The 57,671-nt window shown below is 46.7% G+C and carries 48 protein-coding genes and 1 pseudogene; 24 read left to right on the top strand and 25 right to left on the bottom strand.

Annotated features, from left to right (window positions below; translation table 11 throughout):
- Positions 1–150: 150 nt before the first annotated feature.
- The 3 genes from trhO to H579_RS0110400 all read right to left on the bottom strand — a co-directional run bounded on the left by trhO (position 151) and on the right by H579_RS0110400 (position 7,237).
- The gene (gene trhO / locus H579_RS0110410) at positions 151–1,125 is read right to left on the bottom strand and encodes an oxygen-dependent tRNA uridine(34) hydroxylase TrhO (RefSeq protein WP_028300627.1); all 975 of its coding nucleotides are present in this window, start codon (positions 1,123–1,125) and stop codon (positions 151–153) included.
- Between the two features lie 371 nt (positions 1,126–1,496).
- Positions 1,497–2,378, bottom strand: coding sequence for a DMT family transporter (locus H579_RS0110405; protein ID WP_051227527.1), 882 nt, complete (start codon positions 2,376–2,378; stop codon positions 1,497–1,499).
- A gap of 350 nt (positions 2,379–2,728) precedes the next feature.
- Complete coding sequence (locus tag H579_RS0110400; RefSeq protein WP_036566029.1) at positions 2,729–7,237, bottom strand: NACHT domain-containing protein; 4,509 nt, start codon at positions 7,235–7,237, stop codon at positions 2,729–2,731.
- Between the two features lie 244 nt (positions 7,238–7,481).
- Between H579_RS0110400 and H579_RS0110395 the strand changes: the two genes are divergently transcribed.
- Positions 7,482–7,763, top strand: a complete 282-nt coding sequence (locus tag H579_RS0110395) for a type II toxin-antitoxin system Phd/YefM family antitoxin (RefSeq protein WP_028300624.1) — start codon at positions 7,482–7,484, stop codon at positions 7,761–7,763.
- A 104-nt stretch (positions 7,764–7,867) separates the two neighbouring features.
- A pseudogene (locus tag H579_RS29665) lies at positions 7,868–8,047 on the top strand (type II toxin-antitoxin system RelE/ParE family toxin); the annotation flags it as partial.
- Positions 8,048–8,112: 65 nt separating this feature from the next.
- Here H579_RS29665 and H579_RS25210 read toward each other — a convergent pair.
- The 3 genes from H579_RS25210 to gshB are packed head-to-tail and all read right to left on the bottom strand — an operon-like array spanning position 8,113 to position 11,420.
- A complete protein-coding gene (locus H579_RS25210; protein ID WP_036566027.1) occupies positions 8,113–8,352 on the bottom strand; it encodes a helix-turn-helix domain-containing protein in 240 nt (79 codons plus the stop codon).
- Between the two features lie 16 nt (positions 8,353–8,368).
- Positions 8,369–10,399: a flavohemoglobin expression-modulating QEGLA motif protein gene (locus H579_RS25205; RefSeq protein ID WP_051227526.1), complete on the bottom strand. Its 2,031-nt coding sequence runs from the start codon at positions 10,397–10,399 to the stop codon at positions 8,369–8,371.
- Positions 10,383–11,420, bottom strand: a complete 1,038-nt coding sequence (gene gshB / locus H579_RS0110375) for a glutathione synthase (protein WP_028300623.1) — start codon at positions 11,418–11,420, stop codon at positions 10,383–10,385. Before gshB ends, H579_RS25205 begins: the two co-directional genes overlap by 17 nt.
- Positions 11,421–11,777: 357 nt before the next feature.
- Between gshB and H579_RS0110365 the strand changes: the two genes are divergently transcribed.
- The 3 genes from H579_RS0110365 (at position 11,778) to H579_RS0110355 (ending at position 14,165) form a co-directional block, all read left to right on the top strand.
- Positions 11,778–12,659 carry a LysR family transcriptional regulator gene (locus tag H579_RS0110365; RefSeq protein ID WP_028300622.1) on the top strand — a complete coding sequence of 294 codons (882 nt, stop codon included), beginning with the start codon at positions 11,778–11,780 and terminating at the stop codon, positions 12,657–12,659.
- 332 nt (positions 12,660–12,991) lie between these two features.
- The gene (locus H579_RS0110360; RefSeq protein WP_028300621.1) at positions 12,992–13,705 is read left to right on the top strand and encodes a GNAT family N-acetyltransferase; all 714 of its coding nucleotides are present in this window, start codon (positions 12,992–12,994) and stop codon (positions 13,703–13,705) included.
- Between the two features lie 10 nt (positions 13,706–13,715).
- Positions 13,716–14,165, top strand: a complete 450-nt coding sequence (locus tag H579_RS0110355; RefSeq protein WP_028300620.1) for a GNAT family N-acetyltransferase — start codon at positions 13,716–13,718, stop codon at positions 14,163–14,165.
- Between the two features lie 34 nt (positions 14,166–14,199).
- Here the strand turns inward: H579_RS0110355 and H579_RS0110350 are convergent, their stop codons facing one another.
- On the bottom strand, positions 14,200–14,799 hold the full coding sequence (locus H579_RS0110350; protein WP_028300619.1) for a DUF998 domain-containing protein: 600 nt from the start codon (positions 14,797–14,799) through the stop codon (positions 14,200–14,202).
- Positions 14,800–14,900: 101 nt separating this feature from the next.
- Between H579_RS0110350 and H579_RS0110345 the strand changes: the two genes are divergently transcribed.
- The gene (locus H579_RS0110345; RefSeq protein ID WP_028300618.1) at positions 14,901–15,806 is read left to right on the top strand and encodes a LysR family transcriptional regulator; all 906 of its coding nucleotides are present in this window, start codon (positions 14,901–14,903) and stop codon (positions 15,804–15,806) included.
- Positions 15,807–15,837: 31 nt separating this feature from the next.
- Here the strand turns inward: H579_RS0110345 and H579_RS0110340 are convergent, their stop codons facing one another.
- A complete protein-coding gene (locus H579_RS0110340) occupies positions 15,838–16,770 on the bottom strand; it encodes a LysR family transcriptional regulator (protein ID WP_028300617.1) in 933 nt (310 codons plus the stop codon).
- A 157-nt stretch (positions 16,771–16,927) separates the two neighbouring features.
- Between H579_RS0110340 and H579_RS0110335 the strand changes: the two genes are divergently transcribed.
- The 3 genes from H579_RS0110335 to H579_RS29425 all read left to right on the top strand — a co-directional run bounded on the left by H579_RS0110335 (position 16,928) and on the right by H579_RS29425 (position 18,716).
- Positions 16,928–17,719: a hypothetical protein gene (locus tag H579_RS0110335; RefSeq protein WP_028300616.1), complete on the top strand. Its 792-nt coding sequence runs from the start codon at positions 16,928–16,930 to the stop codon at positions 17,717–17,719.
- Between the two features lie 120 nt (positions 17,720–17,839).
- Positions 17,840–18,265 (top strand): DMT family transporter, encoded by a 426-nt coding sequence (locus tag H579_RS29430; RefSeq protein ID WP_211224702.1) that lies wholly within the window; start codon positions 17,840–17,842, stop codon positions 18,263–18,265.
- Positions 18,252–18,716, top strand: a complete 465-nt coding sequence (locus H579_RS29425; protein ID WP_211224701.1) for a DMT family transporter — start codon at positions 18,252–18,254, stop codon at positions 18,714–18,716. Before H579_RS29430 ends, H579_RS29425 begins: the two co-directional genes overlap by 14 nt.
- Positions 18,717–18,827: 111 nt before the next feature.
- On the opposite strand, the gene H579_RS25195 is transcribed toward H579_RS29425, so the two are convergent.
- Entirely contained in the window at positions 18,828–19,475 is a 648-nt protein-coding gene (locus tag H579_RS25195; protein ID WP_036566024.1) for a DJ-1/PfpI family protein, read from the bottom strand.
- 113 nt (positions 19,476–19,588) lie between these two features.
- On the opposite strand from H579_RS25195, the gene H579_RS0110320 reads away from it, so the two are divergent.
- On the top strand, positions 19,589–21,010 hold the full coding sequence (locus H579_RS0110320; RefSeq protein ID WP_028300615.1) for an aminotransferase-like domain-containing protein: 1,422 nt from the start codon (positions 19,589–19,591) through the stop codon (positions 21,008–21,010).
- Between the two features lie 106 nt (positions 21,011–21,116).
- On the opposite strand, the gene H579_RS0110315 is transcribed toward H579_RS0110320, so the two are convergent.
- On the bottom strand, positions 21,117–21,320 hold the full coding sequence (locus H579_RS0110315; RefSeq protein ID WP_028300614.1) for a hypothetical protein: 204 nt from the start codon (positions 21,318–21,320) through the stop codon (positions 21,117–21,119).
- A 434-nt stretch (positions 21,321–21,754) separates the two neighbouring features.
- Complete coding sequence (locus H579_RS0110310; RefSeq protein ID WP_028300613.1) at positions 21,755–23,218, bottom strand: S41 family peptidase; 1,464 nt, start codon at positions 23,216–23,218, stop codon at positions 21,755–21,757.
- A gap of 212 nt (positions 23,219–23,430) precedes the next feature.
- Between H579_RS0110310 and H579_RS0110305 the strand changes: the two genes are divergently transcribed.
- Together H579_RS0110305 and H579_RS0110300 are read left to right on the top strand one after the other, a co-directional pair.
- Complete coding sequence (locus tag H579_RS0110305; protein ID WP_028300612.1) at positions 23,431–24,237, top strand: response regulator; 807 nt, start codon at positions 23,431–23,433, stop codon at positions 24,235–24,237.
- A gap of 208 nt (positions 24,238–24,445) precedes the next feature.
- Positions 24,446–25,849 (top strand): ATP-binding protein, encoded by a 1,404-nt coding sequence (locus H579_RS0110300; protein WP_028300611.1) that lies wholly within the window; start codon positions 24,446–24,448, stop codon positions 25,847–25,849.
- A 150-nt stretch (positions 25,850–25,999) separates the two neighbouring features.
- Here H579_RS0110300 and H579_RS0110295 read toward each other — a convergent pair whose 3' ends face one another.
- From H579_RS0110295 to H579_RS0110270, 6 genes are all read right to left on the bottom strand, one after another.
- Positions 26,000–27,505, bottom strand: coding sequence for an aldehyde dehydrogenase family protein (locus H579_RS0110295; protein WP_036566022.1), 1,506 nt, complete (start codon positions 27,503–27,505; stop codon positions 26,000–26,002).
- Between the two features lie 347 nt (positions 27,506–27,852).
- Positions 27,853–28,704: an SDR family NAD(P)-dependent oxidoreductase gene (locus H579_RS0110290; protein WP_028300609.1), complete on the bottom strand. Its 852-nt coding sequence runs from the start codon at positions 28,702–28,704 to the stop codon at positions 27,853–27,855.
- A gap of 22 nt (positions 28,705–28,726) precedes the next feature.
- A complete protein-coding gene (locus H579_RS0110285; RefSeq protein WP_169449706.1) occupies positions 28,727–30,706 on the bottom strand; it encodes an ABC transporter substrate-binding protein in 1,980 nt (659 codons plus the stop codon).
- A 494-nt stretch (positions 30,707–31,200) separates the two neighbouring features.
- Positions 31,201–31,935 carry an EAL domain-containing protein gene (locus H579_RS0110280; protein ID WP_051227525.1) on the bottom strand — a complete coding sequence of 245 codons (735 nt, stop codon included), beginning with the start codon at positions 31,933–31,935 and terminating at the stop codon, positions 31,201–31,203.
- A gap of 232 nt (positions 31,936–32,167) precedes the next feature.
- Positions 32,168–33,004 carry an ammonia-dependent NAD(+) synthetase gene (gene nadE / locus H579_RS0110275; protein ID WP_028300606.1) on the bottom strand — a complete coding sequence of 279 codons (837 nt, stop codon included), beginning with the start codon at positions 33,002–33,004 and terminating at the stop codon, positions 32,168–32,170.
- An 87-nt stretch (positions 33,005–33,091) separates the two neighbouring features.
- A complete protein-coding gene (locus tag H579_RS0110270) occupies positions 33,092–33,679 on the bottom strand; it encodes a DUF4202 domain-containing protein (protein WP_036566019.1) in 588 nt (195 codons plus the stop codon).
- 226 nt (positions 33,680–33,905) lie between these two features.
- On the opposite strand from H579_RS0110270, the gene H579_RS27845 reads away from it, so the two are divergent.
- Positions 33,906–34,706, top strand: coding sequence for a substrate-binding periplasmic protein (locus H579_RS27845; protein ID WP_028300604.1), 801 nt, complete (start codon positions 33,906–33,908; stop codon positions 34,704–34,706).
- Positions 34,707–34,756: 50 nt separating this feature from the next.
- On the opposite strand, the gene H579_RS0110260 is transcribed toward H579_RS27845, so the two are convergent.
- The 3 genes from H579_RS0110260 to H579_RS0110250 are packed head-to-tail and all read right to left on the bottom strand — an operon-like array spanning position 34,757 to position 38,459.
- On the bottom strand, positions 34,757–35,911 hold the full coding sequence (locus H579_RS0110260) for an ABC transporter substrate-binding protein (protein WP_028300603.1): 1,155 nt from the start codon (positions 35,909–35,911) through the stop codon (positions 34,757–34,759).
- The gene (locus H579_RS0110255; RefSeq protein ID WP_028300602.1) at positions 35,898–36,521 is read right to left on the bottom strand and encodes a response regulator transcription factor; all 624 of its coding nucleotides are present in this window, start codon (positions 36,519–36,521) and stop codon (positions 35,898–35,900) included. Before H579_RS0110255 ends, H579_RS0110260 begins: the two co-directional genes overlap by 14 nt.
- A gap of 24 nt (positions 36,522–36,545) precedes the next feature.
- Positions 36,546–38,459 (bottom strand): sensor histidine kinase, encoded by a 1,914-nt coding sequence (locus H579_RS0110250; RefSeq protein ID WP_028300601.1) that lies wholly within the window; start codon positions 38,457–38,459, stop codon positions 36,546–36,548.
- A gap of 291 nt (positions 38,460–38,750) precedes the next feature.
- Between H579_RS0110250 and H579_RS0110245 the strand changes: the two genes are divergently transcribed.
- Complete coding sequence (locus tag H579_RS0110245) at positions 38,751–39,383, top strand: GGDEF domain-containing protein (RefSeq protein WP_028300600.1); 633 nt, start codon at positions 38,751–38,753, stop codon at positions 39,381–39,383.
- A 155-nt stretch (positions 39,384–39,538) separates the two neighbouring features.
- Here H579_RS0110245 and H579_RS0110240 read toward each other — a convergent pair whose 3' ends face one another.
- The 4 genes from H579_RS0110240 to H579_RS0110220 all read right to left on the bottom strand — a co-directional run bounded on the left by H579_RS0110240 (position 39,539) and on the right by H579_RS0110220 (position 44,635).
- The gene (locus H579_RS0110240) at positions 39,539–40,588 is read right to left on the bottom strand and encodes an iron-sulfur cluster-binding domain-containing protein (protein WP_028300599.1); all 1,050 of its coding nucleotides are present in this window, start codon (positions 40,586–40,588) and stop codon (positions 39,539–39,541) included.
- A 299-nt stretch (positions 40,589–40,887) separates the two neighbouring features.
- Positions 40,888–42,552 carry a hydroxylamine reductase gene (hcp, locus tag H579_RS0110235; protein ID WP_028300598.1) on the bottom strand — a complete coding sequence of 555 codons (1,665 nt, stop codon included), beginning with the start codon at positions 42,550–42,552 and terminating at the stop codon, positions 40,888–40,890.
- Between the two features lie 391 nt (positions 42,553–42,943).
- The gene (locus tag H579_RS25185) at positions 42,944–44,122 is read right to left on the bottom strand and encodes a methyl-accepting chemotaxis protein (protein ID WP_051227524.1); all 1,179 of its coding nucleotides are present in this window, start codon (positions 44,120–44,122) and stop codon (positions 42,944–42,946) included.
- A gap of 192 nt (positions 44,123–44,314) precedes the next feature.
- On the bottom strand, positions 44,315–44,635 hold the full coding sequence (locus tag H579_RS0110220) for an MCP four helix bundle domain-containing protein (RefSeq protein ID WP_028300597.1): 321 nt from the start codon (positions 44,633–44,635) through the stop codon (positions 44,315–44,317).
- 524 nt (positions 44,636–45,159) lie between these two features.
- Between H579_RS0110220 and H579_RS0110215 the strand changes: the two genes are divergently transcribed.
- Genes H579_RS0110215 through H579_RS0110200 form a run of 4 tightly spaced genes read left to right on the top strand, consistent with a single transcriptional unit; the run spans position 45,160 to position 47,867 of the window.
- Positions 45,160–45,870 (top strand): MotA/TolQ/ExbB proton channel family protein, encoded by a 711-nt coding sequence (locus tag H579_RS0110215; protein ID WP_157834599.1) that lies wholly within the window; start codon positions 45,160–45,162, stop codon positions 45,868–45,870.
- Entirely contained in the window at positions 45,870–46,478 is a 609-nt protein-coding gene (locus H579_RS0110210) for a hypothetical protein (RefSeq protein WP_028300595.1), read from the top strand. The genes H579_RS0110215 and H579_RS0110210 overlap by 1 nt, the downstream gene beginning before the upstream one ends.
- Before the next feature lie 44 nt (positions 46,479–46,522).
- Entirely contained in the window at positions 46,523–47,035 is a 513-nt protein-coding gene (locus H579_RS27840) for a hypothetical protein (RefSeq protein WP_051227523.1), read from the top strand.
- A 1-nt stretch (position 47,036) separates the two neighbouring features.
- Positions 47,037–47,867 carry a hypothetical protein gene (locus H579_RS0110200; RefSeq protein WP_028300594.1) on the top strand — a complete coding sequence of 277 codons (831 nt, stop codon included), beginning with the start codon at positions 47,037–47,039 and terminating at the stop codon, positions 47,865–47,867.
- A gap of 71 nt (positions 47,868–47,938) precedes the next feature.
- Here H579_RS0110200 and norR read toward each other — a convergent pair whose 3' ends face one another.
- Complete coding sequence (norR, locus tag H579_RS0110195; RefSeq protein ID WP_036566017.1) at positions 47,939–49,654, bottom strand: nitric oxide reductase transcriptional regulator NorR; 1,716 nt, start codon at positions 49,652–49,654, stop codon at positions 47,939–47,941.
- 270 nt (positions 49,655–49,924) lie between these two features.
- Here norR and H579_RS0110190 point away from each other — a divergent pair, with 270 nt between their 5' ends.
- From H579_RS0110190 to H579_RS25170, 6 genes are all read left to right on the top strand, one after another.
- Positions 49,925–50,275: a hypothetical protein gene (locus H579_RS0110190; protein WP_157834598.1), complete on the top strand. Its 351-nt coding sequence runs from the start codon at positions 49,925–49,927 to the stop codon at positions 50,273–50,275.
- Positions 50,276–50,427: 152 nt separating this feature from the next.
- Positions 50,428–51,699, top strand: coding sequence for a TolC family protein (locus H579_RS0110185; protein WP_051227522.1), 1,272 nt, complete (start codon positions 50,428–50,430; stop codon positions 51,697–51,699).
- Positions 51,700–51,811: 112 nt separating this feature from the next.
- Positions 51,812–53,539, top strand: coding sequence for an efflux RND transporter periplasmic adaptor subunit (locus H579_RS29875; RefSeq protein ID WP_084624065.1), 1,728 nt, complete (start codon positions 51,812–51,814; stop codon positions 53,537–53,539).
- Positions 53,536–56,694, top strand: coding sequence for an efflux RND transporter permease subunit (locus tag H579_RS0110175; RefSeq protein WP_028300590.1), 3,159 nt, complete (start codon positions 53,536–53,538; stop codon positions 56,692–56,694). Before H579_RS29875 ends, H579_RS0110175 begins: the two co-directional genes overlap by 4 nt.
- A gap of 117 nt (positions 56,695–56,811) precedes the next feature.
- The gene (locus H579_RS0110170; RefSeq protein WP_028300589.1) at positions 56,812–57,321 is read left to right on the top strand and encodes a hypothetical protein; all 510 of its coding nucleotides are present in this window, start codon (positions 56,812–56,814) and stop codon (positions 57,319–57,321) included.
- Between the two features lie 98 nt (positions 57,322–57,419).
- Positions 57,420–57,671 (top strand): transposase (locus H579_RS25170; protein WP_036566016.1); only part of this gene is annotated, 252 nt, incomplete at its 3' end.

The raw sequence follows: 57,671 nt of genomic DNA, 5'->3' as shown, positions 1-57,671 counted from the left end.
TCGTATGTGTTCGCGCTTTCAATCGTTGTTAAGGTATAAGTCTTATACCAAACCAGATAAGTTGTTGTAGCTCGGAAAAGCCGCAAGGCGCTTCGCTTATCCAAGCGACTCTGATATCAAGAAACTTATCGGGAATGGTATTAGCAAGACTTAACTGTTTTTAGTCCGCTGTGCTTCTTTTTGTTTCTGCTTCAGTTCGCGATTATGCTCCGCAAACTGTTGAGCCTGACCGCCGACGTGTTGAATACCACGGGCTTTGGCCAGCTGAACCTGCTTTTCACGGTCACGGAAACGCTGGATCTGCTCTTCGCTGTGTGTGCCATAACACTTAGGACAGCTGACACCGGCTTCATACTGTTCGGATTGCTTATCCTCTTCAGTGATCGGCAGACGGCAGGCGTTGCACATATCGTACTGACCTTTTTCCAGATCATGATTCACCGAAACCCGACCATCAAATACGTAACACTCACCCTGCCATAGGGAGTTTTCTTCCGGCATTTCTTCCAGGTATTTCAGAATACCGCCTTCCAGATGGTAAACCTCATCAAAACCCTGTTCCTTCAAATAAGCCGTCGACTTCTCGCAACGGATGCCACCGGTACAGAACATCGCCACCTTTTTGTGTTTTTCCGGGTCCAGGTTCTCTTTTACATAATCCGGGAATTCACGGAAGGTTTTGGTGTTGGGATTAACGGCATGTTTAAAGGTGCCGATCTCAACTTCGTAGTCGTTACGGGTATCGACCAGTAGTACTTCTGGATCGCTGATTAAGTCATTCCACTCATCGGGCTTTACATAAGTGCCCACTACATGGCGCGGGTCTATGCCTTCAACGCCCATGGTGACTATCTCTTTTTTCAGCTTCACCTTGGTGCGGTTAAAGGGGTTATGCTCATGGTAGGACTCTTTGCTGACAATATCGGTCAGACGGGTATCGCTTTTCAGCCAGCTCAGCACCGCTTTAATGCCTGCTTCAGCCCCGGCAATCGTACCGTTAATGCCTTCAGAAGCCAGTAGCAAAGTGCCTTTTACTTCATGGTTCTGCATCTGCTGCAGTAGAGGCTCCCGTAGCTGTTCAAAGTTTTCTAAACGCACAAATTTGTAGAGTGCGCATACCGTAATAGGCTCAGGGGCTGTGGTTGTAGATGTATTTGTTGATGTGTTTGGTGCAGTGTGAGTCAAAATAATATCTCCTGCTAAACGAAGCGTAAATTCGTCGCAATGTGATGCAAAAAACCGTTAACCTGGGGTCTTTAGGTTTAGAGCTAACAGTTGATTTAATAACCAACTTAAACAGTCGGAATTGGTGCGCTAAGATTACACCATAATGGGACAAAATGTTGGTTTAATCTGTAGTCAGTGGAGCTTGGGTTCAAGTATTTAGTGCGGTGATCAGATAATACCAGATGCCTCGGAAGGTATTTTTGCAAAGTATCCTTGAGGTGATCATAACGAAGCCGCAGTAAAGCGAAACCGTGTGTAGATCAACGGGTTCATCTACTGGCTTTTGCCAGTAAAACAGCGGCGGTTAGCACCAAACCACCGCCCATTAGTGTCATCGTCGACAGAGCCTCTCCTATCAGAGATACGGCTATCAAAATCGCTACCACAGGCTCCAAAGTCGACAGAGTTGAAGCGGTTGAAGCTCCAATCAAGGGTGAGCCCGCAATAAAGGTTGCAATCGGTGCAATGGTGGCAAAAATCGCTAATCCCAATACTGCAAACCAACCGTCACTGGTTTGAGGCAGTGCCGCTTCCTGAAATGCGCTGGCGCAGGCAAAGGTCAACATTCCTGCTAACAGAATAACCCAGGCAGATGCGATAGGGTTTTCTGGCTTGGCGGTATGTGAGCCATACACAATAGCAGCCCCGTAGCTTAATGCTGCAAATAGCGCCCACAGAATACCTTGCAGATCTCCCTGTAGATCAATCCCTGCCGCTAATATCACTCCAGTGAGCGCTAACACCATGCTGGCAATCCGGGTTTTTGTGGTGGGTTCTTTGAGCACCAGAATCGCATACAGAGTGACAAAAGCGGGAAAGGAAAACATCAGAATGACTGCCAGACTCACGGATGTTGAATGGCTGGCGCTGTAATAGCCTAAGGCCGCTCCTGCATAGCCGATACCAATTAATGCACTTTGAAAAAAGATTTTAGGCCTGGGTAGTGGCACGCCTTTCATCTTCAGCCATAGCAGCAGTACCAGTGCCGCGACACTAAACCGGGCCAGTAATAACCCTGTCGGATTAGCGCCATCGTTATAGGCAACGTAGGCGAAAAAAGGTTGTAGGCCGAAGCAGATCGCAGAAATCAGCACAAGCAGATAGCCTTTGGCAAAAATCTGCTTCTGAGCAACAGCAGCCATTGATGTCATAACGCACTCCAATACGTTTCAGAAGGCCAGAGCAAAAACTCAGATGCACTCACAGATCTTCGGAAAGTTCTGGGCTCTTGCTTCAGCTTCTCTTCAGGAAATAACTGTCATATTTTGATGTAACCTAGAGGGTTAAGGTACAGTGAGCAATCGAGGCAGAAGGAAATGTCGCTGTCAGACACTTAAGGGTCTCTATCAGATCAAATCCTCAAGGCCTTTAATACCTTTAAGGAGTGGTTCCTACAGAGTGTGTCCGAAGAGCTAACGGCGGTGGTGAAAGCTCCATCGGCATAAACTTTCACTCAGTCTCCCTCACTCGATAGTGGGGAGACTGATCTACATAAATAAGCTTAGCGTTTAGTATCCTGATTCCATCCAGTTTGTTTCCAATTACCATTTTCACGCCAGACCATACCCTCTGATCTTCGCGAACAGGATTCATTGTTACTTCCATTTGGCCAGACATTCCTTTCTGCAATCATTATCCAAACGGGCTCAACTCCGAATTTTTTGCAATAAGTGTTGAGGACATTTTCATCAATAACAACAGCTATCTGATTAGCAGAAGGCCTATGAGCTTGAATAAGCTTCTGGCCAGTCTTGTCTAGCCAGATATTAGGACTAGAGTCTGACATATCTACTTCAAGCTCATTGGCAAACCATTTCTGCGGCATGTATTGAGAAAAGCCTTCAGGAAGAGATTTATCAAGATGGCTCTCCCAGTGATAGCAAGTAACTGGAATCAAAAATTCACAACCTTTTGGAGCATTTGGTAAATCCTGATATAGCTTTTCTGATTGCCAGGTATTACGCCAATAAGCCTCTCGAAGGTATGGTCCATCAGTAAATTCACTTGGTCGAAAGTAGTGTCCATCTATACTTTGCTTTTCCGTAAGGTGTTCAGCTAATGCCTCCACGTTTCCCCGCTTTAAAAACACACAATATAAGAACCGAAGTTCTTCATATCGTATACCATGTTCACCTGGATGAGGTTCGTCATACTGTTGCCGATCTGAGTGATACTCATGCAAAAGCAACCATCTTCTAGCCTCGCTATCAACTCTTACGAGCTTTTCTGAAACTGACTGGGTTGGATCTTCTGCAAAAGGCCATTGTTTCAAATCACTTTCAGCAACTCTTGGTAATTGAATCAGAGGTTCGATAATCCAGCTATTTGTACAATCAGCCCCCCCTATACCTGAAGCCTCATTAGGTAGGATTGTTGGCTCTATATCTCGACGAAAATCCTGATGGCTATAACGGTAAACACCCAACTCTTCAGACCAATCTTGAAGTGCCCAAAAATTATCTGCTAATCGGGCTTGTATTTCATCCAAGGCAATGCGTTGATACTTCTTTCCAACACGTTCAGAATCATTGTCATATCTCGAATAACCAGAACTATAACAATCTCTTGGGAAAAGCTCAGAAGTCCAACCAAGCTCATAAGCACGCTTAGCGATCCAGAGTCGACATTGCTTTAAATCAACTTTGTCGTACTCTTCATAGCCCTTACCTTCACGGAAATATTCTGATCTCAGTCTCATTCGCTCAGTTTCATTCAAAAGGCTTTCTAAATGATCCAAAGCCCTTGTCTTTGACTCTTCTAGAAAGGCAAGGTCTTGCTCTACAGTTTCTTTAGAGTCATCACTTGTAACCTGTAAAAAAACAGCCGTTCCTATAGAACGCTGTAGAGATTCATAGCGATCTAAGGCCTCTGCTCGCTCATCGCTCGGGTAAATAAACTCCTCAAGAAATTGCTTCTTTAGATCTTCGGCAGAGATTGGGGCGGGGCTGTCCAAAGCAGTAGATATGAATGCTCCTACTTTCCCTGGTATGCTGTATTTTCCAAAATCCCCCAATTCACTAGAAGAGGAGTAAAAGATATCTCTTCCTCCTCGACCATCAGCAATAGATTCAATATCCTGTTCCGTTAAGCCGAATATTGGTGCGTCACTATCAAAAGGAGGAAAGCAGCCCTCTAAATCAATATCACTACTCAATACTCCTTTTCTATCGGCCAGCTCTATTATCCCGAGTGCATAGTCCCTGGTCAGAATAGCTACTGGCGGCTTCCTTGCAGCAAAAACCTTGTTATAGGTTTCCTTGGAGTATCTTTGTAAACGTTTAGTATCCTGATCTATACAACATGCTCCAAAAGCAGCTGCATACAACCGTTCAATAACATATGGGTCATCACAGTCATACATTTTCTCAAGCGCGAAAGTGTAAATATCTTGATTGACCACAAACAGATTCGTTAAGGCCTTAGTTGCTCGATCTCGCAGAGTCATAAAAGATGATGAAAGTGCCCAGGCCAATACAATCGAGGCAAGCTCCATATGCTTAACGTCAGCAGAACCTTCAGATATAGATAGAGCCCACGAGACAACCCTATCGACTTGATTCAGCTCTTCCCGTGAAACAAAATTTATCCAATTCGTCCACTGACTATCTCGTTCAGGCATCGCTTGCCGTTTCAGATTAGTGTGTAGAAACAACGCATTAAATGGATGTTCAGCCGTCATTGATACTTCTAGCAGTACCCCCAGAGTGTCAACATGATAACCATCTAATTGATTTAGTAGGTCTATTGCCGAATCAGGAAAAGCATCGGGGCTGCGCCATTTAAAGCTTTCTGCAAACCCTTCTTGTAACAGATGAGCTTCTTCCCATAGTCGCTCCCAGTCAGGTAAAGTATGGACAAACTCCAACCCAAGCTTTTCTGGATATATTGTAGATAAAGCACTGATCAAACCTGCGTATTTATATTGGAAGCCCTGATCGAGATCTTCGTCATAACATAGGAAACTTAATGGCCCATCTTTATCAAAAGCTGCATGGGCTTGTTCTTTGGTTATCTTTTCGGTCAGAGTCTTTGCCATCAGATGATCTTGAAACCGTTGGAATGCAAAACGAATTAAATCTGATGGAGGATCAAAGGGATCGATATCATCTGAGTATGGAGGGGGGTCTCTACGAAACAAGTTTGCTTCAATTAGGATTCGCAACCACGTCTTTCCCTCTGGCGGTGTTCTTCCTCTAAAGCTTTCTTCTGCAAATATTGTTGCTTGTTCAGGTTCAACAAAGTCGCAGCCATTAACTGCCATTTTATTAGCAATTTGACATGCACATCTTTTGATAGATGCAGCTATATCATCCTGACTTGATGGATCAACTCCTATACGCCAACTTAATGCATCCAAATAGAAAGCCATGATGCTAGAGATTCCTCTTAATCCACGCGGAAATTCTGTTAATCCTTTCGCATGTATTGCTTCGCTGGCACTTTTTAGAAACAGCGGATTACTAAACTCTGGTGATAGCCATGGAGTGTTAGGCCTGGCGATCCCTTTCGCATCAAGATATTGAATAGCAGCTCGCTCTAGCTCTTCTGGTGTCGAGAACCCGTTTATACGAAACTTAGGTAATTTGTCTGATAGGGTTTCAGGAATAGCATATTGCAGATATTCATCGCGACAGGAGAATACTGCGGCCAAATACGGGTAACGAGTGATTGCATTGATAATATCTGGCAGTTTTTGTCTCCAATACCCTGCGCCTACGCCTTCATTGATCGCATCAAACAGCAAAAGCGTCCGTTCACCAATGCGTTCTCCTGCAGCATTAAGTGTTCCTAAAACACTCTCTTCACTTCTCCCTTCCAAACCTAAAAGACTCCCAATCTGTTCCCAAAAAGGTGACTGAGAAAGACTTTGGCCTAGTACTAGAACTGTCGGTAAACCCACACCAACCCGCTGTTCTGCTACTTGTCCTAAGATATGAGACTTACCCGCACCTGCAGGCCCATAAATAACCGCACATCTCCGAGCTTCAGCTTGAAGCCGAGTTTGGCTAAAAAAAGAACTCAGCGAATAACAAGCAGAGTTAATGTCAGGAAAACCTCGCAACACATTTTCAAGCTTATGTTGGTTTAGTTCTGAAAACTGAGCCTCATCAACTGAGTCAAGATCGCTTTCCAAATTCTGCAGCTCGCTCCGTAATTCATCTACAGTATTTTTCGCTGAATGAACATCCCATTCTTTGTCTAGGTCGTGACCAAGAGAATCTTTAAGCCCCGTCACCTTTTGCCAGGTGCTACGTACTTTCAAAGAAGCCTCAGTGGTTGGTAACAACTTCTCAGATAGAGAAAGAGTTTTTTGAATATCTACCGTCTCTAATTGATTAAAAGCAGCCCGCAGTTTTTCAATAATAGAGGGGCCACGGACGATGGTGTCAAACAGTTCCTCAATGGATACTCCAACATGGTCATCAGGGTTGAAACGATCATCCAGCATCCGATTTGCTGAACTGATTTGTTCCTTAAACCAGCTTGGATTCAATACATCTTTACCGAACCAATATCTAACTAAAGGTGAACTCCCCTCCCTGAGAAGCATTTCTTTCAAGATGGTTTCTGACCAAAGCTCAAACTCAATGCTAATAGAGTTCTCTGCGGCCCACTTTTTCCACTTCTCTATTCGATCAAACCATTTCTGCCACTCGGATTTCCCCTTACCACCTCGATTTGGAGTAAGGTCTTTTGGCAATGCAAAAACATAGGTTTGTAGCTCTGGATGTACTCTTAGCGCTTGTTGTACCGATTCATCCATTTGTCGCCACTGAGTATCTTCTAACGAAAGAAAAAACTTTGCTTGGTAACCCACTTTCTTCCCATTATCGAGTAACCAGATAGCCTCAACACCGCCATCGCCACCTCTGCCCTCATTTGGTTGATATTCAATACCACCCTGAGGTTTCTCACGTCGTGCAAGCACACAAATCAAATCCTCAAAAGACTCTCTTTGTCCGTCATTAAAGGCATTGATATCAGAGAAGCTAATCTCAGTTGTATCCATTTTTGGGCTTTTCCTACTGGTCGAGAGATCATGAGTATCTGTAACAAGCTGGCTTATCATGCCTGGTATAGTATTTATTTATCTATTAAATCAATCTTATATAGTCTTTTCCAAAAATCAGCAATGAGATTGATTAGCCAAACGAACTTATAGCGTGCAGTTTCAAAATAAGATGTTTCCTTTCTTGCCTACTTGCTTACCGAACTACCATTTGTACATTACTTTGTACGCTAAAAGGTACCTTATGAGCCGTATTCACCTTGATCAAGACATTCAACCACTATCCGAGTTTCGTGCTGGAGTGGCTTCTTTTCTTAAGAAGGTCAATGAAACCCGTCGCCCTCTACTGATTACTCAACGGGGCAAGGGTGTCGCCGTAGTCCTTGATGTCGTGGAGTATGAAACGATGCAGGAAAAGATAGAGTTGTTGGAAGAAATACGTACTGCAGAGACGCAACTAGCAGAAGGCTCTGCAATATCTAACGAAGATGCCCGTGCACAAATACTGGGTCGTATTAAAAAATGAAGGTTGTATGGTCCCCTCTGGCCGTACAGAAACTCGGTGGTATCATTGAGTTTATTTCACTGGATGACCCTGCTGCAGCTGAGAAGTGAGTCAATGAGGTATTTGATAAATCTGAGCTATTGGGGGCTATGCCAGAGATGGAACGTAGGGTTCCAGACCTCTCAGATTCTCGCTATCGAGAGATCATTTTTGGTCACTATCGCATCATCTACAGCCTGGGTTATGAGATACAGATTTTAACTGTACGTCACTGCTGCCAGATTTTATCTGATGATGATCTTTAACAGATTGCGCCAGAGCTTCCTAACTATCCGCAAATAGGAAACCCCGGCCCCTCACCTATTCATGTTCAGCGAAACACGGTAATCTGTTTAACCAGTTGATCTGTTGCTTGTTTCTGGTCTTTTTCCCTGACCTCTGTTATCCGCATTAACTCACCGTTTTCACAGCTATAAGCGGAATACCAAGCATAGTAAGTGGCTTTACTGATGCCATTTTGTTCGCAGACCTGTTCCACCGGAACATTGTCGGCAGCCTCGGTCAGTACTTTTTTAATCAGCTCTTTATTATCATTATTTATTGTTGTCATCTTATTTAACCTGTCATCAGGCACAAAGCATAGGGGGCGGCTCAGTCGCAGGGGCGGTGGGCCGTACTGACATCATCAAATAAGTCAAAACCTCAGAATTTTGTTGTGGCAAGGTGAGCCCTTCGGCGATAAAACGAGGTTTATTCAATATACCGCGTTCAATCATTTCATCGATCAGAGACAGATAGGCAAAACCGGTTTTACCAATGTATAAGTTTCTAATATCCCTGCTTTGCGACAGACGCAGGGCTTCGCTGACACCCCTTAAATAAAGATAGTCTTTGGTAAAACCTCCGCCACGATGAACCCTGACAGCCAGGCCAAAAGCACTGTCCTGATCCAGTTTCATCTCTTCATGCAGGTAATTAAACGTATAGTGGAAATCACCGTGTTTAAGCATAGCCTTAACGGCCAGCACCCGATGAGCCAGGCTCTGTAAACGCTTCAGAGGTAGGTTGCCAGTGTGATACTCATTGAGAATCGCTAAACCTTCCTGGGTCATGGTATTGCCTGGTAGTCCCAGAGAAAATACTCTTAGCGGCTGCAGACGGGCATTGAGTGTAGTGGCCATATGTACACCCAGCTCATGATGTGCCAGAGCCTGTAGCTGGCTTTGGGCAAAACGATCATTGGCATTGACGTAAAGGGTTTTTTTGCGGTCAGAAACCATAGCGCCTGCCACTAACCGGTGGTTAGGCTCAACCTTACAGTTCATGCCCCAATCAGCTGCACATTTGCGGAAGTAGTCACACGCTTCTTCTGCGGAGACGGTGTTATCTTCCGTTTCTTCCAAACCTGCTGCATGCAGCAAAAACCTGGCATTGGCTTCGTCTTCGATGCTGGGTTCGCCGTAGTACTTCAGGGAGCTATAAACAAACTGCTCACTACCGGCATGGACTAACAGATCGATCTTACTGGAGAGACCGTCAATCGTTTGGCGATACATCTGCTGAATACCGGGATCACGAATTTCATCCACCGGTAAACGATACAGTTGCTCGCGGAAATGGTAAGGGTCAACAGCCAGAGGGCGATAGCGAAATTCAGGACGATAGTTGCCTTTTTTACTGAAGAAACGACGCTTTTCCTGAGCGATATTGATGGGGTTGATGTAGTACAGTGTTTCTAAATCGCGCGCAAGAGTATACAGTGCCTGATCCAGTTTTCTAATGGCTGGGTCAAGCTGAGAAGATAACATATCCAATCGCTTGGCACTGGCTCTGCGGGTGTGATTGCGTGCGAAAAAAGCCGCCGTATCACTCAAGCTATGTTTCAGGCCTTCTTTCAGTTCATCCAGTACCAGACGGAATACTTCCCCTGAGTGTTCATCCATAAACACTTTTTTTACTTCGCAGGGAATCACCAGGGTATTTTCAAAGCGACTGTTGGTATGGGCAATCAGATAACCCCGTCCGTAGAACACCTCGTTACTGGCTGCCCGAACGGGCACGCCCTGTAACGTGATGCTGTTTAGCTGACGCTCGAAGCGTTTAACAACCCGCTGCCAACGATCCATATCCACTTGCTCCGTGCCCAGATTAAATACCGGAGCCGATTCGCTCTGGCGAAACCCGTTGTAGGAGTGCATATCAAAAACGATACAGGCACCATACAGCTGCTCGACCTTTTCGACCAGAGCATCCAGGATGCGATAGAAGCGTTTATGTTTTTCGATACTGGCCTGGCGCTGTGAAACCGAGATCGGTTTATGCCATACCTGTTTGCCCCAGGCTTTTTTATAGACACAGGTGGCTACTGGTCGATTCAGGTCATACTCATAGCGTGAATCCATGCCGATCAGTGTTATCGGCATGGCCTGAATCATTTCTCCGGTAAAAGGATCTTCTTCCTGATAGCGTTCCGCTTCACTCAACAGACTGTATTTCTCCAGCGATGAGCGAAACTGATGGCCGTCATGGATCGCGGTATAGATCGCAGGAGTATACTCTTCAACCTTTAAGGTAAAAGAGTCATCCTCTGCTAAACACTCGAAGGCTTCCCCCTGGCGTATGCGACGCAGGATCTCTTTCTCAGATAGCCGCTGCATCTTCAATCACCTTACGGAAAGCATTTTTCCGTTCCACGACCACTTCCTTGGCTTTGACCACATTCTCAACAAAGTCTATCACTTGCTTTTGCAGACGTACGCGGTTCAAACGGTTGATACGGGTAATACCGCCAGGGCTCAGTACATTGACTTCGATCAGCTTGCCATTGATTACATCCAGGCCGACAAAATAGAGACCATCACGCACCAGCTGAGGACCAATCGCCCGGCACAGTTCTTTCTCTTCACGGGTCAATATGTGTTTCTCTTCCCGGCCACCGGCATGAATATTGGAGCGTACGTCATCGGCTGGTGGGACACGGCGCATGGCACCGATAGGCTCACCGTTTAACAAGAGGATGCGAACATCACCTTTTTCAGCGCCGGAGACGTATTCCTGAAGAATCACATAGTTACTTTCATCACCTGAGCCAATATAGAAATCCAGCAGAGAACGGAAGTTTTGTCGAGCGCCTTTTTCAATCACGATCACACCCTGGCCACCGAAGCCATTTAAGGGTTTCATGATCATTTTTTCGGATGGGGAATCTTTCAGTACCTGCTCCAGATACTCACGGTTTTTCGATACGTGAGTTGCAGGAACAAAACGACTCGCTTCACCATTAAAAGAAGCGGGATATAGCTTATTATTTGCAATTCTTAAGCCATCCAGATCATTCATGATAAAGACGTCATTACGTACCGAATCCAGGAAGTTCAGGGCAACCGTATCCAATGGTGGATTCGCGCGCATAATGATGGCGTCGAAGCCTGCTAACGGCAACTTACAGCGTTTAAACTCAGCTTTCTTATAAAAAGAAACAATGTTGCTGGTGAGCTTAGTGGCGTGCTTAATGACGTTACAGAAAGCATGGGCTTCACTGTCCCGGATGGTGAGGTTGTTTGGTGTCGTTACAGCAACAGTAATACCCCGATCTACACACTCGTGGATCATACGTAAGGTCGAATCACTTTCAGGATCGATACGGTCCCAGGGGTACATAATGAAACAGATTTTCAAGATCAGACTCCAAACAGAAGCAAACTTACCATTTTCGATAAGTACTTCTTATAATAATCAACGGCATATAAAAGCCCCTGGCACATAACAATTTTCATTATGGTCCTGTAGGCAGATATGTTTAATGCGATAAAGTTAAGGGACCCGTTAGCAGCTATTTGACGTGCTAATCCCTTCAAAAGACGGTAGTTACCAGCTATACCCTCCAGGTTTGAGAGAAAAGCCGATACTCACCTCAGAGCGCTTATTCAGTAAATAAAGCTCCGGTTAAGATGATTCGAATTATTAATCCTGGCTTTCAGGCTGTAAAATGATGTTTTTTTATTAATTTCAATCGATTTTTTTTATGGATGTTTTATGGATTTGACGTTACTGCGTACTTTTCTGGAGGTGTCAAAAACCCGGCACTTTGGCCAGGCTGCACAAAACCTCCACTTGACGCAATCGGCAGTCAGTTTTCGTATTCGCCAACTTGAAGAGATCGTCGGTATCGAGCTGTTTACCCGGCAAAGAAACAATATCCGTCTGACCGTTGCTGGAGAGCGTCTGTTACCTCATGCAGAGAACCTGTTAGCAAGCTGGCAATTGGCACTGCAGGATGTGGGAATGTCGGAAGCGCAGGATACGCAGCTCACGTTGGGTGGTATATCCAATCTCTGGGGCACCTTTCTCCAGTCTATTTTGCCCAGGTTGGCGAACGAGTTTCCCGGATTATCAATCCGTACTGAGATTAACTCACATCAGGAACTGAGCCGCTCGCTATTAGCCGGACGCCTGGATATTGCTGTAGTACTTGACCCGCCCAACTCCGCTGAACTGGAGAACTGTAAAATAGGCCAGATAGAACTGGTGCTGGTCAGCCATAAAGAGGGTATAACACTGGGTGAAATTGATCATACAGGTTATGTCTTTGTCGATTGGGGTACGGCTTTTAATATGAAAAACGCTAAGCTTTTTCGCACCCCTGTTATGCCGATTCTACATACAGAACAAAGCCAGATCGCTTTGGAGTTTTTGATCACTTACGGTGGTGTAGCCTTTCTGCCCCGTGCCTTGGTTGAACCCTACCTGATCAATAAAGACCTGTATCTGGTCGAAGCAGCGCAATCAGTCAGTCGTGAAGTGTATGCCGTGTATGGTCGCCAGAACCCAGGTTATCAGGATCTGATTTCGATTATTAATAAACTGGTCGAGTTTGAGCTGAAACCGCAGGCTAACCTGCAACCCCGCGAAATTTGAACTAAACGCAGCTGATGCCTGGATTATCATATAGCTCTATACATGCTTAAAATGCATCTCGATATCCCTGAGCAGGAGGAGGGGGTTTGCCTCGCTTTTATCCTCTCTTTACAAAGAGTGTAGTCATGTCGCTGTTTTCAAATATGAAGCAGCCTGTTTTACACTGGATCAAAATCGTAGGGCGTCAGGTTTACCACTTCCAGCAGTACCTTTCAAAATTGGGTCTATCTATATTGTCTATAGTGGGTCTTTTGAGGTTCCATTTTTCGCTTTAATCTACCCTCAGAGTCATTTGAAAGCTAAATCACAGCTTGTTGGAAAGGATGAAAGAGATGATTGATAACATACGCAAGAATGCTCTGGGGCAGGCTATTGGTGCTGAGCTGCCTGAGTGGAGCCCACGTAACCGTCCGGCAAAAACAGCGATGAAAGGTGAGTACTGTTGGCTGGAACCTCTCAATCCAGAGATCCATTGTACCCAGTTGTTTAAAGCCTTTGCGATGGACCTTGAGGGTGGTAACTGGACCTATCTGCCTTATGGCCCATTCGATAGTGTTGAGCCATTTATGGCGTGGTTGAAGGATTGGTGTTGTGGTGATGATCCCCTGTTTTATGCGGTGGTGGACAGTTCTACTGGTGAAGCGGTGGGGATGGCAAGTTTCCTACGTATTGAGCCTGCTGTGGGTGTGATCGAGGTGGGGCATATCCATTTCTCCTCTTTGATGCAGAGAACACCGATGTCAACGGAAGCGATGTTTCTGATGATGCAGCGTGTTTTTGATGAGTTGGGATACCGTCGTTATGAGTGGAAGTGCGACAACTGCAATGGACCCTCTAAACAGGCTGCTGAGCGTTTGGGGTTTAGTTTTGAAGGTATTTTCCGTCAGGCCACCATCTATAAAGGTCGTAACCGGGATACCGCTTGGTTCTCTATTTTGGACTCTGAATGGCCGCGTTTGAAGCAGGCTTTCCGGGCTTGGTTACACCCTGATAATTTTGACCGTGCAGGCAAGCAGCAGCGTGCTTTGCAGGACTTTTTGGCTTAAGGAGGTTGAGATGACTATTACGGTTTCTGCACTGAACTTAAATGATAGGGAGCAGTGGGAAAAGCTCTATCACGGTTATGCGAATTTTTATCAGATGCCAATGACCCAAGAGACCTTGGATCAGGTCTGGAGTTGGATTTTTGATCCTAATAATCGCTTTTTTGCGCTGATTGCCAAAGATGAGTGGGGTAATGGCGTGGGCCTGATGCATTATCGTGAGATGCCTTCGCCGTTGCGTGGGGCTCAGGTGGGCTTTCTGGATGATCTGTTTGTTGACCCGGATTGTCGCGGTAAGGGGACTGTGGATCTGCTGTTTGAGCGCTTAAAGCAGGAAGCCCAGGTTCAGGGCTGGCCGTTTGTACGCTGGATCACTGCCGAGGATAACTATCGTGGCCGGGCGGTATATGACCGTTTAGCCAGTAAAACCCAGTGGCAGACCTATCAGTTGGATGTGGACTGATGTTTGTGGCTTTGATCGGGTCAGTTAGAATCCCTTATCTCACCATGAGTATCAGGGAAAACCCTGCCAGCCACAGTAACTGAGCGCCATAGGAAAGCCTTTGATAAAGCCCTGCGTTGTTACGTGACTGGTATGCTTTCGCTGTCGCGACCAAAAACGCTACTGATAAACTGATGCACAGGACCGAGAATAGCTGAAAACCACGACTATATAGCGGTGAGAACATTAAGGCCAATGGCGCTATAAACAGGGATACCATCACCAGCAATCCGGCCAAAGCATGAATCTGTCCACTGAAACTGGGTGTTTCTATGTAGGGGTCTTTATCCATGCTGTAAAAGCCAGCTACGGCAGTGGCTAGTCCATGAACGATGATACTGCTACCTGCAATCCACTCACTGATGCCCGCAGTATTCAGGTTGCAAATACTCAACCCGAATACGCAGAACATCACGGACAGCGGATAGTTATTAAGCCGTGGCGACAGTTTCTGCGTAGGGCTGCCGATTGCTGCCAGTTCACTGACAAATTGCTGTGTATGACTATAGCCTGGATAGAACTTAGCTGTGATGGCGATGCCGATAATTAGATAGATAACGCTGATAAACCCAAAGGCATTGAATATCTCGGGCATGGAGGACAAACCTTTTATTAACCGTTTGGATCATACTATCATGCCAATTTAGCATTAATAATTGGCTTAAATGGCATTAACTATGCCAAAAATGGATTAATATGTGGCGTTATGATGATATAGCCATCGTGGTGGCAGTGGCTGAACAGGGGAGTTTTAGTGCAGCGGCTGAGCAGTTAGCCATGCCTCCCAGCACACTCAGTCGGCGCGTTAGTGCGCTGGAGAATCAGTTGGGTCTGCGTTTATTAGAGCGTAATACTCGCTCCCTAAAACTGACGCAAAAGGGAAATGAGCTGGTTGCAGGGTGTGCGGAACAGGTGAAAAGCATGCAGCAGACAGTGAGTCATCTGACCAGCGATAACGACAGTGCCGCTGGTGTGCTTAATGTCTCGGCTCCGTTAACGTTGGGTAATGACTTAATGTCCCAGTGCTTCAGTGATTTTGTTCAGTGCTACCCACTGATTCGGTTACAGCTGGACTTGAGTAATGATCTGCGTGAGCTGTTTAAAGATCATACGGATGTCGCCCTCAGAGTGGGGCCGTTGAAAGATTCTGAGTTGATTGCAAAAAAACTATTCAGCACTGAAATGGTGTTATGTGCCAGTCCGATTTTTATTCAGCAGCAGGCCATAGACCTGGAAAATATCCATAGTCTCGATCAATGCCCATTTTTAACGTATCTTGATGCTGAATCCACGTTAACGGCCAGGCATCGTGCTGGTCAAACAGAGTATAAACTTCGGCTGTTGGGCACGTTTTCCAGTAATAATACTCAGGCGTTGAAAACAGCCTGTATTCACGGCCTTGGTCTGGCCTGTTTACCTCAGATCAGTGTGCAGCGCGCCCTAAATAGCAGAGAGCTTATTCGTCTGTTTGATAGCTATCTCTTTGACGATGCTAAGCAGATCTATGCCGTTTACCCCAGCAAAAAGCACCTACCCCAAAAGGTTCGCGTTTTTATCGAGCATATTCAGCAGCAGTACGAGAGGAAAAGTTCTCTCTTTTAACCAAGATGATAACTTCTCGATTGGCTGATCTTCATTGTTTAACCGCCTGTGCTATCTCGCGCTCCCAATAGGGTTCATCACGATCAAAGTATTCTGTCAGGAAATCAATAAAGGCTCGGACTCTTAATGGCAGATAGTGGGTTTTTGGGTACACAATACAGGCGGTCAGCTCCTGCCAGCAGTAGTCATCAAGCAGTGTGATTAACTCACCTGAGCAGATCGCCTGGTAGATGTTAAACGTTGGTTGATTGATGACGCCACCACCTGCAATCGCCATATCTCTTAAAAAGGCACCGTTATTGGCATTGATTCGGGCAATGGGCTCAATAGCACCTTTTTGCCCGTTTGGGCTGATATATACCCAGCGGGAATCGCTGGCACCACTGTAATGCAGACAATCCAGTTCAAGTAGGTCTTTTGGTGTTTTTGGCAGGGCTTTGTCTTTGAAATAGCTTGGGCTGGCGACAATGGCACGACGAATCTGAGTCAGTGGCCGGGCGGCCAGTTGGCTATCACCTAGGTTAGCGATCCGTAGTCCCAGATCATAACCACCGTGTACCAGATCTCTTTGGTGATCTGAGAAGTCGATATCTACTCTAACATCAGGGTGTAAACGCATAAACTCCCGAATGGCAGGATTCAGATGCATCAAGCCAAAGGTGAGTGGAGAGGTGATTCTGAGTTTACCCTGGATCAATCCCCTTGAGCCCGTCGCTGTCGACTCAGCGATATCCACTGCGGCTAAGATCTCTTTGCTTTGCGCTAAAAAAGCGCGTCCTGAATCCGTTAGGTTAAGACGGCGTGTCGTACGCGCTAATAGCTGAACTCCAAGACGTGCTTCCAGATCTGATAGACGTTTACTGACGGCAGATTTAGCCACTGACATCTGCTCGGCTGCGGCTGAAATAGACCCTGCTTCTACCACCCGGACAAAGGTTTCCATCTCTAACAGTTTATCGCTCATCCGCCCATTTCTCGCTCTATATTGTTCTTTGATAGAGAACAATATATTCAAAAAAATGCTGTTTTTCTAGGCCGAATAGAAAAGTAGAGTACGCAGTATCAAGACGTTGTCTTGGATTTTGCAACAACGTGAATGACATTATGAAGAGGAATCCGCCATGAAGAAGTGGCTAAAATTAACACTCTCTGCACTGTTTATTGTACTGCCAGTACAAAGCTTTGCGGATAAAACCGATGGTATTTTGACGCTCAGCTACAGCGATGGCCGCCCAGCGACTACGGGAGTTGATCAAGTTAATAGCGTGCTGCGCTCTGTGGGTGTTCGGGTCAGTACCTTAGACCTGCCCAAAGCCGCTTTACCTATTCTGGAAGCTTCGCAAACCCGTACCATTAGCTCAGATGAAGCACAGGAACTGATCTCAGTTCATTTCCCTCTGCATCGTGGTCAGTTGCTGGATGAGATCCATAAGGCAGGTTGTGAGCCTGAGGCTCACCGGGGAGGTTATCTTTCAACCTCGGAAGAAGGTGTTGCACCTTATCCTAAGGTGTATGACATGCGGGCGATGACTCCAGAAGTAAAAACCTATTTGCAGAAGAAGTTTGGTCTTCTGCATGTAAACAGCTCCGAAGAGGGCGTGGGTATCGATGAAGTGATGACTATTGTTTCAGGTGGCCCTTGGACCTGGTTTTTCTCACTACCTGACAATGTGGTCGGTAAATTAACGCTGGGTCATGTGGGGCTTAATGGGCAGGCTTGGCGCATCAGTTACCCAGGTTTAGGGCCTCATGGCGGTTATTTGGATGCGGAATATGGTTTGGTGGTGGCCTATGCCCATGGCCCTAAGAAGTTTGTTATGCGTTACGAAGAACCGAGTGTAGAAGGTGCTGAGTTACTGGGTACCAATACCTGGATCGACCTGTCCGGCGATACACCAAAACTACTGGATTGATCCTTTCTTGTTCTGAACAGAGTCTGGCAGTCCATTCACATTGTTATCTTGATGTGTTGACGGACTGTCAAATCTGAAGGTTTTTGTTTTAGCTACCCATAGATAATTGAGGTGCGCGTTATGATCGCTAGCCAGAAGTACTATCATTCGCTGATGATATTTGCGACGGTATTGGTTGCCAGTTCTTTTCCGGTGGGCGCTGCCATTGCCGGTAGTTTGTCTCCCTCGGTGATTATGTTGCTTCGCTTTGTCTGTGCCGCTATTTTGTTTTTGCCTTATGTGATGTTTAAGAAAACCCTGGCGCTGCCTTCTGGCAAAAGATTGTTGCATTACTCCTTAATCAGTCTGCCATTAGCGACTTTTTTCTGGTGTATGTTTGAGAGTCTTAAATATACCAGTGCCCTGAACACCAGTGCGTTATACACCATGGTGCCTGGAATAACGGCACTTTATATGTTACTGGTTAACCGGGAGACAACAGGTAAGGCACGTACTGGGGTTGATGCTGGGCACCTTGGGGGCGATCTGGATTGTGTTTCGAGGTGATTATCAAGCCGCAATGGCGCTGGATTTTAACTACGGTGATCTGGTCTTTTTTATCGGCTGTTTGGTGATGGCTGGTTATAACTTTCTGGTAAAAAAACTCTATGCCGGAGAACCTATGGAGCTGATGACCTTCTGGGTGCTGGTCTCTGGCGCAGGTTGGTTACTGCTGGCATCCTGGGGGCAGATTTTCACCATTGAGTGGCAGAGCATTGGCAATGAAGTCTATCTGTGGATCTTGTATCTGTCTTTTTTCTCAACGTTGGTGACCTTCTTTTTACAGCAGATGGGTATTGTGAAAATCGGTGCGACCAATGCGGTGGCCTATAGTTTTCTTACCCCTGCATTTGCGCTGTTATTGAGTATTTTGTTTGGTATCGGAGTGTTCGAGCTAGCCGTTTTGCCCGGCATTGTACTGGTTATTGTGGCGATGTTTATTATTCAGAGGACGTGATGACTTGCTCCGCTTTTTAAGTGTGATCTGTTTCAATAGCGCAGATTCTTTTTCTGACTGAAGAACGCCGTCCAGGCATGGACGGCGTTAGCCGATGTTTTACAACAGAGATTAAGTGCCTTGAACTGGATTTTGACGCACTGATCCATACTGATTTGCATTAGATAAGAAAGGGAGAATGTTTTTCAGTGTTTGTTGGACATAGCGTTCTTTTTCTCCAACAGGTGCGACATAGTGGATTGCTTCTTGGGCCGCTTCAATGCTCACCAGGCGAGCAATTACCCAAGCTGCGAGATATGAAGAGGCTAAACAGCCGCCTGAGCTTGCGACATTATCCTTGGCAAAAAAGGCCTGGTTTAATACTTCAATACCACTATCTTGCAGCCAGGGCGTGGTAGTGAGATCGGTACAAGCGGGTATATTTTGCAGCAGTCCTAGCTTTTCCAGTATTAAGCTCCCTGAACATTGAGCACCGATCAGCTGGCGAGATGGATCAAGCTGAAGTTGTTCAATAATCCTGTGATCTGCCACAATTTCCCGTGTTTTGATGCCACTACCGATCAATACTGCATCTGCCTGACAAGCTTCGCTCAGCGAAATATGCCGTTGCAGCGTTACTCCATTCATGGAAGTAACTTCCGCAGTCGGACTGGCAAGAGTGACACGCCAATCCGGTTGCTTAATACGATTAAGAATTCCCAGAGCAATCAGGGAATCCAGTTCATTAAAACCATCAAACGTCAGAATTGAAATGTGCATAGGTTGGCCTCAGTCGAAGGGCTTAGAGTTCAGCCCTTAATTGTTACTTGCTGGACCGCAGTGTATCGAGCAAAATAATGACAATAAAATTATTGTCATGGATACATTTGGCGATGGCACGAGCACGTTACAAACACTTGGTCGATCAATTTGCTACAGATATTCGCAGTGGAAAGTTAGTCCCAGGGACACGCTTACCAACACACCGGCAGTTGGCTGCTGAACAAGGAATTGCGTTGGTCACTGCATCCCGGGTGTACGCAGAACTTGAGGCGATGGGGCTGGTGAGCGGCGAGACGGGTCGGGGGACTTTTGTGCGGCAAACCGAGTTACCGGCAGGACATGGTATTGATCAAATCTGTACCAAAGAAGGCATGTTGGATCTGAATTTTAACTCGCCTGCCTTGCCTGGACAGGCTGAACTGCTAAGGCAGGGGTTACGTCAGTTGGCCTCTTCTGGTGATATCGAAGCCTTACTGCATTATCAACCCCATGCCGGGCGTAAACATGAAAGAGCCATTGTTGCGCATTATCTCGAACGGCGCGGCCTGAAAGTTGATGGTGAGCAGGTTTTATTGGTCAATGGTGCCCAGCATGGCTTGGCCTGTGCGGTGATGTCGTTACTAAAGCATGGAGACTTGGTGGCTGTTGATGCTCTGACCTATCCGGGGTTTAAGATAGTCGCTTCAGCTCAATCGTTGCAGTTGACACCGGTTTCTATCGCTTGGAAAGTATCCTCATCGGCAGAAAAAGCATTGGGATCTACCCAACCCATATCTACGGGTACTCAGAATATATCAGCGGCAGTCGGGCCCGATTTAGATGCCTTGGAGCGGTTATGTCAGACGCGACCTGTACGGGCCGTTTATGCTATGCCGACGTTGCAAAATCCTTTGGGTTGGGTAATGACTTTAGCTCAGCGACAACGTCTGATCGCTATTGCACGTCAATATAACCTGATTATTATAGAAGATGCCGCCTATGCTTTTCTGGCTGACAGTCCACCCCCGCCACTGGCTGCGCTCGCACCTGATATAACCGTTTATATTTCCGGGCTTTCCAAAAGTGTAGCTACTGGGCTGCGTATGGGCTTTATTGCAGCCCCCTCAAACTGGATAGCTCAACTGGAGCGTACCATAAGAGCAACGATTTGGAATACTCCGGCCCTGGTCACCGCATTAGCGTGTCAATGGGTCGAAGATGGCACAGTGGATTACCTGGAAATGGAAAAACGCAGAGATGCAGAACAACGACAGGTGATCGCCAAAGCGGTATTTAAAGAGTTAGTGACGATAGGCCACCCCAGCTCATATTTTATCTGGTTGCCCTTGCCTGAAGAGGTGCGCTCGGATCAGATTGTGATGGCTTTGATGATGCAGAATGTCTCAGTCTCCAGCGCAGAACCCTTTGCAATAACGGAGCATATACCTCATGCGATCCGTTTAGCCCTGGGCTCAATTGAGCGGGATAAACTGCAAGATACTTTAGAATTGGTTAGGCAGACTATCGATACATATGCCTATGGCGTTGTGTAGCGCTTCAGTGTGAAACTGATCTCCTTGGGAGAATTAGCAGGATGCCACTTGGAGGTTTTAATCCGTAAGTGGCATCTAGGTTAGGTGTGTTCCTGAATTGATTCGATCAGCTGTCAATCTGTAGATAAAACAGCTCGTTGTTTTGTTTGGTTGGGGGCTGGCTAGAGAATAGCTGACGGATCAGGCTGGAGTGCTTTTGAACGTCATCGTGAGTATCATAGGCGGTATATAGGATATCCTGTTGACGCTCGCCACATGCGTAAGTCGCAATGGCTTTTCCCATGATTCTGTTAACGGCATGTTTTTTCATGATCTTCACTCCGTATCGATAATGTCGCTATTCCAACCCTGTGACTTTTGGCTACAGCCATGACGAACCAATCTCTGTTCGGGTATTTAGTACCCTGTTTTCCTAAAATACCCCTTAAAATGTGAGTAAACATTCTTATGTTGCAGCGACAGAGCACTGGATAAGGCTGTTGTCATTCGTTAAATGATAAAAAATATCCGATTAATAAAACGTAGCAGCTATATCGGGTATCGCCATTAAATTGCGTTACATGTGATGTATTCGATTATAAATATTGATCTAAGTTCTGCTCTTGCTTACTTCTTAGTCAAAATTCTTTTTGCTTGTTTGATCAATATGGCTTGAGGGAAGTTGAGAAGCTATATGGCGGGTGTTTCGATGCTTTTCAGCCTCTGACTTGAACTCAGAGGCTGAAGAGTGTGGGGAGGACTGGTTTAATTTGTCAGTAAGCTCAGAGCCAGATCAATACCTTCGTCTATACCTGCCAGGCGTTGACTTTGGGTGCCGAACTCAACGTGATAATCGACGGGAATGCCCTCTCCTTCGAACCACTCCCCGTCAGGTGTCAGGTAATATTCGTTAACCAGATCAATCTCAAAGCCATTAGGTAGTGTCTTTTCCAGGATATCTGATATCGCACCCTGAGTCGCTTCACCGACTAAGGTGACATGAGGCAACTCCCGTAGCATCAGGGTAAAGACTTCTGCGGCACTGGTACTGGCGGCACTGGTCAGTAGCACAACCGGTTTCAGATAAGGGCTGGCCACTGGAGCTAAGCTGTAGGTTTCCAGTTTTGTTCGGCTATTACCTAGACGCGCCTGTTTACTATACAAATGACGTTCCGTATCCAGGAAGTGTTTCGCTATCATTTGGCTGGCTGCGTCAAAGCCTCCAGGGTTTTGGCGAATATCGATCACCAGGCCATTAGTATTGGCGAGTTCAGACATGGCTTGCTCAATGGCTGGTTTCAGGACATTCAGCTCATCAACAAAATCGAGTTCATCCAAGCTATCGCCTGCAAAGAAGGCCATATTTTCAATGCTCAGATAACCGATATTATTTGTCGTGATAAACCAGATCAGTTGGCCGTTGGCTGCTTGCTTGATCTGATTATCATCGGCGGCGTAAGAAATACGGATCTGATTCACTCGGTCAATTTGTTCTGCTTGATAGCTCAGATACTGGACATATTGCTGATCATTGTTGATCGTACCATTGGCTGAAATGTACTCTTCGGCAATACGGTCCAGCAGGGTTACTCCACTGGTAACGTTTACACCCGAATCTGAATCAACGGCTCTGACTTCAACATGGCTATCCCCTAGCGGTGCAACCATCTCAGCCAATGCATAGAACAGGTCTTCATCACTGCTATCACTGGTTAGGCTCACGGTTACCTGCTCTCTCTGAGCGGCCCAATCTACATTTCGTTTATCAAATGTAGGGTAGTATTCATTAAAGGTTTGCCAAAACATTTCAAAATCTCGAGCGGCATCGGCTTGATAACCGCTTTCTTCTTTCACTTTAACCAAATTTTGTAGGCAGCTGTCTGGCAAAGCACCTGTTTTGGCGTATACCGCTCCACGCTGCTCTACGCCGTGTTGATTCAGGATTTGACGCATACTTTGCTGGTCTTCAGACAATTGCCAGAATTGGTTGGCAAGGTCTGCACCTGAGCCTCTTTCAGAGTTAGATTGAATGCAGTAACTGCTGGTATATTGATATTCATATAAGCGATCTTTTCCTACTACCATCGCTGTACCGTAGGCTGGTGCAACCCAGGTTCCGATATAGGATTCACTATTGATAGCGCTAATATTTGTCTCGTCATCATCACCATTACAACCTGACAGCAGCATACAGGCCGCGATAAAATGAACACCTAGTGACTTTTGCATAATTAATCTCCAATAAATCATTTTCTTGGCGAGTGCTTCGCCATAACGTTGGGGCCAGTGTAATCAGCACAGGTGTTAGGGTCTTACAGGCAAAAGTTATGCTTTGTAATGGAAGGATGGCATGTCCTGTATTACATTCTTCGCTGCAAGCGTAATCAACAAGTGGTTATTCAGAGCTTAGAAGCCATCATTGAACAGGGTTGAGAAAGGGTATGTCTGAACAGATTCAAAAAGGTTGTATCTTGCTTGCGGAGGATGATCAAAAGCTTGGGGATCAGGTTCAGCGTTTTCTTGAACGGTATGATTATCAGGTTATTCGAGTAATGGATGGTTTGGAGGCCATTGAACAAATTAGAATCCGGCAGCCTGATATTGTAATTCTGGATCTTATGCTGCCAGGTGCTGATGGTTTTCAGGTTTGTCGTGAGGTGCGGGCAGGCTTCTTTGGTCAGATTCTAATACTGACGGCCAGTGAAGACGATATGGATCAAGTTGCTGGTTTGGAGCTGGGAGCTGATGGTTACCTGATCAAACCGATTCATCCCAGGGTTTTGCTTGCTCATCTGCGTTTATTGGAACGTAACCGTCAGCCTGCTATTGCTTCTAGTACAGCACGTACTGGCGAGGCGTTTGCTATTAACTCTGATGTAGGTACAGTGGCGGCTCATGTTGCTGTGAATTCTGCCCCCCCTATTGCTGAGCAGACGAAATGGCTGACTTTTGGCCAGTTGCAGATCCACCCTATACAGCGGGCTGTTACTTTGGCGGGTGACGATATTATCCTGACACCTTCAGAGTTTGATGTTTTGTTATTGTTGGCTAATCAAGCCGAGCAGGTGGTGAGCCGGGATGAGATTCTGAAAACCTTGAGAGGTATCGAGTACGACGGTTTTGATCGTTCGGTGGATGTTAAAGTTTCGGCGTTACGTAAAAAATTGGCAGATAATCTATCGCAACCGAGAAAGATTATTACCGTGCGAGCTAAGGGCTACCTGTTTGTCCCTGATGCCTGGGGTTAAGGTCAGGCAGTCACAAGGGTAATCTATTTTCCTGTTTGTTCTCGCTTGGGCTTCCTGGTCTACTTTGGGTTATGGGAGCGAAGTCATAACATTCCATAACAGTTACCTTGTATCTGCTTTCAGGCTGCTGGTTTAGGCTGTACTTGTTTGTTCTAATTTTGGAACCGGATCTTTAGATCTGCCATCAAACAGTGAGACCTTTGCTGCTATGTTACGAATTTTCCTACCTCTCTATCTTTTACTGTTTGTGTTTAGCTTCTATTCCAACGATCTGTTTGATCAGTTGCTCTTGATGATGTCACCAGAGGCGATAGTAGACGATACTGTGAACGATCTGTCTGGGGCATTTTATATGGTTGAGGAGGTTTTACGGTTAACGCCTCCTGATCAGTGGCCAGAGAAGTTAGAAAAGATGTCCTCCGCTAATATTCCCGTGAAGTTGGTTAGCTCACAAGCCTTGGAGTTATCTGAGCCTGGATTAACAACGTTAGAACAGGGGGGGATTTGGATTGCTGATATTGAGCATGATATTGCTTTAAAGGCGTTTGATACTGAAGGCAGGATCATTCAGATAGGCCCTATTGATACCACTGACATGTACGAAGACAGTGTTTTTATCACCTTCTTTGGCGGTAGCGGGGTTTTGGTAATCTGTGTCGTGTTATGGACCTTGACTGTGCAGCGCCGGATTCGGCACCTGGCTCAAGCTACGCAAAAACTAGGGCAAGGGGAGTTGACTGTTCGGGCCAGTGAGGCTGGTCATTTAAGAGTGAGTGATCTGAACCATAACTTTAATACCATGGCTGAGCGTATTCAGCAGCTGATAGAAAGCCATAAACACCTCAGTAATGCGGTATCTCACGAATTAAGAACCCCTATCTCCAGAATTAAGTTTGAATTGGATTATGCGCAAGATCTGGATGACGTGCAGGAACTACAGAAATCATTAAACAGTATCGCTGAAGATATCAACGAACTGGAAGATCTGGTTTCAGAAGCGTTAACCTATGCGCGTTTTGAGCGTTCAGGTTTAAAGCTGGATTATGAACCTCAAGTGCTGGATAGTTGGCTGCAACAATGGTCTCAGCAAATAAAATTACCGCACGACAATATCACTTTAACGCTGGTTTCCGGTCTTTCTGATTCTTTGGGACCATCAAGTAAGGCTGCTATTTTGGTTCAGCCTGGGCCCTATAGAGCCCAAACCCATCAAATATCTCAGCGTGTTCAAATTCAAACTTCTCAAGTACCTCAAAGCATGGAAGTAGAGTTCCACCCTTCTTCCATTAAGCGTGCTTTGGATAATCTGGTGCTGAATGCTTGCCGCTATGCGGATTATCAGGTTCAGGTTTCGTTTGAAGTGCTGGACGGTAGCGTTTCCATATTGGTCGATGACGATGGTCCTGGTATTCCAGAACAGGATCGGGCAACTCTATTTGATCCCTTTGTGCGGGCGGATAAAAGCCGCTCTAAACTGACTGGTGGTTTTGGTCTGGGGTTGGCGATTGTCAAACAGATTGTGCTGCGTCATCAGGGGCAAGTCGAGGTAATGGACAGTCCCTTAGGTGGCGCGCGCTTTAAACTCAGTTGGCCTCGACAGCAGAGTCGCTAATCTGTTGGGCGGTGTCATTGTATTTGTATCGTTATTTAAGGTTGGTATCCATACGCCATCAGCCACTGATAACCGGCTTGGGAGCAGATCCCATCATTAAAATGAGAACGGCTCCCTTATTCTATACCTACCGCGATTGCTATCGATCAATCAGATACTCATCAGTACCGATTTTACTTCTGTGTAGTGCTCAATAACATCGGAACCCATCTCACGTCCCAGACCTGACTGTTTGAAGCCCCCGAATGGCAGTGCTGGGTCAAGTGCAGTGTGGCAATTGACCCAGATTGAACCTGACTTAATGCGAGGTACCATTCGGTGTACCTGAGATAGGTTATTGGACCAGATGCTGGCGCCCAAGCCATACTGGCTGTCGTTGGCTATACGAATGGCTTCATCAATATCATCAAATGGCATAGCAACTAATACTGGGCCAAAGATCTCTTCCCGTGTGACGATAGCGTTATGGTCAACATCAACCATTACCGTTGGTTTTACATAGAAGCCAGGACCTTCTATTGCTCCACCACCCGCTGTAATCGTAGCGCCCCCCTGAATACCTTGTTCGATATAGTGACATACCCGTTCCTGCTGGCGGGCCGAAACAAGAGGTCCCATCTGAGCATTAGGATCTAAACCTGAGCCCAACGTCATATTGGACGCGATACTGGAGATGTCAGCAACCACGTTATCAAAATGCTTTTTGTGAACATAGAGACGGGAGCCAGCACAGCACACCTGGCCATGATTAAAGAAGATAGCGTTGGCAGCACCTTGAGCGGCGGTTTGAATGTCGGCATCATCCAGTACAATCGTAGGTGACTTTCCGCCCAGTTCCAGAGTGACGCGGGTCATGGAGTCCATGGCTGCTTTGCCGATCAGCTTGCCAACTTCGGTAGAACCGGTAAATGTCAGCTTATCAACGTCAGGGTGGTGAGATAAGGCTGCTCCTGCTTCATGGCCAACCCCTGTCACCACATTGACTACACCCGCTGGATAACCCGCTTCCAGTGCCAATTCTGCGAGTTTTAACGCGGTTAACGGTGTTTCTTCAGCGGGTTTGAGTACCACAGTACAGCCTGTTGCCAGTGCGGGGCCCAGTTTCCAACAAGCCAGTAACAGTGGGAAGTTCCAGGCGACAATGGCACCCACCACACCAACCGCTTCGCGACGGGTATAGCCGTGAAATTGGGCGTCGGGCATAAAGGGCACAGATACATCGACGGTACGGCCTTCAATCTTAGTGGCAAAGCCTGCCATATAGCGCAGAAAGTCCACTGCCAGGCGAATATCAACATGTTCAGCAATGACCATGCTTTTACCATTATCAATAGACTCAATCTCTGCTAATAGAGGGGCGTTTTGCTCAATCAGATCGGCAAAGTTCCACAGTAGCTTTTGACGGTCCACAGGCTTGATACGGCTCCAGTCGGAATCATCGAATGCCTGACGGGCTGCTGCCACTGCTTTATCGATATCGGCTTTACTACCACTGGGTACAGAGGCTATCTTTTCGCCGTTGGATGGGTTGTAGACATCTAATGTTTGTCCATCGGCGGCGGCTAACCACTGATCTCCCACTAAAAACTTATGTTGGCGTTGGATAAAAGCTAACGCAGCTTCAGAAATGTTTACTTGGGATTCTAATACGCTCATATAGCGACCTTTTTATTGTTGTTCGTTTTGTCTGGTACGAATAAATCTTGATGTGGCAAAACCTAATACCTGTAAGTTGAGGTTTTAAGAAACTTCACTTATGGATAGCAGGTACTAGCCCGATTCATCATAAATATGGCAAAGGCTATGCCAGAGCAGGGGGAGTGGGTTTATCTAATTGATAAATAAAAACTTTTATAGGTTTTTTGGATAAAGTGCGGTTTTGGGGGCAGTGTTTAACAATGAGACAAGTGTCAAAAAATAAGTCAGTTTGTCGAAAACAGCAGAAACCTCATCGTGCCTTTCAAAGCACCTTTCAAACAGGATGAGGTCTCAGGGTTCAGATGTTATTTATTCTCGTCACTGGAAACTTTGAGCAATACTCGATCCAGCATACGTGTTGAGAGGATGCGACGTAGCCAGCCAAACAGATGGGTAGGAAAGGTGACATAGTAGCGAGGTTTGGGGTGTTTACTTTCTATGGCATGCAGCAAGCACTTGGTGACTGCTTCTGGTCCTAATGTGAAGGGATCGTTCTGTTTGCCGTTTGATGTTGCCAAACGCCGCTCGACAGCTTCATAGACCGCTTTATGAGCACTGTTATGCGGGTTGATATGCCGCTTAAAATTCTGATAGGCGTTATCTCTGAATTTACTGGTGATAGGGCCCGGTTCGATCAGGCTGACATAGATATTGGTACCGTTTAATTCCTGACGCAGAGTATCGCTCAGCCCCTCCAGGGCGAACTTAGACGTGTTGTAGGCACCACGATATTTTAAAGTGATTAAGCCTAGTACAGAGCTGTTCTGAATAATACGGCCATGACCTTGCTTACGCATAACAGGCAGTACTAAGCAAGTGAGTTCGTGCCAACCTAAAACATTGGTTTCCAGCTGCTGGCGCAGGCTGTCTCGGCTTAGATCTTCAACGGCACCTGGAATACCATAAGCACCGTTATTAAACAGGACATCCAATGTGCCGCCCGTTTCTGTAAGTACCCAGTCGACTGCTCGTTGAATGGAATCGCTGCAATCGAGATCCAGCGGGTAAACATCTTTTAGCCCTTCTCGTTTCAGCCGCTCGACATCTTCAGCCTTACGGGCCGTAGCAAAAACACGGTAGCCTAACTTGTTGAGTTCATGGGCCGTGTAGTGACCAATGCCGGAGGAGCATCCAGTAATAAGAATTGATTTTGACATAGGTTGATGGGTACAGATTATATTAATGGCTTCTGTGGTCAGTAATAAGACGGTTTCCGCCTTGGCTTTTGCCTTCTTTCACCCGCTCTTCAGCCAGGAATAGCAGCTGTTTGCTATTTAGCTCGGTTAAGCTGAACTCTTCGGTATCTACAATACCGCCTGTCACGGTGACAAAGAAACTGTTATTACTGGTATCAAAGCGATAGTGAGCAATATAGTTGCTGATACGATCACAGGCGTTTATTGCGTCTGCAGTGTTCGTATTGGGCATCAGTACAGCATATGCCTGACCGCCAAAGCGTGCCACCAGATCCATAGGGCGAACCTGTTGTTGGATAATATCCGCCAAAGTTTCAATGACATGGTCTCCTGTATGTTCGCCGTACTCGGCATTGATATTCTCCATTTTATCAATATCGATCAGCGCGACTGCAAAATGGCCTTCACCAAACTTTACCCTTTGCATAAAAGCGCTGAGGCGGCTCATAAAATAGCGTCGGTTCAAACAACCCGTCATCGTGTCTGTAATGGCTAATTGTTCCAGTTGCTGCTGGGCCTTACGCTGTTCGGTCACATCCAGTAAGACTCCATGGGCTGCTTTTAGGCCGCCTTCTGTGCTGGTTTCTATGATCTCTCCGCGACAGACAAGCCAGCGGGACAGGTTATCTTCATCACTCAGCTCTGCTTCCAGCTCAAAACGCCCTGCTTGTTGACGGACCTGGTCGCTAAAATGGCTAAAGAAATTACGTACTGAGACTATATTGGATTCGGACGAGACATCCTGAAACGAAAAAACTGTGGCCTGATGTTGCCCACCCAGAAAAGTGGCAGCATTTTGATCAATGAACAGGGTATTATCAACTCGATTCCAGTGCCAATAACCTTGGTTCGAAGCCCAAAGAGACATTTGTTGTTTTTGTTCCGTAAAAACCAGTTTAGAGCCTGCTTGGGCCCTCAGATTAATCTGTTCTTGTAATCTGCGGTTATAGAAAAACAGCAGTAACAGCATAAAGCCGATGCTGAGTGCCAGAATCAATCCGATCTTAAAGTAATGTTGATCTAAGTTTTTTGTGGGGCGATCCGGTTGCCATATAAAGCCTTCGAGAGAATAATCCGGTTGCAGTAAGCCGAGAGAAACAAAAGTATTAGCCATATGACGCCAGCGGGTCAGATTCATATGCCCTAGTTCAACAAGGTCCGGTAATACCAGCTCTTTCATCTGTTGATATTCATATTCCAGATGTTTACGGCTGTGGGCGAAAGGGAAGTCGCTGTACTTTTCAAGAATTAGATCAATGATTTCATCCGGACGGTCAAAGGCATATTTCCAGCCCCTTAGTGTTGCATTCATAAAAGCTCTGGCCAGCTCAGGTTGCTCTTCTAACAGGGTTTCGCTGGTAAATATGGTATCGCCATAAAAGTCGATACCATAGGAGCGAGGGAGTATCAGTCGGTAGAGTAGGTTTTGTTGTTCCAAGTAGAAGGGCTGATTGGTGATATAAACTGATGCCGCATCCACTTGTTTGCTGATCAGTTTTTGCATATTAAAGGTACTTGGAATATGTTCGTATTGCCGGGGGGTTATGCCTTCTGCTTGTAATACCGCATAAGCTTCCGCATCTGAGGAGAGTTCACCGATCTCCAGGCGCCGGCCAGAAAAATCCTGTGGGGTATAAATGTCAGAATCAGCCAGTGCCACGATACCTGCAGCAGAGTGCTGAAAAATAACGCCTAATGCGACAACGGGTTGCCCGCTGATTCTTGCCAGTAGTAACTCGGAGCCACTGATACCAAATTGAGCACTCCCTGTTAATACTTCACTGAGAGCGGTAATGCCAGGACCACCTGCTTTAATCTCAACTTCCAGTCCTTCCTGCTTATAAAAGCCTTTCTCTAATGCTGCATAGACGCCCGCAAACTCAAATTGGTGAGTCCAGTTTAGCTGAACAGATACTTTTTCAGCCGCGAAGCCTATTGTGCTGTAAAGTGCAAATAACGCCACGAAAATGATTCGAGAGACTTCCAATCTTGGCACCGGGCTGGGTCCTTAATTTTTAAATGCTTTCTCAGTATAAAATTTTTTCAACATGGGTCCAGATTTTTAATAAAAAAAATGTAAAGACGCTGAGAGTCTGGTTGAATATTGAACAGCGCAGCTATAAGCAGGGTAAAACGTACTTAAGCTTAATTTTAAGCGTAGATACAACTGTAAAAGAAGAGTCACTCATAAGTACACCTACATAAATATCTCAGCCCTTTCCGGCCAATGGTCGGAGAGGGCAAAGGTATAAATGTCGAAAAAATTTTGATGTTATTGCTTAAGTGTATACGGAAAAGAGATAAGAAGTGCCTAAAAGAGCCTTCTGTTTCCTGATTGCAAACAAGAAACGAAGGCTCTCGAGCACTTGCTTTACCGGCACAGATAGTTAAGCGGTCGAATGTCAAGTGTTGGCTATTCTTCGTTAAATGCAGAGTGGTTATATCAAATGTCAGTGATTAGTGCTTCTCTGTACGAAAAAACTCTTTGTAGATAAACCCTTGTACATAGTCGACTCCCAGATGGTGGGCAAATTGGAGATCTTCTTCGTTTTCAACGCCTTCAAGAATTAATTTTTTATGACTAGCCTTGGCAAAATCACAGAGAGCTTTCAGCAGGTGCTCATAGTTTTCTTTACGCTGGTTCTTAATCCAGGAGCGGTCCAATTTCAGATAATCCACACTCAGCAGGATATCGAATGACAACATACTGTTTGGCGCACCGATATCATCTAGAGCTATTTTCAGGCCATGATCCCGGTAAGCCTTACCCATGCCGCTGCTATAGATTGCATCGCTGGCATCTGTGTTCTCAATAATCTCTACTACCAGATGGGATTTGCCTTTTAGCAGTTCGAGCAGGGGATTCCTTTCATCGCCACCAAAGAGAGCAAAGGCGTGAGGGTCAATATTCAGAAAGAGATTATCGCCGATTGGGGCGGAGGTCAGCTGTAGCCATTTCATCTGATATTCGATATTGAACAGGCTAAGTTCATCAGAATGTAGCGCTTCAAAGACGATGTCTGGACGCAGGGTTTGACCCTCTGGATCATAAAAGCGAGCCAACCCTTCCCAAGCCATGATATCACCGGGGTGCAGTTCAATAATAGGCTGGTACTCTACTCCAAAGCGTTGATTCTGGATGAGATCATAGAGAGTAAAGTTATCAATGCCGCTAAAAACTTCTTTTATCATAAGGGGTTGCTCATTTAATGATAATTGTTCTTATTATCTATGCGGCGATTGGTTGTGTCAATGCAAATAGTAATGCTTATCATTGTTTTGCTGTTGAGATTGAAGTGTTATCACTATGAGAGGTTGGTTAGAGCAATAGCTTCAGCTGAGGGGGATAAAGGAAGACCAATGATAAGAGCAGAAAGCGCGAGGGCCCGCAACCAACACTGTCTGCGGGCTCGCAGCAATTTAGTTACTCTTTGTCGTAAATAGTTGGAATAGGTTGGCGCTTGTGTTGAGTCGCATTATAGATGTATATCAAACGTTCGCTCACTTCCTGTGATACAGGTTTGCCTTCCAGGAAATCATCAATTTGATCATAAGTCAGTGCCAGAGCATCTTCATCAGCTTTTTGTGGAGCCAACTCCTCCAGGTCCGCCGTTGGTGTTTTATGTACCAGTAACTCCGGGGCACCTAAAGTTTGTGCCAGCTTACGCACCTGACGTTTGCTTAAGCCAAACAGAGGTGCAAGATCACAAGCACCGTCACCGTATTTGGTATAAAACCCCGTGATATTTTCTGCAGAATGGTCTGTTCCGAGAACCAGTCCTCCGGTCAAACCCGCAATTTCATACTGAGCAACCATACGGGCCCGGGCTTTGACATTACCCTTAACAAAATCAACAGTGGCAGGATTTTCAGGAATTAAGCCTTTACCCTCCAAAGCCTCCAGGGTACTGGCGTGCAGGCCATCGACACCAGCATGAATATTTACACTTACAGAATGAGTGGGCTGAATAAAGCTGAGTGCTAATTGTGCTTCATCTTCATCTTTCTGTTCTTGATATGGCAGACGAACAGCGATAAAACGAAAGTCTGCAGTGTGTGTCTCTTCGTTTAATTCATCAATAGCCAGCTGTGCCAAACGGCCACAGGTAGTGGAATCAATGCCTCCACTGATGCCCAGAACCAGAGATTTGCAACCCGACTGCTTTAATTTACGTTTGATAAAATCAACCCGACGGCGGATTTCAAAATCCGCATCAATCTCGGGCAATACCTGCATCTCTGCACGGATCTGCTGTTCCATTGTTGAATACCTTAAATCTGACTGATGAATACCAAACCTGGATGTTTGTGTGTGAACCGTTTGTGTTATTAGCCGTAGCTGAATACCTTAGCCCAGCGCTTTTTTAATTAACGCTAACATGGTGTCGGAATAAGCAATTTGCAAGGCTGCAGCATGTCCTTGTTCTGACATCTTCTTCCAGGTTTTCTGGATAATACTGATAATTTTCTCTTCATTGTGCTTTTCGGCAAATGCATCCAGATAGTATTCCAAAAAAACCAGACAGATCACATCTTCCAGTGTTTGCACTTCTGCATCATGCTTCAGTTGTTTTTTCTGTAGCAGGAAAGCAACGCGTTCGGCATCACTTTGTGTATAACCTGCCTCTAACATTAACTTTCCTGTCTGTTCGCTATGAAACTTGCCCAGCTCCGTACGCCAGTGTTTGTAGCCCATACGCCCTTCTGGATAATCTGAACGTTTGATCGTCCAGCGTTGGATATGCTGAGCCCGTGCAGCAATTTGGAGTAGCTCGCTCGCTTGTGGTGCAAATTTCTCCAGCTGGGCAGACATACGTTGAGCATAAAGTAGTTCTTTAGGAATGCTCTGACCCTGCCATTGCTCTGTATTAGGGTCTTGGCTATTGACTTGATCAATTAGCTCGATCACTTGCTGAAAAGAGGGTGTATTACTCATCGCTGAAGGTCTTTAAGTTGATAATTCAATTATAAAAGCAAGAAACAGACCAAGGAGATGCTTAGTATATGAAATCTGTTGACGTGAGGTCTGTTCATGCAGTCATACCGGCTGAAAAACAGTTTTGCACAGACAATTAAGGAATATTTTACCTATTTGTACTGTTTTTAGTCTGTTATTTGCACTAAATTTGATTCAGAATAACCTTTTTTAAGTGGAATTCTGAATGCCTATTAGAGCGTCCCTATCAGCTGTTGTGCTACTGGCTTTTTCTACTTTTGGTTTTGCTGATGAAGTTAAAGTCATGCGCTTTTGCTATGAAAATCAAGATTATAGACCTTACCTGATTAAGGCTGAAGATAATAGCATTGAGCAGGGACAGGCTGGCATGTTGACTGATCTGGTGATAGAGGCCAGTCGCTCTATTGGCATTACACCAGTGTTTGTCCATTATCCTTGGAAACGTTGTATTGCGTTGCTGGAAGCAGGACAGGTTGATGGCATCTATGCGGCAATCTGGTTGAAAAAAAGGGAAAGATGGGGTGCTTTTCCCATGCTGGATGGTAAACCAGACAGCCGCTATCTGCTATGGCAAGTAAAATATAATATCTATAGTTTGAAAAACAGCTCTCTGTCCTGGGATGGTGAGCAGTTTACCGGTTTGAAAACAGGAATTGCGGCTCCTTTAGGTTATGTAGCCGAAGAGAAGCTGGAGGCTTTAAATGTTAAAGTGGCCCACTCTTATATGCCAAGTGAAGGCATGCGCCTTGTAGCGCTGGGGCGTTTGGACGGCTATGTGGTTGAAAGTGCCATTGGCGATCATCTGGTGTTATCGACCCAGGAAGCGCAATATGTACGATCTTTGGATAAGCCTTTTATGTTGGCGGACTGGTATCTTCCTCTGTCTCATCAATGGGTCGCCAGAAACCCCGAATTAAGCCAGCGTTTTTGGCAGGCTTTAGCCAAGGTCCGCACTGAACTGGGACAACATCTGTTCCAACGCTATTCTCTTTTGCCTAAGTCGTAATCATTAATTAACCTGTAACCTGTTTTTTACTGCTTGAGTAAACAACGCCTTTAATGAGATTGTTGGGTTAAAAAGGGGTAGCTTTGAACTGAGGGGGCCAATGTTTTGGAAAACTGAGTGAAGTCTACCTCTTCAAAGTTGCCCAGACGGATTTTGGTTTCGAAGGGAATGCCGGTGCTTTTATGACTAAACATTGGCAACTGCATGCTGCGATGGGCCAAATTAAAGCCATTAAAGAAGTCATACATATAGATCACGCCCCAGGCAGCAGCCATATAATGTCCACCATAGCTGTTTACGATTTGACCCTTATCAATATAATCCAGCACCTTTGGCAGTCGATCGAACCCTGCGATAAATACATCCTCTCCTGGCTTTTTGCCTATCTCAAGTAAGGTCTTGGCTGCACTGATTGCCATATCATCACTGGCCGCCCAGATGAGCTTTACGTCGGGGTAGCGTTGAAATGTTGCCAAAACGGCATTACGGGCATGTTTAGTACTCCAACGGGTACGAAAAACCTGCTTTACCGCAACGGCGCTCTTATATTTCTTCAGGGTATCGTACATGCCCAGTAGGCGTTCAGCGTTCACCTCTGAAGATGGATTGCCTTCCATAGCGATCATAGGGAGGGGATCTGAGGCTGTAAACCGGGACAAGCCTGCTTCAATGAGATCTTGAGTCAGCTTACGACTGGAAGCCTCATTATCGCTGAGTAGTTCAGCTTGCCAGAAGCGATACTCACGACCAGGTAAACCGATCTGATCACTGGCGGCAAAGCCGTTATCAAAGATAAAGGAGTGAATGCGATGGTTTTCAAGTATCTCCAATACAGCCTTGCCGGTATTCTTCATATTGGAGAACAGAACGGCATTGGGCTTTTTCGGTGCGTTAACTAAAGAAGAAATAATTCTGACAGGGCGTAGAGGGTTGCCGTTCAGAGGGATCACCTGAAGCTCTATACCGAGGTCATTGGCTGCTTTTTTCGCGGCCTGTTCCGTTAAACGCCAGAACTCACTTTGCTCGTTATTGGTTAGTAGAACAAAGTAGAGTGGCTTACCGGCTTGTTTAGCCGATTCTTGCTGTTTACTGGATGGAATATTGCCATTATCTGAGCATTGAGCGAATCCGGCTAACAATGTCAGCCATAATACGCCGGACCACAGCAGACATTGTTGCAGCAAAGAGCAATTAACTATTTTCATGGGACATATATATCTTGACCAGGTCGGGTAAAGAGGCAGCCTGGGTCTTTTTCATAATATTGCTGCGGTGATACTCAACAGTTTTAACCGTGATATTGAGCTCGCGGGCAATCTCTTTGTTGGGTGAACCTTCTACCAACATCACCATGATCTGCTTTTCCCGTCTGGTCAAAGAGTCAAACATCTGATGAGTTTCTTTGTCTTTGCGCAGTAAGGCCTTACGCTCTCTGAAACTCTTTAATGCACCCTCGATTTTAAAAATTAACTGGCTGTGATCGATAGGCTTTTCCAGAAAATCATGAGCACCTAGCTGTATAGCCCGGACGGCCATAGGTACGGTGGCATGACCTGTAATAAAGATAACCGGGGCGATGATATTCAGGCTTTCCAGTTGTTGGAACAGCTCAATGCCGCTCATACCCTCCATACGGACATCCAGCAAAATACAGCTGGGTTCAGCAGAGGTTTGCTCAATAAACGATAGAAAGCTCTCACCTGAAGAGTGAGTTTCTGCATCGTAACCATATGACTCCAGTAGTATCTTTAAAGATGATGCTACAGATTCCGTATCATCAATAATATGAATTTTATGATTGATGGTCTGTGACATAGGTTAAATATCCTTGATAAGTTATCAGTTAACCGATGTGGTGGTTGTTAGGAGTGGTTTTTCTGGCTCATGAGCGGGCAGTTTTAAAGAGAAAACAGCACCGCCTTCAGTGCGATTATTGACACTAAGCGTGCCGTGATGGATTTCGGCCAGACTGCGGCATATGGCTAAGCCCATACCCAAACCGTGTTTCTTTGTGGTGTAATGGTTAGTGAATACCCGTTGAATATCACTGATACCAGTACCGTTATCTTTGACCTCTAAAATATAGTGGCCATCCTGATTATATAGCTCCAGTATAATTTGCCCCGATGGATGGGCCATATCTTCCAGGACATCCAGTGCATTATTGATCAGGTTAATCAATATTTGTTTGATCTGTACTTCGTTAGCGATAATCCAGGCTTGATCTATTAATGGATAGAAGTTGATCTTAACCTGCAGCTTTTCAGCCCTAAGCTGGCACAGATCAATGGTGTTATGTACGGTTTGTGTCAGTTCAAGGGCGTCTTGGGGATAATCGTTTCGGCCGAGTTCACCTCGGGCATGTTTTACAATATCGGAGGCAATCTGAGCTTGTTTGTTAAGCTGTTCCAGGCTAAAGCAAACTTTCTTCTGCTGCTCTTGCCAGCTAGTTTGATTCGCAGTTGAAGAGGGCTTGCTTAGTTTGATCACTGCATTAGCATAATTTTGAATAGCGGCCAGAGGTTGATTGATCTCATGAGCGATTGTTGTAGCCATTTCGGCAATAGCCATCTGATTCTGACGGAAGTTCATTAATTCGCTGGCTTCTTTTTCGAGATTTTCGGCACGAATTTTATCGGTAACATCCTTTAAAGTGACGTAGTACAAACTGTGTTTATCATACAGCACCATATTAAAGTGCAACTCAATATGTCTGTGACGGGTCTCTCCCGGCTGAGCAAGAATATTTTCCGGCAGTGGGTAACTGCCATGTTCTAACGGTCTCAGGCCAAAGATATCCTCAAAGTTCTGTTTTGTAAGGGTATCCAAAGGTTGTTTGAGCAGATCAATAGCGGAATAGTTTGCGTCGATAATACGGTAAATTTCTTCTTCACCCAGCCGATAGGGCTCCACAATCAATAGAGGGTCAACACTTCTGTGGAACAGAGCACGATAGCGCTTTTGACTGCTCTGTAACATATTAGATAGTAAGCGCGCAGACTCCCGACCTTCTGCGACTTCCTGATTTCTTTCCATCAGTTTGTCATTAACTTCTTTTTGTCGAATATGGTGTAAATGGTTGTTTTCTTGAAGGGTATTACATGCCATGACCAGTTCATGTATTTCACTGGGGCTATGGTCTTTTACCATCTGGGGCTTAAAGTGATCTGGGCGAGTCTCTTTTAAGCCATCAATTAAGGACCTGATTGGACGATTAACCTTACGTTGCAGAAAAATAAATAGCGCCACTAACGGAAGAAGCAGTTTTAGCAGATTAAGAGTGATAATACTGAGATTCTCAGGGGTCAGAAATACTGAGAAGTTATTATCGGTAAAATGAATAGTGATATTCCCCATTAACAAACGTTGTCCATCGCTATTTGTGTGGCTCAAAGGTCTGCTAATAATTAAAGGCGGGGGGGACAATGTGTTGTGGTCGACAGGGCTGATCCGGGTACGCAGATAAACTCTGGCAAACTGGTCAGAAATCATCAGATGAGTGACTCTTGGGTTTTGATAAAGAGTATCGCCCAGCAGATTAATACTGTCCTCATCCGCATCGTATAATGCTTTAGAGAGCAAAGGTATTAGCTGATCTACCTGTTGATTCAGATATTGTTCCCTTAATTGGTTAGTGCTCTGAAAATAGAGTTGAACCTGAAGACCAGACACCAGTATGACCAACAACAGCAACGGCAGAATAACCAGACGAACCAGTTGATTTGAAAGGGAACGTGTTTTTTTCTCCGCCATAAGAATATCCAGCTATGTATCTAATACAAGTATACATGTGGAATTCAGATAATACCCTAGGGAAAACCCTTAAAAATCTTGGTATTAGACCGAGTATTCAGTGCTTTTTTTTCAAGTCATAATACGTATTAGCACTTGCACAAGATTTTTTCGACATCTATTCCATGTTCTCTTCTGCCTCTGGCTGGAGAAGAAAGGGCTTATCTTTAGGTGCTGGTCAGTTTGATAATAAAAATTTAAATTATCCAGAAGCTATCCTGCCGAATGGACCGACTGAAATGGGGAAACTCTATGGGAGTAATCAAGCATAAACAGCCCATATTGGTTTTTCAAAACAGCGGGCAGCAGGATGAGGGGTTATCTAGCACACTACAGCAGCCCACGAGTAATCTGACCAAGGGTGTTGGTGAGCAAAAAATTACAAGCAACTGTGACCCCTTAACTGGATTGTTATGTCGTTCAGCGTTTGAAATAAATCGTTTGAACAAAGGTTTTGAGCGGGACTTAGCCGCTGCGATTATTATCGATTTTGATCGGTTTACTGATGTCAATGAAAAGTATGGTCGTGCGGTAGGTGATTTTATTCTCGCGATACAAGCAGAACGTTTGCTGAAAAATGACGTGGCCCGTGAAAGAATCATTTATCGCTATGAAGGTGATCGTTTTCTGGAACTGGTTTTTTCTAAAAACGGTGTGGACGAGATAGTATTGATGCAGGTGGCCAGAGACCTACAGCAGAATCTGTGTCAACCGATCAAGATGAAGCAAAGTGATGTAGTCATCAGCTGTTGTATCGGCTTGGCGCTAAAAGATGAGTCCAAAAATGCTGCTCAATTGGCAACAGAAGCACTGTTAGCTGTTGAAGAAGCCAAGCAGATAGGGACTGGAAATATTTATCTCAGTGAGCTATCGACAGCTGACTGATAACACGAATGCAGGCCTAACGGCTGTTGCTCTTAGGGGACATTGGATGTCCCCTTTTTTTGTAACGTTATTTTCAGGTGGGAAATATAAGTCAAGGCTTTGAGAGCAACATATAACGAAAGTCCGCCAAGAAATAAGCCTGGACGTTTTGGACTCTAACCAATCTTTACGTGACTATTGCTTGAAACGGTCGTGCTACAAGCCAGTGCATAGCCCTGTTCAAGATCTTCTTCAGATAGATTCGCCTGGCTGCTGGATTCTGCTTTACCATTGATAATCAGACACTTACACGCACCGCAGACACCGGCACGACACGCCGCTGTCATATCCAAACCTGCTTTTTCAACAGCATCCAGAATAGACTGACCAGCTTTAATCTCGATGGTTTTCTGGCCTTCAACCTCCAGGGCGAAAGTGGAGGCAGCATTTATATCGGTATTCTCAGTTGGGGCCTCAGGTTGGAAGGATTCTTTAAAGAAGCGCTCCATATTAAAACCACGCGCCTTGAGGGCTGCTTCTACATCTTGCATATAGCCGGTTGGGCCGCAAACATAGACTTCGGTATCTTCCAGATCAGTAATATTCTGGTTTAACCATTCCGCACTAAAGCGCTGTGCATCGTCAGCATTGGCCGGACGGCTGAATAGCTGGTTTAGGTTAAAGTTGTCATAAATCTTGTCCAGCATCTCCAGGCGTTTCTGGAAGATGGTGTTGTCACGATTAGGCGAGCTATGTACAAAGTCAATTTGAGCGGTGCTATTGGTATCCAGCAGCCAGCGTGCCATGGACATTACAGGCGTAATACCACTACCGGCGCTTAGTAGCAGATAGCGGGCAGGTTGTTGACTGTTTTGTAGGTTGAAATCACCCGCTGGTGCCAAAGCGTTCAGGCTCATATCCGGCTGTAGATTATCGATAAGCCAGTTGGATACCACGCCGCCTTTCACGCGTTTAATGGTGCATTCCAGGGTAAAAGGTCGGGATGGGGATGAGGACATAGAGTAAGAGCGGGCATACTCGTGACCATCAATCTCCAGTTGCAGAGTAATAAACTGCCCCGGAATAAAGTTAAAGACTGCCTGATTGCAGGCTTCAAAGATAAAAGTGGTGGCGTCCGGCGTTTCGTCACGACGGGCGACACAGTTAATAGGGGCAATAAAGGCACTGGTTTGGCCCGTGAAGTTCAGCTGCTCAAGTTGCTGCATATTACTAATCACCTAGTTTTGTTTCTATTTATAGATATCTGCTGAGCGGTTGCTTTCACCGCTAAAGCTTAATCCGCGAATCAGACTGTCGTGTCTCTGTTCGGTATTTAGATCAAGCCCGTAGCTGAGCGGAGAAGCAAAAGGGCCAGCAGATGCTGACCCTCTTTGTCACTTAGGAAATGCAGAAAACCTTAACAGAATCAGGGTATTGGTATTTGATCCAAGTCAGCCCTGAAACAGTTTCTGCTTATTTATCCCAGTGCTTTAAATCTATTTCTAACGCTGTTTTGGCCTGAATCCTATGCGGCATTCAGCGCTTGAGCCAGGTCCTGTTCAGCAGTGGTGATACCTTTCAGCTGGAACTGCTCAACCAGTACATTAACCAGATTGTCGGTCAGGAAGGCTGGTAGTGTTGGGCCGGTAGAGATATTTTTCACGCCCAGAGAGAGCAGAGTCAGCAGAATCACAATCGCTTTCTGCTCGAACCAGGACAGCATCAGAGACAGTGGCAGATCGTTAATATCGCACTCAAACGCTTCTGCCAGAGCAACCGCCAGCTGGATCGCAGAGTAGCTGTCGTTACACTGACCGATATCGATCAGACGTGGGATGCCGTTGATATCACCGAAGTCCTGCTTGTTGAAGCGGAACTTACCGCAGCCCAGCGTCAGAACTACGCTGTCTTGTGGCACTTGAGTGGCCAGGTCGGTGTAGTATTCACGCTCTTTGGCGCTACCGTCACAGCCGCCAATCAGGAAGAAGTGTTTGATATTACCAGCTTTGATATTTTCGATGACAGCACCAGAGGCTTGCATCAGAGCATTACGAGCAAAACCAACGGTAATAAAGTGCTCTATCTGGTCGTGATCAAAACCATCCAGTGCCAGCGCTTTTTCGATCACAGGGCTGAAATCACCGTCAGCCACGTGAGTAACGCCCGGCCAGCCTACGATATTGGAAGTAAAGATGCGGTCCCCGTACTGACCTACTTTAGGATCGATAATACAGTTAGAGGTCATGACGATAGCGCCAGGGAACTGAGCAAATTCAGTTTGCTGGTTCTGCCATGCGGTACCATAGTTACCGGCTAAGTGTGCGTATTTCTTCAGCTCTGGGTAACCGTGTGCTGGCAGCATCTCACCGTGGGTGTATACGTTGATGCCTTTGCCTTCGGTTTGTTGTAGCAGCTTTTCCAGATCGTGCAGATCGTGGCCAGATACCAGAATCGCTTTACCCTTAATAGGATTAACGTTGACTTGGGTTGGTGTTGGGTGACCAAAGCGAGTGGTTTCACCACGATCCAGCATCTCCATCACGCGGAAGTTTAGTTTACCGATCTGCATGGAACAGCCCAGCAGCTCGTTCAGGTCTTCGCTATCATCTGCCAGCCAAGCCATAATCTGGTGGAATTCGGAACAGATATCTTCTTCGTATTGACCCAGAACATGAGCGTGCTCCATATAAGCCGCCGCACCTTTCAGACCGTAGATCGCCAGCAGGCGTGCGCCGATCACATCTTTGTTGTCATCGTTGCTACCACGGTTAACACTGGACTGAGCAATCTGTGCAGTCAGAGCTTCGTTGTTATCGGCCAGAGTAAATTCTGAGGCTTCGGTTTCTGCATCAGGGGTTTTGCCAGCTGCGGTGCAAGCGGCGATATATTTGGCTTTCAGTTGGTCGCGGTATTGTTGCGCCAGGTTAGCGTAAGCAACGATACGGTCGCTATCAAAGTTAACGTTGGTCAGGGTAGAGAAAAATGCGCGGGCAGCGTATTGATCGATCTCTTGATCAATGACGCCTGCACTGCGGGCGCGGTTGGCGTAGATGGATAATGCTTGCAGCGCGCGTACTAACAGATCCTGCAGGTCGGAAACTTCAGCTGTTTTACCGCACATACCTTGTGCATAAGCGCAGCCATTACCTACAGGCGTTTTCATGGTTTGTTCACACTGGACACAGAACATTCGCTTTTCCTCAAACTATTCTTGGATTCTGGTAATAGTGCAATCCTGTGATTAGGTGACGTGTTATCAGGTTAATCATCACAGGATTGTTTTTATAACGGCCGTTGTATTTGACCTTTGTTGTAATAGGGCTATTGCAGGTGGCGTGCCAGGGTTTTAAGCCCTACATAAATAGGGGCTTTCAGCATGATGTTATATTTGTTTGATGTTTTTTTTACATCTGATGAGTGATGTTTTTATTACATCTTTCGATGTGTTTAAGACATCTTTGGTGGTAGAAAATCAGAGAAGAAATGACAAAGAAGCTCTGATCGATATTTAGTTGACCACTAAATCAGAGCTTCTTTATTGGGCATGAGAGACGGAAAAGGGAGGGAAGGATAGATAGTCGCTATAATCGAAAATACGCCACATCCTGATCTAAGCGCTCAGCCATCTGACTTAAATTATTGGCGGCTTGCCACACTTCATCAAAAGCGTCGTTGCTGTCATGAGTGATAGTACTGATGACCGAGATATTGCGATGGATCTCTTCTGTAACCAGACTCTGTTCTTCTGCTGCACTGGCAATCTGAGTATTCATATCGTTGACTGTAGTGATTGCTTCGCTGATTTTATGCAGGCTATGCTGGGTTTGTTCTGCCAGGGTGACTGAGTTCTGAGCCACCGCTTCATTTCTTTTCATGACCGTAACGCTTTGTGCAACGCCAGACTGAATTTTCTGCACCATATTCTGTATCTGTTCCGTAGAATCATGAGTACGACTGGCCAGGGTACGGACTTCATCGGCCACAACCGCAAAGCCTCTACCTTGTTCACCGGCTCGGGCGGCTTCAATAGCCGCATTCAGTGCCAGCAGATTGGTTTGTTCTGCAATATCGCCAATAACACTCAGAATGGTTTTAATCTCTTGACTGTCCTCAGCCAGTTGAGAGACAACTTGCACGGATTGGTGTACTTCATTGGCCAGTAAGTGAATACTCTTGATGCTGTCGTCCACAATGCGCAGACCTTTTTCCATTTCCAGTTCAACGGTGCGGCTGGCTTCAGCCGCTGCGGCGGTGTTTTTGGCGACTTCATGTACAGTGGCGTTCATCTCAGTCATAGCCGAGGTGATCATATCTGTTTCACTTTTCTGGGTATTGAGCATATCCCGTGTAGCCTGCGTTCTTTGGTGCAGTTGATTACCCAAAGCAGCAATATCCTGAGTGGAGTTTTTAACATTTTTCACCACGACTTTCAGATCCTGAGTCATACAGCCTACCGCAGCCAGAATACTGCTTGCGTGACTGTCTTGGGGTGTCTCTATGGTCAGGTCGCCCTGGGCCACCCGTTGAGTGGTTAGCCGAACCTTAGCCGGCTCTGCCCCCAGTTGTCGGGATAGCCGGTAGATGATGTAGAGTCCAGACGCGATGCTGCCTGACAGAGCCAGTGCCAGTAAGCTACTGACCAGTATCAGCATTTGTCGATCATGTTCCTTTGTATGAGCATACAGCTCCTTGGCGACGTTTAATTGCAGTTCAACCAGTTGATTGATCTTGCTGCTAATCGGATCAATAGAGCGATACAAAGGGCCATTGATTGTGTCCAGTTGGCCTTTTATATTGCCGGACAGTCGGTTTAACAGTGTTAAAGCCTGCTGAATGTCCTGATTTGCGGCGATAAACAGAGCTTCTGCTTCCTGAGTTAATTGGGCTTCTTCTGGTGTTAACTGGGTGTTCAGGTAGCTATTCCAAACCTTGGCGATGCGACTTTGAGCATTTTAAATACTGGCTCTGGCGTCTTCTGCACTGATTAAACCTGCATCCGCTTTATTGACGGCATCAATGATTAAAACCGCATAATCATCTGCGATAGTTTTTAAGCTTTGCAGAGGAATAACGCGGTCTTCGTAGACCGTTTTAAGCCCCAGGCTGGTTTCTTTTAACGCCCAGATACTGATCGAACCCAGTAACATCAGGGTCAGTAAAGGAATCGAGAAGCCCAGTATCAGGCGAAGCTTGAATGACATTTCTCGTCTGGAGGTATTATTTTCGGCCTTTGACTCAAGGCGAGCCGTTTGGGTGGTTGTTGCAGAAGCCATTGTCCTATTCCTCTTACTATCTGTTCCTCAGTCCGCAGGCATTATTATTAGGGTCTCTGTCGGACTAGCAGTGAACTGTTTTTGAGCCAGATTAAGTTCTAGGGATAAAGGTAGAAGTGAGAGGGATCTTTTGTTACTAGGGAGATCCCTAGTTCTTTTAGAGTAATTACTAAGGTTTGGTTTTTTTAAATTAGCAGGACGTTAATTGTCGTTTGAATCAGTGTGTGGCCGTTGCTGCAATTTGTTATGTCGTGGTCAACCAATACCTGTCTGGATGGGCGGAGTGAGGGACGGAGTAATGAGAGAGATAGGCGATGAGTCAGTAATACGTCGGCGATGAACTCAGTGAGGCGATGACCCTGTGGGCTACACTGATAAACAGAGGTTTAACGAAGCGTTAGTCTACCGGAATTAATCAAAGGTTTAGGCCAAAGGAAGTAATCCCTACCTGCTTTAGTGCTGTACCAAGCGTATCTGGGATCTGTAATGATGGTCTTTCACGGGCCTCTTGGGAGTGAAAAGTCGTGGAACACTCAACGCCTTATAAGATTTTTCTGCTTTGGTTGCTACTCTCCAGCCTGATGCTGTCGGGTGTGTTTATCGTTTGGGATATAGGTATTCTGAGGGCTATTTTGCAGCAGGATATTACCCGTATCAGCACTATTATCCTGTTTGTTTTCTTCGGTGCTTGTGTGCACTGTGCCTGGCGTAGCTTTTATCTGGCCAGGCAGGCTCTGATGCTGGCTTATTTGCAGGATGAGCTGGTTAAAGAGGGTTCGGCTGTTCAGCTGTTAAGTCTCTTCCCCCGTGGCAGCTGTTTAGCTCAGGAATATCTTGTGGGCCTGTATCAAGGTAGGGATGCCCAAGACAAGGTACTCCTTTCGGAAATCATGGCCGAGTCACTGCGTGGTACGCATCAGGTGGGCTGGTTTATCGCAGGTATCGTTATCAAGCTGGGGTTACTGGGAACCGTGGTTGGCTTTGTTTTGATGCTTAGCTCCGTATCCGGCCTCGACAAGCTGGATATTACGGATATTAAACAGCTGATGCAGCAGATGACGCAGGGCATGGGCGTTGCCATGAACACCACGCTGGTCGGATTGATCAGTAGCATGGCGCTTGGAGTACAGTATCTGCTCCTTGATCGTTGTGCAGATCGCCTGGTGGTAGATGGTGTCAATTTAGGCCAGGCCTTTATGAGCGTGTCGTTTGATGAGCGCAGTGGGACGCTGTAATGGCACTGTTTCAGCGCAAGACCGGCTTTGATATCGATCCTTTTACTGACCTGCTGTTCAACGCTTTACTCACTTTTACCTTTCTTTTCCTGATTGCGCTGTTATTACTAAACCCTCCGGCTAAAACAGGCATCATTGATCCCAAGGCGGAGTTTCTGATTACGGTAAGCTGGCCTGATGGTGATCCTAACGATATTGATGTCTGGGCCAGTGGCCCTAAGGGTACCAAGGTTTGGTATAAGCGGACTCAGGACGGCTTAATGCATCTGGACAGGGATGACAGGGGACTGGCTAATGATACCCAGACCGTCAATGGTCAGGAAATAATCAATCCGCTGAATCAGGAGGTGCTGACGATACGGGGCCGCCCGCCCGGCGAGTTTGTGATTAATGTGCATTACTTCAAGTCAGCGGATCAGAATCCGGTTCCTGTCACCGTATATCTTGCTGAGGTTAATCCGGTCATGAAGGTACTGTCTTACCACAGCCTCATTCTGGAACAACAGGGAGATGAAGCTACCGCAGTACGTTTTACCTTAACGCCTAAGGGACAGGTGGTTGACATCAATCAGTTGCAGAAAAAACTGGTAAGCGGACAAGGTAAGTGACGCGGAACCGGTAAAAAGATAAAGCAAGAAAAGGCTTATGGATTATGAACGAGATCTTATTGGAGCTGTCCATCGCTTATGTTTTTTTAACGGCATTGGTATTACTGAGTCTGGTCTACAGTCGATGGCACTGGTCTTTGAAAGCCGTGTTGATCCTCGTGGCACTGGTCTTTTATTGGGCAAGCTATCAAGGTTGGAAAGAGAGTCAGGGCTGGCCCACGACCACTCAGTTACCTGACAAGTTTCTACTGCATTTTACGGTGATTGAAGAACCGGATGATGAGATTGGTCTGGAAGGTCAGATCTTTATCTGGTTAACGGATCTTAGCGCTCATGAGGTGGCTGCGGAGCCAAGGGCTTATCGCCTTCCGTATGAAAAGATACTGCACAGTAAACTGGATGCCGCAATGCGGGAGAGTGGAAGCGGAAAACTGCAAATCGGCCAGATCAATCCTGTTGAGGATATGCAGCAAAGTGAACAAACGGCTTTGATGGGGCATAAGTATCCTGGCCTGAAGTTTGATCGTTTGCCTGACCCCGCTCTGCCGGAGAAGTAAGATGAATGGTTACCTCTTTTATCTGCTTAAAGCCGGTTTGATCGTGCTGGGTATATCCGCGTTGCAGGCTTGCCAGCAATCCCCGGATTCCAAGGACTATTTCCCTCTGGAAAAGGGGTTGAAGTGGCACTATCGGGTCTCTGAGCAGCGGGTTGGCCGGGAGTGGCGTGACCAAGAGCAAGAGTACCCTTTTAGTATCGAGAACCTGGGCGAGATTGCATTGGGTGGTGAGTATGCGGATCAGGATGTCAGTGTCCGTCGTACCAGTGATGATACCGAGTATTACATCCTGAAAAATGATGATGGTGTGTACAGGATTGGAAAGCGTACTCAGGTTGAGCTTAAACCTCGTTTCGATCCAGAGATGCGTACAATCATACCTATAGCTGCTATCCAGGCCGCTGCAACCGGAGCATCGTTGACCTCGACGGCTATTGAAGAGTTGGGCAGTGAAAATGAAGCATTTGCAGTCAAGAACAGAGGCTTACATTGGTATTTGGAAACCCAGCCTTATCTTTTACATGCCACCAGTAGCCACTCTTTACCGGACCCAAAGGAGCGGCGCTTTAATCTGGCTTTTGATGTGATCAGCACCACGGCTGAAGTGAGAGTGCCTGCGGGTACGTTTAAAAACTGCATTCAGATACAGGGAAAAGGCGCGATCAGTTTTTATGCCGACCCGAGGATTGGCTATCAGGAAGTGATCATTACGCAAACCGAGTGGTATGCCCCAGGTGTGGGCCTGGTCAAACTGATACGGGAGGAGCCGCTGCATTTGGAAATGTACAAAGGCGGTCGTATCTATTTTGAGTTAACCCGTTTTGAAGGATAGGCTCTTTACGTTGAATCGCAGTCAGTTCTGACAATGCAGCCGGTTTTGAAACCCCAAGTGGACTATCAAAGTCAAATTACACCAAGCTTTTTCGCCATGCGGTAAAAATTACCCCGATCTGTTTGTAGCTGACGGGCAGCCTTGGCAATAATTCCCTGATTTTGTTCCAGTGCCTGTTGAATTAGCTGACGTTGGAACGCTTGAGTCGCTTCTTTTACCGATAGCCCAGCGGCTGCCATTTCATGGACTAGCAGGTCGGTTGAATGGGGGCGGCTGGTTGTCTGCGTTAGGCCAAGTATAGCGGTGTTTGATGAATTAAGAGTTTGGGGTGTGCCCGCTTGATTGGCAACCTGTACAGAACTATCTGCTGATGAACCCAATGCTGTATCCAGCTCAGAGTGATGGTTACTATTGTTGGCTTGTTGCAGACGATCAGATGGTAATAGGTCCAAGTGCTGAGACATAATCAAGCCAGGCAGCTGACTACCCTGCATGGCCCGTAAACTGGCTCGCATCAGCAGGTGTTGCAACTCACGAACATTGCCAGGCCATTCATAAGTCTCAAGAGCCATTAAAGTATTGGGGTGAAGTCTGAGCTGAGCCATGCCTAAACGGCGACGCTCCTGATCCAGAATATAGCCAGCCAGTACAGCAATATCTTCCTTGCGTTCCCTGAGTGGTGGCAGAGTAATGGGGAATACGTTTAGCCGGTGATAAAGATCTTCGCGAAAGCTGCCTTGCTGAACCATCTGGGCGAGATTACGGTTAGTCGCAGCGATAATACGTACATCAACATGTTTATTTTTATCTGCCCCAACCCGTTGGATTTCACCCTGTTGGATCGCCCTTAATAGTTTGGCTTGTAGCGGAAGTGATAGCTCACCTAGCTCATCCAGGAATAAAGTACCGCCATCGGCCAACTCAAATTTACCGGCACGATGGCTATGGGCACCGGTAAATGCCCCTTTCACATGACCAAAAAGCTCGCTTTCGGCGATATTGTCCGGCAAAGCTGCGCAGTTCACATGGACTAAGGGGCTTGTGGCTCTGGGAGAGGCCGTATGTAATGCGTGTGCCGCCAACTCTTTACCTGTGCCGGTTTCACCGCATAAAAGTACGACCAGATCGGACGGTGCGACCAGTTGGATATTCTGTTTCAGGGTCTGCATGGGCTGGCTAAAGCCGATCATCTCACCTCGTTGCTGACGGGCTTCCAGCATCAATTCTTCCGTCAGTGCTTGCTGTTGGCGGGAGTTTTTTTCCAGTGAACGAATCATCTCACCATTACGCAGGGTGGCTGCGGCTAATGCCGCAAAGGTGGCGACGGTAACATCATCCAGTGCGTCAAAAGCGCCTACGGTCAGGGCATCCAGTGTCAGAACACCAACCAGAGTATCGCCGACGTATAGGCTACAGCCCATACAATCGTGTACATCCAGGCTGCGCTCGGTATCTTTGCTCAGTAACTGATCAAAGGGATCGGGCAGGGAGCTGTTAGCAGCAAAACGCACCGGGTCTCTGGACTCAATAATGGCCTGTAAACGTGGATGTTCGACCGGTTTAAAGCGATAACCATAGATCTCATCGGGCAGGCCGTTTATCGCTACAGGTACCAGTTGATCTTTTTGCAGCAGAAACAGAGCACTGGCATCACAGGGGAGAACCTGACTGATCGCTTCAATCAGGCGCTGATACTGACGTTGATCCCCCAGACCCGAACTCAGATCCAGTGCGATCTGTAGTAATGCCCGGTCAATGCTGCCAGAGGGGTTGTCCACCTGTACCATATACAAATGCCTTGTTTTACGTTGTTTTTATTAAAAAAATTATAGTCGCATGGCAGTATAGCAGTCAGGTTCTTCGTTAGGATAGAGGTTGTATGTAAGGTGTATGGTTTCTTATTTCAGGTTGACTTTGGCCGCTTTCCTATTGCCTAATGAGTGTCAGGTTTATATGACTTGTTATCGAGCTTTACTATCGTGGCCGTATCCAGAGTTATTATTTTTCTAATTTTCAGTCTGACATTCAGTGCGCTTTTCACGAGTGCGGGTATTGTTATGCCTGAGAGAAATAATACTCATATGGATCATTACCAAATCTCTGTAATCGATGGTGGCCATAGCGTTACGATAGATGCCAGCGAAATGACACGTGCTGGCGAGATGGCCCCGGGTAATCATTGTGCCGATAGCCAAAACCAAAGCCAGCATAGTGCTCATGCATTGATGATGGATTGTGATGTCCAATGTGCAGCGATGAGCTGTATTAGCAGCAGTCACTTTGCGCAAACCTTGAATTACCATTGGCCTGTAACAACACATCTGTTGTTAGGCCATCGGCCCTCGCTTCAGCTTCAGAGCTCTTCTGAAACCCCTTACCGTCCTCCTATACAGACTGAAATCGTTTAACTCCTGTGTTTATGTGTTAAATCTGTCCGATCTTTTGGCGTTTTTTTGTACTCAACGTTAGGTGTGTTCCCAGCGTAAAGATGCCATTTTACAAACCGGGCAATAGGTTCACATAGCACATCGTTTTACTTTTTCATCAGTAAGGACGTGTTATGTCTACACGATTTTTATGGCTGGCTATTGCTACCACTATAGCCATGACAGCCAGCAAGCTAAGTTACGCTCAGAGTATTGACTTAAACCAGGCCGAAAAGCAGGCGCTGGAACAGGATTTTGTTCAGCAACAACTGAGCTATCGTCAGAAAAGTGTTATAGAGCAAGGTGAAGCCGCAGCTCAATGGGCCGACCCTATGTTTAAAGTGGGGTTGGCGAATATACCTACCGACAGTCTGCGTTTAAATGACGACCCCATGACTCAGTTGGTGCTGGGTGCTTCTCAGGCGTTCCCTCGTGGTGATAGTCTGGCGATTAAACGCGCATCGGCTCAGCTAAAATCAGAGCAGCTCAGCGAACAGAGTGAGTTGCGTAAGCTTCAGGTACTGCAAACAGTCAGAACACTCTGGTTTGCCATCGGTTTTCGCAGCCAGGCGCAGCAGATTCTAACGCGTCAGCAGCAATTGATTCGCCAGAATCTGGACAATATGGTCAGCGGTTTTGCCTTAGGCGGAATGCAGAGCCAGGATCTGATTCAAGCCGAGCTGGAGCTGGAACGTATCCGGGAGAAAGTGGCTGGGCATCAGCAACAGGAACAAGCCCTAAGAGCCCAACTCAGTCGCTGGACAGGCTTGCCAATGAATCAGAAGCTGCAGATGTCGTTACCGGGGTGGGTATCCGATAATCAGTGGCAAGCCCTGCAAGATAGTGATCAGCAGCAACGCTTGTTATTACGCCATCCTGCTATTCAACAAACTCAGACAGAAATTCACTACCAGCAACGGCAGGTAGCGTTAGCAAAAACTGCTTATGATCCGGCCTTTAAGTTGGATGTCAGTTATGGTCGCCGTTGGAGTGAGTTACCTGATGGCAGTTCCCGGCCGGATCTGTTAAGCGCTGCGCTAACCGTTGAGCTACCGCTATTCCCGGAGCAACGTCAGGATCGTCAGTACCAAGCGGCGGTTTATCAGGTCTCAGCAGCCCAGGCAGAACGTGATGAACGTCTTCGCCAGTACCAGGGCGAACTCACTGAAGTACTCACTCAGTTGCAGTTTATTCAGCAACGTCTCTCTCTTTATCAGAACAAACTTTTGCCTCAAGCCAAGTCTCGTATTCAGGCTTCTGAACAGGCGTATCAGGCCAATACCGGTGTTTTTGATCGCTTAACTCAGGCCTATACCCAGGAGCTGAATCTCAATCTGGAATATCAGAAGCTGCGCACCGAACAGGCGCAGTTACAGACGCGGTTGCGCTTCTTTCAGGGGCTTTAACAAGACGTAACTTCCAACAGATCAGTCATCAGATAACAGATGGCTAGGCGAGATAAGTACCTGATGCAAAAAGATCAATGCATCGGTTCGATACGAGACAAGTGAGCTTGATATGAAAACCATAATGATTTCAGCGCTGACATTAGCCATTGGTGTCGCGGTTGGCAGTGTAGCAACCCATCAGGGTTTGCTGAGTAAAATAATGCCTATGAGTAGTGCTCAGGCAAAACTATCTGATCATTCGGGGCATGTCGGTGACTCTGATGTGGCGGCAGAAGATAAAGCTGGGCCTTCAGCTAATAAAGAACCTCTGTACTGGGTTGCGCCGATGGACCCTAACTACCGCCGCGATAAACCCGGCAAGTCGCCTATGGGGATGGATCTGGTACCAGTCTATGCCGATGGAAATGAAGATGAAAAAGCCGGTACGGTAAAAATCTCCCCAGTGGTGGAAAATAATCTGGGGGTACGAACGGCAAAGGTCGCCTTTGATCCTCTGATCTCTGAGGTCAATACGGTGGGTTATCTCTCTGTGGATGAAGACAGTCAGTGGCAGCTGAACAGCCGGGTTGCTGGCTGGGTAGAGAAACTCTATATCAAATCTGCTGGGGAGTCAGTCAAAAAGGGACAGCCGTTACTGCGTTTGTATTCCCCTGAGTTGGTCAAAGCTCAGGAAGAGTTGATTAACGCACTGCGTATGTCACAGCATCAGAATCTCATCAGTTCAGCTAAACGACGTTTACAGGCGCTCGGTATGGATCAGTCCCAGATCAATACCCTGGTTCGCAAGCGTAAGGTTGAACAGGAGGTAACCTTTTATGCCCGTCAGGACGGTTATCTCAGCCAACTTAATATCCGGGAAGGTGCCTATATTTCCCCGGCTAAAACACTGCTGGAAGTCGTATCGCTCGATACTGTGTGGCTAAAAGCGGAGCTGTTTGAATCCCAATCCTCATTGGTGCAGGTGGGCAGTCAAGCAGAGATTCGTCTGGATGCCTACCCCGGCGAACGCTGGCAGGGCGAGGTGGATTTTATCTACCCAGAGCTGGATGCCAAAAACCGAACCGTAACAGTGCGTTTACGTTTTGATAACCCTGACCAGCAGCTAAAACCCAATATGTTTGCCCAGGTAAGTCTCTCTTCTGAAGCTCCGGCCCCTTCTTTATTGATTCCCCGAGAAGCCCTGATTCGCTCCGGCAGTATGGAGCGTGTTGTGCTGGCATTAGGTGAGGGGAAATATCGCTCTGTTCGGGTTGAAGCAGGTCGTGAAAGCGGTACTCAGATTGAGGTTCTGGATGGTTTGATGCCGGGACAAACCGTCGTCACCTCTGCTCAGTTTATGCTGGATTCCGAGTCCAGTCTGACCGCTGATTTTAGCCGTATGGAGTTTGGTTCTCAGGCAATGGGGCATGCTGGAATGAACCATGGCGGTATGAATCACGGCCAGATGAATCATGAGGGTATGGACCATAGTTCTATGGGGCAGGGCGGAATGGATCATAGCGGCATGAATCACGGCCAGATGAATCATGGAGGTATGGATCATAGCTCTATGGGACAGGACGGAATGGATCACAGCGGAATGGATCATAGCGGCATGAATCACGGCCAGATGAATCATGGAGGTATGGATCATAGCTCTATGGGACAGGACGGAATGGATCACAGCGGAATGAACCACAGCCAGATGAATCATGAAGGTATGGATCATAGCTCTATGGGGCAGGGCAAAATGAACCACTCCATGATGAGCCCGCAACCGTTGGAACTGCCAGAACCAACAAAAGCCGATGAAGACCTGGATTGGCTGGATCTGGATGATGAGGAGACCGGTCAATGATTCATCGTATTATTGAGGCCTCCATTAAAAACCGCCTGTTGGTGTTACTAGCCGGTATTGCACTGGTAATTTATGGGGCCTTTACTGTTAAAAACACCCCCGTGGATGCGATCCCCGATCTGTCCGATGTGCAGGTGATTATCAAAACCAGTTATCCGGGCCAGGCACCGCAAGTGGTCGAGGATCAGGTGACCTATCCGTTAACCACCGCCATGCTCTCGGTGCCGGGAGCAACCGTGGTGCGGGGTTACTCCTTCTTTGGTGATTCCTACGTCTACATCATTTTTGAGGATGGTACGGATATCTACTGGGCCCGTTCCCGAGTACTGGAGTACCTGTCTCAGGTGACGCCGAATCTACCCGCAACCGCTAAACCCGCTCTGGGGCCGGATGCCACCGGCGTTGGCTGGGTTTATGCTTATGCGCTGACCGACCGCTCTGGTCAGAATGATCTCAGTCAGTTACGCAGTCTGCAGGATTGGTTTCTGAAATATGAACTGCAAACCGTACCCGGAGTAGCGGAAGTCGCGACTGTGGGCGGTATGGTCAAGCAGTATCAGATTCGTATCGATCCGGAAAAACTGCGCGCCCATGATCTGCCCCTGTCGGCTATCACTCAAGCGATCCGCAAGGGGAACCAGGAAACCGGTGCCAGCGTCATTGAAATGGCAGAAGCGGAATATATGGTGCGAGCCACTGGCTATATCGATTCCATTGATGACCTGAAGCGTCTACCCGTTAAGGTCAGCGCCCAAGGCACACCGCTGCTACTGGGGGATATCGCTGATGTGGTGCTGGGACCTCAGATGCGCCGTGGTGTGGGTGAACTCAATGGTGAAGGTGAAGCCGTGGGTGGTGTCATCGTCATGCGCTTTGGCGAAAATGCCAGTGCGGTGATTGACGGTGTTAAACAACGTTTAGAGGAACTGAAAGCCAGTCTGCCGGAAGGCGTTGAGATTGTGACGACTTATGACCGTTCAGATCTGATCGGTAGTGCTATTAAAAACCTGCAGGATAAACTGCTGGAAGAGTTTATCGTCGTCGCACTGGTGTGCGCGCTGTTCCTGTTCCATCTGCGCAGCTCTCTGGTGGTATTGTTCAGTTTACCCGTCGGTATTCTGACCGCCTTTATTGTGATGTCCTGGCAAGGCATTAACGCCAATATTATGTCGTTAGGCGGGATCGCCATTGCGATTGGTGCCATGGTGGATGGTGCGATTGTGATGATCGAAAACGTCCACAAACATATGGAACGCACAGAGCTGACCGATGATAATCGCTGGCAAGTGATTACCACGGCGGCCAGTGAAGTGTGCCCCGCCCTGTTTTTCTCACTGTTGATTATCACCTTCAGTTTTGTACCTGTGTTTGCCCTGCAAGGGCAGGAAGGCAAGATGTTTGCTCCACTGGCGTACACTAAAACCTATGCCATGGCAGCTTCGGCAGCCCTGGCGGTAACGCTGGTGCCGGTACTGATGGGTTATTTCATTCGCGGTAAGGTAATTGCCGAGCATAAAAACCCGCTAAACCGTCTGTTAACCGCAATCTATATGCCCGTGCTGAAGTTGACGCTGAAAGTGCCTGTACTGGCGGTAGTACTGACCATAGGTCTGCTGGCCGTTAGCGTCACACCGATCAGTAAAATCGGTAGTGAATTTATCCCGCCGTTGGATGAAGGGGACCTGATGTATATGCCGACCACCTACCCCGGTATCAGTATCGGTAAAGCACGGGAAGTACTGCAGCAAACCAACAAACTGATCAAAACCATTCCCGAGGTGGAAACCGTATGGGGCAAGGTGGGACGTGCGGAATCCGCCACCGATCCAGCACCTCTGACCATGATCGAAACCTTTATCCAGCTGAAACCTAAGGATCAGTGGCGCGCGGGAGTCACCACGGACATCCTGAAGCAGGAGCTGGATAGCCTGGTACAGTTCCCCGGCCTGACCAACGCCTGGGTGATGCCGATTAAAACCCGTATCGATATGCTGGCAACCGGTATTAAAACCCCGGTGGGTATTAAGATTGCAGGTGAATCTCTGGCCGAGATTGAAAGAATCGGTAAAGAGTTGGAGCGAGTGATTAAAACCGTTCCGGGCACGGCGTCGGCTTATGCGGAGCGCGTGGCCGGTGGGCGTTATATCAAAGTGGATATCAACCGGGAACAAGCAGCTCGTTATGGTCTGAATATTCAGGATATACAAGCGGTGGTGATGACGGCCATTGGAGGTATGCAGGTCAGTCAGACCATTGAAGGCCTGGAGCGTTACCCCATTAATGTGCGTTATCCCGCGTCGTATCGGGATTCCCCGGAACGTTTAAAGAATCTGCCGGTCATTACACCTTCCGGTCAGCGTCTGGCGTTATCGGATGTAGCGGATATCGTGCTGGAAGATGGCCCGCCGATGATCAAAACCGAGAATGCCCGTCCTAACGGTTGGGTCTTTGTCGATATAGAAGACCGTGATCTGGGTTCCTACGTGCAAGAAGCGCAGCAGGTGGTGGCTGAACAGCTGAAACTGCCACCGGGATATTCTATCGCCTGGTCCGGTCAGTATGAGTATATGCAGCGGGCCAAGGAAACTTTGGAAATAGTAATACCGGCTGCGCTGGGCATTATTGTCTTGCTGCTCTATATGGCCTTCCGCCGTATCGGTGAAGTGCTGCTGATTCTGGTGACGTTGCCGCTGGCGATGATTGGTGGTATCTGGCTGATGTACTGGCTGGGCTATAACTTCTCTATTGCCGTCGGCGTAGGCTTTATCGCCCTGGCCGGGGTTGCGGTTGAGATCGGTGTGATTATGTTGCTCTATCTGAACCAGAGTCTGGATGAGGCCCTGAATAAATATCAGAAGAAAGCCAAAGAAGGCGATAACACGACACAGTTTGGCTTACAGGATCTGCAACAAGCGGTACTAAAAGGCGCTGGTTTGCGGGTGCGTCCGGTAATGATGACTGTTGCCACCGTAATTATCGGTTTGGTACCCATTATGTACGGTTCGGGTACCGGCTCAGAAGTGATGCAGCGTATCGCTGCCCCCATGATTGGCGGTATGGCTTCTGCGGTATTGCTGACACTGCTGGTGTTGCCTGCGATGTATTATCTGTGGAAACGAATTAGTCTGAGAAAAATAATAATATCAAAGGCTTAGTATCTTTCTTTGTTTCAATAACCAGGCTATGGCAAGCTGCGACATAAGCGCGCGCCAGCTTGTCATAGCTCTGGTGAACCTGTTTGAATAAACACCATAAATAATAAGGAAAAAACGATGTTTAAAACGGTAAAAAACAGCTTGATAGCTTTGGGTGCAGCGTCGGCGCTGCTGGCGGGACAGGGGGCTTTTGCCCACTCGGCTCATTGTGAGGACACACCACTGGGTGATCTGATGGAAGGGATGAAAACCGACCTGAAAGCTTATGTCGGTGCGTTTAAATCCTCTGACTCCGCTGCAATGCAGACTGCTGTTGAGCAGTTAATGACAGCATCCTTAAAAGCCAAAGAGTATGTACCACTGAAATTGCAGGATGATATGCCGCAGATGAGTGCAGAACATCACGCTCAGATGGGGGGGATGAAACATATGCCGAATATGGAAGGCATGTCCCATGCGACTCATATGAAGCATATGAAATATCTGCAAGGGATCGATAAGTTGAACCAGTTATTCACTGAGCTGAAAGCGGCAGGAGATGACAAGCAAACGGTCAAACAGCTGTTGGGGCAGATTAAACAGCACAGTAAATCCAGTCACGAAGCTTTCCGTAAAGATTGTGACTGAGTGTTTCTGAATAAAATATCTAGCAGCCTGTCGGACTATTAGCCCATTTCATCCAGATCTAGGATAATAGCCCTTTTCAGGTTCCAGCAGGATATATCATGAGTCGCTTTCGTACCATCGATCGTCAAACGCCTTATCTACTTCCTCCATCTATTGATGACTGGCTGCCTGAAGATCATTTAGCTCGCTTTATTGTAGAGGTTGTCGATAGTCTGGATTTGCAAGCCATCCAGGGAGCATATCGCGGGAGAGGCAGTGCAGCCTATCACCCTTCTCTACTACTATCCCTGCTCATCTACGCTTATGCCACCGGAGTATTTTCCAGTCGCAGGATTGAGCAAGCCACCTAT

The sequence above is a fragment of the Oceanospirillum beijerinckii DSM 7166 genome, assembly GCF_000422425.1.
GTDB classification, from domain to species: Bacteria; Pseudomonadota; Gammaproteobacteria; order Pseudomonadales; family Halomonadaceae; genus Oceanospirillum; species Oceanospirillum beijerinckii.
Note: the sequence above shows the minus strand (reverse complement) of the source record. Positions and strands in the feature narration are given on the sequence as shown.

Excerpts from the sequence above, each read along its gene's own strand:
- H579_RS0110405 (WP_051227527.1), bottom strand. The coding sequence starts at position 2,378 with ATGACATCAATGGCTGCTGTTGCTCAGAAGCAGATTTTTGCCAAAGGC.
- H579_RS0110400 (WP_036566029.1), bottom strand. The coding sequence starts at position 7,237 with ATGGATACAACTGAGATTAGCTTCTCTGATATCAATGCCTTTAATGAC.
- H579_RS0110395 (WP_028300624.1), top strand. The coding sequence starts at position 7,482 with ATGAGCCGTATTCACCTTGATCAAGACATTCAACCACTATCCGAGTTT.
- H579_RS25210 (WP_036566027.1), bottom strand. The coding sequence starts at position 8,352 with ATGACAACAATAAATAATGATAATAAAGAGCTGATTAAAAAAGTACTG.
- H579_RS25205 (WP_051227526.1), bottom strand. The coding sequence starts at position 10,399 with ATGCAGCGGCTATCTGAGAAAGAGATCCTGCGTCGCATACGCCAGGGG.
- H579_RS0110365 (WP_028300622.1), top strand. The coding sequence starts at position 11,778 with ATGGATTTGACGTTACTGCGTACTTTTCTGGAGGTGTCAAAAACCCGG.
- H579_RS0110360 (WP_028300621.1), top strand. The coding sequence starts at position 12,992 with ATGATTGATAACATACGCAAGAATGCTCTGGGGCAGGCTATTGGTGCT.
- H579_RS0110355 (WP_028300620.1), top strand. The coding sequence starts at position 13,716 with ATGACTATTACGGTTTCTGCACTGAACTTAAATGATAGGGAGCAGTGG.
- H579_RS0110350 (WP_028300619.1), bottom strand. The coding sequence starts at position 14,799 with ATGCCCGAGATATTCAATGCCTTTGGGTTTATCAGCGTTATCTATCTA.
- H579_RS0110345 (WP_028300618.1), top strand. The coding sequence starts at position 14,901 with ATGTGGCGTTATGATGATATAGCCATCGTGGTGGCAGTGGCTGAACAG.
- H579_RS0110340 (WP_028300617.1), bottom strand. The coding sequence starts at position 16,770 with ATGAGCGATAAACTGTTAGAGATGGAAACCTTTGTCCGGGTGGTAGAA.
- H579_RS0110335 (WP_028300616.1), top strand. The coding sequence starts at position 16,928 with ATGAAGAAGTGGCTAAAATTAACACTCTCTGCACTGTTTATTGTACTG.
- H579_RS29430 (WP_211224702.1), top strand. The coding sequence starts at position 17,840 with ATGATCGCTAGCCAGAAGTACTATCATTCGCTGATGATATTTGCGACG.
- H579_RS25195 (WP_036566024.1), bottom strand. The coding sequence starts at position 19,475 with ATGCACATTTCAATTCTGACGTTTGATGGTTTTAATGAACTGGATTCC.
- H579_RS0110320 (WP_028300615.1), top strand. The coding sequence starts at position 19,589 with ATGGCACGAGCACGTTACAAACACTTGGTCGATCAATTTGCTACAGAT.
- H579_RS0110315 (WP_028300614.1), bottom strand. The coding sequence starts at position 21,320 with ATGAAAAAACATGCCGTTAACAGAATCATGGGAAAAGCCATTGCGACT.
- H579_RS0110310 (WP_028300613.1), bottom strand. The coding sequence starts at position 23,218 with ATGCAAAAGTCACTAGGTGTTCATTTTATCGCGGCCTGTATGCTGCTG.
- H579_RS0110305 (WP_028300612.1), top strand. The coding sequence starts at position 23,431 with ATGTCTGAACAGATTCAAAAAGGTTGTATCTTGCTTGCGGAGGATGAT.
- H579_RS0110300 (WP_028300611.1), top strand. The coding sequence starts at position 24,446 with ATGTTACGAATTTTCCTACCTCTCTATCTTTTACTGTTTGTGTTTAGC.
- H579_RS0110295 (WP_036566022.1), bottom strand. The coding sequence starts at position 27,505 with ATGAGCGTATTAGAATCCCAAGTAAACATTTCTGAAGCTGCGTTAGCT.
- H579_RS0110290 (WP_028300609.1), bottom strand. The coding sequence starts at position 28,704 with ATGTCAAAATCAATTCTTATTACTGGATGCTCCTCCGGCATTGGTCAC.
- H579_RS0110280 (WP_051227525.1), bottom strand. The coding sequence starts at position 31,935 with ATGATAAAAGAAGTTTTTAGCGGCATTGATAACTTTACTCTCTATGAT.
- nadE (WP_028300606.1), bottom strand. The coding sequence starts at position 33,004 with ATGGAACAGCAGATCCGTGCAGAGATGCAGGTATTGCCCGAGATTGAT.
- H579_RS0110270 (WP_036566019.1), bottom strand. The coding sequence starts at position 33,679 with ATGAGTAATACACCCTCTTTTCAGCAAGTGATCGAGCTAATTGATCAA.
- H579_RS27845 (WP_028300604.1), top strand. The coding sequence starts at position 33,906 with ATGCCTATTAGAGCGTCCCTATCAGCTGTTGTGCTACTGGCTTTTTCT.
- H579_RS0110260 (WP_028300603.1), bottom strand. The coding sequence starts at position 35,911 with ATGAAAATAGTTAATTGCTCTTTGCTGCAACAATGTCTGCTGTGGTCC.
- H579_RS0110255 (WP_028300602.1), bottom strand. The coding sequence starts at position 36,521 with ATGTCACAGACCATCAATCATAAAATTCATATTATTGATGATACGGAA.
- H579_RS0110250 (WP_028300601.1), bottom strand. The coding sequence starts at position 38,459 with ATGGCGGAGAAAAAAACACGTTCCCTTTCAAATCAACTGGTTCGTCTG.
- H579_RS0110245 (WP_028300600.1), top strand. The coding sequence starts at position 38,751 with ATGGGAGTAATCAAGCATAAACAGCCCATATTGGTTTTTCAAAACAGC.
- H579_RS0110240 (WP_028300599.1), bottom strand. The coding sequence starts at position 40,588 with ATGCAGCAACTTGAGCAGCTGAACTTCACGGGCCAAACCAGTGCCTTT.
- hcp (WP_028300598.1), bottom strand. The coding sequence starts at position 42,552 with ATGTTCTGTGTCCAGTGTGAACAAACCATGAAAACGCCTGTAGGTAAT.
- H579_RS0110220 (WP_028300597.1), bottom strand. The coding sequence starts at position 44,635 with ATGGCTTCTGCAACAACCACCCAAACGGCTCGCCTTGAGTCAAAGGCC.
- H579_RS0110210 (WP_028300595.1), top strand. The coding sequence starts at position 45,870 with ATGGCACTGTTTCAGCGCAAGACCGGCTTTGATATCGATCCTTTTACT.
- H579_RS27840 (WP_051227523.1), top strand. The coding sequence starts at position 46,523 with ATGAACGAGATCTTATTGGAGCTGTCCATCGCTTATGTTTTTTTAACG.
- H579_RS0110200 (WP_028300594.1), top strand. The coding sequence starts at position 47,037 with ATGAATGGTTACCTCTTTTATCTGCTTAAAGCCGGTTTGATCGTGCTG.
- norR (WP_036566017.1), bottom strand. The coding sequence starts at position 49,654 with ATGGTACAGGTGGACAACCCCTCTGGCAGCATTGACCGGGCATTACTA.
- H579_RS0110190 (WP_157834598.1), top strand. The coding sequence starts at position 49,925 with ATGCCTGAGAGAAATAATACTCATATGGATCATTACCAAATCTCTGTA.
- H579_RS0110185 (WP_051227522.1), top strand. The coding sequence starts at position 50,428 with ATGTCTACACGATTTTTATGGCTGGCTATTGCTACCACTATAGCCATG.
- H579_RS29875 (WP_084624065.1), top strand. The coding sequence starts at position 51,812 with ATGAAAACCATAATGATTTCAGCGCTGACATTAGCCATTGGTGTCGCG.
- H579_RS0110175 (WP_028300590.1), top strand. The coding sequence starts at position 53,536 with ATGATTCATCGTATTATTGAGGCCTCCATTAAAAACCGCCTGTTGGTG.
- H579_RS0110170 (WP_028300589.1), top strand. The coding sequence starts at position 56,812 with ATGTTTAAAACGGTAAAAAACAGCTTGATAGCTTTGGGTGCAGCGTCG.